Origin of the sequence: Ornithinibacillus sp. 4-3, from assembly GCF_040958695.1 — a bacterium.
Taxonomy (GTDB): Bacteria; Bacillota; Bacilli; order Bacillales; family Amphibacillaceae; genus CALAMD01.
Genome location: NZ_CP162599.1, coordinates 1153427 through 1211097 on the forward strand (window position 1 = coordinate 1153427; position 57671 = coordinate 1211097).

The window sequence follows — 57671 nt, forward strand, 5'->3', positions numbered from 1 at the left end:
AAAAAAGTTCATCTACTTAACCAATGGTGATTCTTTTTTGAACACACGCTTTAAGGAAGCTTCTATGATGATATTGTATCATTATTTGGAAAAGATGAAACATTCTTTTGGATAAATTCCCTTGAAATAAGATAGGAACGTGCATTCGTAGTGCTTGTTTGATAAACTAGAGAAAACATAACTCGATTTTCTAAATAGAAAGTGTGAAATAAATGACAAAAGAAATTTCCTTTATTCATGCAGCGGATCTCCACTTAGATAGTCCTTTTATCGGCTTGGCAAATTTACCTGAATTTATTTATCAAGCGATAAAAGATAGTACTTTTCAGGCTTTGGACAATCTTGTGCAAGTAGCCATTGAAAAGCAGGTTGATTTTGTTCTGCTTGTAGGTGATTTATTTGATAATGAAAAACAAAGTATTAAGGCTCAGATGCGATTGCGAACGGCTTTTGAAAAACTATCTCATCATCAAATTCCAGTATATCTTTCATATGGAAATCATGACTTTATAAAAGGAAATAAGTATAGGATAACATTCCCAGAAAATGTATTTGTTTTTCCTTCAGAGCAAGTTGAATTTTTTATTTATAAGAAAAAAAGGCAGCCGCTAGCTACAATTCATGGGTTTAGCTATGAAACGAGAGCTGTAACGACAAATAAAACGATTGATTATATAGTAAATGAGGAACTTTCCTCTATTCCATACCATATTGCGATGCTGCATGGGAGTGTAGAGCAGACAAAAGAACATGATACTTATGCTCCATTCCAAATATCGGAATTAAAGCAGAAACCTTTTCATTATTGGGCATTAGGGCATATTCATAAACGACAAATTTTAAGTGAACACCCTCCAATCATCTACTCTGGTAATATTCAGGGGAGACATCGGAAGGAAACAGGTGAGAAAGGCTGCTATCATGTAACGTTATCTGAGTCCGGTGCAGATTTTTCTTTTATTTCTTTAGAGGAGATTCAGTTCATTCATATAGATGTGGATTTAACAGAGATAAATAAGATTGATGAAGTGGAAGAGGTAATGACTTTGGAAATGTCTAAACTTCCTGAGCAAATGAATTATTTAATAGATCTTCAGTTGAAGATTGATGATACAGAAAGACCAGACTGGCAAGAAAAAATAACAGAAGTACTGGATTGGTTAAATGAACAGCAAGAGACAGAGGATTGGAAGTATATTTTTCGTACGAGATATCATGTACAAAGGAAGAATGATGATTTAGCTGGTAATCATTTTATTGGTGAATTAATTCATCAATTTGAAGATATCCCAATAGAAAATTACTTAAATGAACTTCTTACTCATCCAAAAGGAAAGAAATATGTATCTGATTTTTTAGCCACTCATTCTAAAGTACTGTTAAAAGAAGAGGCAAAGCAATTGCTAATTCATGAACTCTTGTATAAGAGAGGTGAATAAAGTTGAAATTTGTTAAGGCGACAATTTTTGGCTTTGGAAAATGGTCCAATTATTCTATTGATTTCACAAAGGATTCCTTTATTTGTATCGTTGGAGAAAATGAATCTGGAAAATCAACTTTACAGAAATTTATTCAGTTTATGCTATTCGGATATCCTCCTAAGAAAAGGAAAAAATATCGTTCCAAAACATCAGGAGCTATGGGAGGTAGATTAACTGTAAATGATCCAGAAATTGGAGAATTTACAATCGAAAGAATTGACGAAGTGCATAATGGTGCTGCTATTTGTATGATGGAAAATGGAGAAAGATATGATGAATCATGGTTAAAGGAAAGAATGAAGGGACTTACGGAAAATATATATCGATCCATATTTTCATTCACAGCGCTTGATTTACATACAATTAATGCAATGGATGATCATGATTTAACAGAAATTTTACTTGGGATTGGTCTAACCGGTTCTAGTGAGATCTACGTCACGGAAAAATATTTAGATAAAGAATTAGGTATTCTCTTTAAAAAGTATGGATCTAAACCAGAAATCAATCAACAAATAGAGAAATTAAATGCTCTAGAGAAGAAACAAGAGGTCTTAAGAAAAGAAGAAGAAGTCTACCAAGAGCAAAAGCATCAAATGGAGAAACTCAAAGAAGAAATCATAGATATCCAAGCGCAATTAACAGAGATAACACAGGAAAAGGAAACAGTAGAAAAACAATTACATGTGTTACCGATGCTAAAAGAGTACCAACAGGTGAAAAATGGCTTGCGAGAAGATGTCGATATGCGTTTTCCTGAAAAAGGCTTAGAACGTATAGAGAATCTGAAAAATAAGTTTCTCTCCTTACAAAGTGAATTAGCCATGTTAAATAGTACACTTAGTAGCCATCAAACAGCCTTAGAAGAAAAACAAGAACACTTAATAGAAGAATCTATTTTCCAGGAGATAGAAGCTGTTTGGTATCGCAAAAATGATATCCTTGAAAATGAACAACAAATCATATCATTACAGAAACAAATAGAACGTATAGATTTGCAGCTAGATTCTTTATTGAGAGAGCTGAATCTTGATATAAATAAAAATAATTTAGAGCAGTATAAAATCTCCTTTCAGCAAGAGAAGCAGTGGAATAAATTAAAGCATGACACAGAGCATGTTTTAAAAGAACAACAGCAATATGAAAATGAAATAGAAGCAGTGAAAAGACAAAGAAATTCTTTATTGAATGATATGTTTACATTAGAAGCAGAGCTGCTGGACGAAGAAGAATATCAAAATTTATCTGCCAAATTACAGGAATATCATCAGCAACAATCACATCAGCAGGACATTAATGTTGCGATAAATAAATGGACGAACAAACGAACACACCAATGGAGAAGAACAAAACAAATACTAATTGGCAGTATTTTATTCGGTGGAATATTAACAGTACTCGCATATTGGTTCTCCATCTCCTTTTTATACAGTATTGCAGGTATTGTTGCCATTATAGGAGTTGGACAATGGTGGATGCAGAGGCAATGGATTTCAGAAACCGATAATGTTTTGCAGACAAGAACAGATGGTGAACTTGATATTTCTATTGAAGAATTGCGTAGCTTGGAAGCTAAATTAAAAAAATACGAAGCACGAAATGAAGATTTAAAAGCGAAGCAACAACAGCTTGATCGTGTGGAAAGTGATTTAATTCGCTTAGAGGAAAAATTAACACAAATAAATAAGCAGTTAACTCATTTAAAGCAGGAGAAGGAAGTCATATGTGAAGCGTATCCTTTTCTAGAGGCGGTAGCAGTTGAATACTGGCCAGATGTGTTTCATAAAGTGCAACGAATTCAACATATAGATAGCGATAAAAGGCAATTAGAAAACCAATATAGTGAGTTACTCAAGCATCAAGAGGAAAATGTTTCTGAATTAGCTCAGATTATGAAGCAGCTAGGTGAAGTAGAGCAAATAAATAACTTACAAGAAAACGAAGTTAATATTAGAAATGGAATAAAAAAGTTGGAAAAATGTGTTCAGGAACAAAATGAACTGAAAAAGTTGCAAAGACATTTTGCGCAATTGATTCAAGAAGAGATGGAGAAGAAACAAGCATTACAAAAAAGTATTCATATTTATAAGACAGAAATAAACCAATTATACCAAGAGACAGGTGTAGATTCAGAAGAAGCGTATTATGAAAAAGCAATTCAAGTAAATCGTCAAAAAGACCTGCTGGATAAACATACCTTATTAACACAGCAACTTTCTCTCTATTTTCAGAAAGCTGATTGGCAGGCTTATGCGAAAGAGAGCTTTACAGAGTTTATGTTAGAATCACAGCGTAATCAAATAATCGAAAAAAGAGATATAAAGGAAAAAATACTAGCAGATAAACAGCAAGAATTAGCAAATTTACAGGCCAAAATAAAACAAATAGAAGCTTCAGAAACTTATTCAAATAGTATTCATCAGTTTCAAATGGAGAAGGAAAAGCTTTATGAGCTAACAAGGAAGTGGGCTGTTCTTAAAATAGCTAATGAAGTTTTACAAGAAACAAAAAGAGAGTATCGTGATAAATATTTAACTGATATTATAGAGAGAACAACAGTATTTTTCTCACGATTAACAGGAGAAAAGTATGTGAAAATTATTGCGCCAAAAGAAGCAGAAAAGTTTAAAGTAATCGATCAAAAGGGTACTATTTTTATAGTAGATGAGTTGTCGAAGGGGACAATTGATCAATTACACATTTCATTAAAACTAGCAATTAGTCAGGTAATGAGCGAGTATTTTCAACTTCCGATTATCATTGATGATGCATTTGTTCATTTTGATGGGGAAAGAGCGAAAAAAATGTTTGATATTTTACGAATGATTTCTAAGCAACAGCAAGTATTGTATTTTACTTGTCAGGAACAATCTACGACATTTCTAGAAGAAATACATTGTATGAAGATACATTAAGAAATGGAGGAGGGGGAGCATGAAGATGGGGATTGGAGAGCTAGCAGTAGGAGAAAATTTTGAAGGATTTTTATTAATAAGAGAAGCGAGTAAAAGCGTTGCGAGCAATGGCAAGCCATTTTTAACACTAATTCTACGTGATCGTACAGGTGAAATAGAAGCAAAGCTTTGGGATATCACAGATGAAGATGAAAGCACATTTACACAAGAAAAAATCGTGCAAATTACTGGAGTAATTAATCAATTCCGTGGGAAAAACCAATTGAAGATTAGTACAATTCGACCAGCAAGTGTAGCGGATGGTGTTAAGGTTTCAGATTTTATTGAGAAGGCTCCAATTGAGCAGGAAGTAATCATGGAGAAATTAACAGAGATTATTTTTGAAATGAAAAATCCAGCAATCCAAAGAATTGTACGTGCATTTATTAAGAAATACCAAGAAGAGCTACTTGTGTATCCAGCAGCAACCAAAAACCATCATGAATATGCATCTGGCCTGGCACATCATATCGTGAGTATGTTAGCGCTAGGTAAAGAAATTTGTCGTCTTTACCCACAATTGAATCAAGATCTATTATTAGCCGGAATTATTTTACATGATCTTGGTAAAATTCATGAATTATCAGGTGTTGCTTCAACGACTTATACATTAGAAGGTAAATTATTAGGACATATCACCATGATGGTAGAGGAAATTGGAGAAGTTGCCAAAGAATTAAAAATCGAAGGTGAAGAGGTACTTTTATTAAAGCATATTGTACTATCACATCATGGGAAATTAGAGTGGGGAAGCCCTAAGACCCCTTTAATTCAGGAAGCAGAAGTTCTCCATTTTATTGACCAACTAGATGCGAAATTAAATATGATGCAACGCTCGTTAGTTAAAACAAAGCCAGGAGAATTTACGGAACGAATTTACCCAATGGAAAATCGCTCCTTATATAAACCATCGATAGAAAATGAATAGAAACCGTTCTATCTTTTCCAAAGCTAGCATATATGTTAGCAAGTCACTAGGACAAGGGAGGATAGTAAATAATGGTTACAATTCCATGGTGGATATGGCTTATCGTGCTAGGCGTTTGTTTTTCAGCTTATATGACTTTTCGAACTGCTCGAGAAGAAAAACAAATAGAGATTCAATTTATTGAAGAAGAAGGTAAGAAATATATGGAAAGAATTGCAGAGGAAAGAAAAAAACGAGGGCTAGTAAAAGAATAAAAATCAAATAGAAACCACCCGTCCTTGATCAACAACTAACAGTTGAATCAAAGTGGGTGGTTTTATTTATTATCCTTCAGTATTAAAAAGTTGTTCAAACTCTTCAATTTTTATATCGATTTTAGCATCATCTAGAAGTTTAGCGATTTTTTCTTGAGCTTCTTCTGGATTAACTTTATTGTTAATTAATTCACGTTTAATTGCTTCTTCACGATCTTCAAAAGCTTCAACATCTTCTTTTTCACGTTTATCATTCACTTTAATGATATGGAAACCATATGAAGTTTGTACAGGTTCACTAATATCACCAGCTTCTAACGCGAATGCTGCATCAAAGAATTCAGCAACCATGTCGCCAATTCCAAAGTACCCAAGTTCTCCGCCTTCATTTTTATTAGCTTCATCTGTAGAATGTTCTTTTGCTAATTCAGCGAAATCTGCACCACCATTAAGTTCTTCTTGAATTTCCAGTGCAGTAGCTTCTTCTTCTACTAAGATATGTTGAGCATCAATTTCGGTATTTTCTTTGTCATACTGTTCTTTAATTTCATCTTCAGTAACTTCAATGCCTTCTGTCATAGCAGCTTCTTGAAGAAGACTTGCTTTCATAAACTTCCTTAATTCGTCTTCATTTGAAATACCTTGTTGTTGAAGGACCATTTCAAATTGGTCACCTAATTGTTCTTTAATTTCTTCTACTCTTTCATCTACATCACTATCTGATACTTCATACTTATCTTCTAGAATTTCTAGTGTCACCATTTCACGTAATACAGACTCTCCATAACGGTCTTTTAGTTCGTTGTAGAAATCGTCTTTCGTAATATCTCCGGCATTGGATGAAACAACAACTTCATCATCATTAGAACTACAAGCTCCTAATGTTAATAAACCAGCGGAAAATACTGTAGCAATTATTAGTTTCTTCATTTTTTAACACTCCTATATTCTGTGATACTTGTATAACCTCTTTTTTAAATAGATAAAAATAGATTATGTTTAGATGTTAAAAATATTCCATTTTATCTAGATTGTCTTCTGGATACACAAGTACTACTTTACCAAAAAACAAAGCTTGTGAACAGTAGGAATAGAAAAATTAATATACGAGTAATAAATTCCACAGTTTTTCCACAAAGTATTTAGTTTGAGGAGATTTTTAGTCAAAAAGAAAAGATTGAGCGGATGGCTCAATCTTGTTTGGTGTCCTTTAATTTATCTTCTAATTCCTTAATACTTGTTTCAATCTGTTCTAGGTATTGATGGATGTTTTCTTGATGAGGTTCTACAGAAACTTTCCATTCTTCAATAGAGCTTTTCATATCTTTTGTTAACTCACCAATTAATTCAATTCCTTCTTTGGAAGTTTTGGTAATTTGATCTTTTAAATGGATAACATCTTGGATAAACTTGTTCATTGTATTTTTCCAATCTGCACTTTGTTCACGAACTTGTTGGCGCAAAACTTTCCCAGAAGATGGCGCACTTAATAAGGTTGCAACAGCAGCGACAGATCCTCCAACTAAAAACCCTATTAATAGTGATTTACCTTTAGCCATGATTAATCCTCCTTTAGTTATAAATACCATTACCCGAATTAATATCTAATCAAACGAAATGACCAAATCTAATAAAGGTTACGTATAGTTTTACCAGTTTAGCATATGTATACTTGAAAAGAGGTCGAAATAAAAGTATTTTATAGACCATTCTGGCGTTGCTTCATACTTTTTGAATATTAATAGCATGATTATTATAGCAAAAAGAAATACTAGTGGAAAGAAGGCTTTTCACTACTTTCTAGCTATAGGTCATACTTGATACATTAATTTGCTACATTCTTATTAATTTCTTGAGCGATATGTTGTAGGTCATCCATGGAATAATCATCTGCATGGGTTTTCCAAATTGCCGAGAAGCCTTCTTCTTCACTATATTTAGGTAGAAGGTGTAGATGGAGATGGAACACTTGCTGGTTCGCCGCAGCTTCATTATTATTCAATAAATTCATACCGATAGCACCGTATGTGTCCTTAATCGCATTGGCAATCCTCGGTACTGCAGCAAAAAGATTACTTGCAACCTCTGAAGGTGTATCATATAGGTTTCTTGTATGTTGTTTAGGAATCACAAGTGTATGCCCTTTAGTAACCTGACTAATATCTAAAAATGCATACACATGCTCATCCTCATACACTTTCGCTGAAGGAATCTCTCCTTTAATAATTTTACAAAAAATACAATCCTCATGACTCATTAAGAAACAGCTCCTTATCATAAATAAGTATTCTTTCAATGTAGCAATGTTGGATGAAATTCGTTCATTGCTCTCCTACATTTTCTAATATAAATTTTAGCATATTTAGGAAGAAAGAACACGTTTTACATAGGAAGAGAGATAAGATGGTAATTTTTGTGCTTATTAAGTAAAAATGCTAAGATTTGAATAGATTTACCTTCATTCACAGGTAAAAAATGGAATATAATTATGCTAGGGTGTAATTACTGAATAAGACAAAGTTTTCAACCTAACTTACAAAGTGCAATTTTATTGTATGGCATGGAGCAGTAAAAATAAGGAGGATATTTTATGACATCTGTACCTTTATTACAAATCAATCATCTTCATGGTGGATATACACATAAAAATGTTTTACATGATGTATCTTTTGATGTCTTTCCAAAAGAAATTGTTGGATTAATCGGTTTAAATGGAGCGGGTAAAAGTACAACAATTAAGCATATCATTGGCTTATTACAGGCAAAACAAGGAGATATTTCAATTGACGGGCAGACTTTTGGACAAGACTCAACAGCATATCGTAAGAAATTTGCCTATATTCCAGAAACGCCTATTTTATATGAAGAGTTAACTTTGCATGAGCATTTGCGCATGACTGCGATGGCTTATGGGCTTTCAGAAGAGGAGTTTGAAAAACGTTTACCACCATTATTAAAAGAATTCCGCCTAGAGCGTCAAATAAATTGGTTCCCTGTTCATTTTTCTAAAGGGATGCGACAAAAGGTAATGATAATGTGTGCTTTTTTGATTGAACCACCATTATATATTGTGGACGAGCCCTTTGTTGGTTTAGATCCACTAGGCATTAATTCTTTTTTACAATGGATGGAGAAAATGCGTGATCATGGATCAGGTGTATTAATGTCAACGCATATTTTAGCTACTGCAGAAAGATATTGTGATAAGTTTATCTTAATGCATGAAGGACAAGTAAAAGCGTATGGTAATTTGGAAGAATTACGTGAACAGTTCCAAATGCCTAAAGCAACCTTAGATGATTTATATATTGCATTAACAAAGGAAGATCATTATGTTTAATCCACTTCTTTTGTTTAATGAGCGTTTATCAAAACATTTTAAAGAAACAAGTCGCTATTTACGTTATATTTTTAATGGTCATACTGCGATTGCCATGTTTTTTCTGGTTTCAGCGATTTCGATTTATTACCAGCAGGGGTTACAGCACCTACCAGAGAATTTCCCAACAGCATGGTTGATTGGGATTATTCTTGGGATAATGGTGACTTTTATTCCTGTACGAACATTTTTGCAGGAACCAGATATAGTTTTTCTAATGCCTGCTGAGCATAAAATGGGGCCGTTTTTTAGAAAAGCTTTATTTTATAGCTATATTGTCTATGCTTTTTTTATGGTTTTTCTTATTGCCGCTCTAAGTCCTTTATATTTTCATTCTTTTCCAGAACAAAGAGGAATCGACTTCTTACTGTTGATTATAGTAGTGTTTATTTTTCAAGGCTGGAACTTATTAGTGAATTGGTGGATGTTAAAAGTAAGAGATATGCGTAAGCGCAGAATAAATCAAATCATTCGATTAGTAGTTAATGTTGTAGCATTTTATTTTATGTTTCAAGGACATTTGCTTTATGCAGCAATAGCGACAGTTATTATGATTGGATTGTTTTTATATGCATACCGAATAGGACAGCAAAGCAAAGGAATTGCCTGGGAAGATTTAATTTCTCGAGATCGCTATCGTATGCAATTTTTCTATCAAATAGCGAATATGTTTACGGAAGTACCACATGTGAAAAGTAAAGTGAAGAAACGAAGTTGGTTAGTAAATCTAATTGCTAATGTACCATTTCAAAATAAATATACGTATGCATATTTATATCGTATTACCTTTGTGAGAAGTGGGGATTACTTTGGAATGTATCTTCGACTAATCATTATTGGGGCTTTATTAATTTATTTTGTTCCAAATGAATGGTTGAAAATCATTTTTGCATTATTATTCTTATATTTGAGCAGTTTCCAGATGGTTGCTCTAACCTTTCATTATCGTACAAATATTTGGCCGGATTTATATCCAGTAGATAAACAAAATCAGCAAAAATCATTAAGTGCATTGTTCTTTCAGCTTGCGGTTATACAAACTATTATTTACAGTATAATCTTCTTACTTATCGGCAATTATTTATTTGCGGCACTTACATTAATTGTTGGAAGTATATTTAGTAGTTTATTTACAAATTACTATGTAAAAGCAAAACTAAAGAAAATACTCTAATATAGAAAAACATTTGTTTTCAGTAAAATACTTGATGCGCTATTGCAAGCATTTACTTATAAACAAATGTTTTCTTTTACTATATAAAGCGGAGAGTAAATATCTCCGCTTTATAGTTTTAAATTTATATTTAAGAAGCTAGTCTAGGGTCTTGTAGCAAACGTTCAATTTCTTCTTTATGATGTGTTTCATCAGAAATCATATCTTCTAACTGAACAACTAGCTCTGTCATTTTTAGCTCTTCAGCCAATTGTTTTCTTGTTTCATATCTTTCAATAGTCTCTGTTTCAGCTTTCAAAACAGCTTTTAATAAATCAGTTACATCAGTAGGTTGAGGTGGCGCTACTGCTGTTGTTGTAGGCGTTCCTCCTAGTGATTTGATTTTCTCAGATAAGTATAGGGCATGTCCTTGTTCATCTGCAATCTCACTTTCGAAAAAAGGCTTCAAAGCGGAACGATATAAGCCAGATACAACGGAAGCGCTATAGGTGTATTGAATCATGGCACCATATTCATTAGCTAAATCTTCATTTAATCCTTGGATCAATTCTTGTAATTTTTCCATAATATCAATTCCTTTCGTCATTGTGTACACTAACATTATTCCCGAAACATATAAAATGAAACATTAAAACAGCACATTAGAAACTTTTACTGGGAGGAAAGTACATGCGAAGAAATAGAGCTATATTTATCGTTGTATTTGTATCATTACTTATTGCTGGAGTAGTTACCTTTTTCGTCATGCTAAGTGATGGAGTGACAGCAATCGATCAATATATAATAAATATGGTAGATACGATAGATTCACCAGCTTTTCATTCATTTATTATGTTTATTACAAAATTAGGTTCACATGTTTTTTTGATTCCATTTACTTTAGTAGTGATGTTTTTCTTGTATTGGTTGTACCGTGATTGGTTAACACCTCTAATATTAGCAGTTGGAACACTGACAGGATTGATATTAAATAGAGTAATAAAAGTACTTGTTGCTAGAGAAAGACCACAAATTTTAGCTGAAGCAGACGCAGAAGGTTATAGTTTTCCATCTGGTCATTCGATGATACCAATTATTTGTTATGGATTATTGATGTGTTTTCTCATATTACATCCAAAAACAAAAGATTGGAAAAATATATATATGATTTTCTTTCCAATACTAATTGTAACTGTCGCATTTAGTCGTGTGATGTTAAACGTACATTATTTTACAGATATTGTAGCTGGATTAATGCTTGGATTGAATTTGGTTATTCTCTTTTTTGCTATCTATCGTTATTTACGAAGAGACAAGATTTCTGAATGGTCGATGGATAGAGAAAGAAAAGAAACCCCTTGATACATATCCGCTTTTTTGTTATATTAAATGAGTAACTAATTGAATAGAAATTTTTGTAGTGAGTATGGAGGAGCAATTTTCAAAAGTACAATTATAGGAGGGAAATGAGATCCTGTTGAATATATTGAAAAGGGGAAATTGCCGAAGCTATAAGGAAATCTCATGTTCTTATTGCTGGGTCTACATTGAAGAAATGTAGGACTGTCATATAGGTAAACTATATGGAGGGCTATCTTACGCTTGGAAACGTATCTTTCTTAATTATAATCTGTTTCTAAAGCAACAACGAATCCCTCGTTGTTGTTTTTTGCGTTTAATGATGGTGCCCTTACACTAAATAAGGGTGGGGAAAATATGGATTTCGGAAAAATTATTACAGCAATGGTGACTCCATTTGATTTAAACGGAGAGATTGATTATCCAGCAACTAAAAATTTAATTAATCATTTAATTGCAAATGGTTCAGACGCAATAGTTGTTGCAGGAACAACAGGAGAGAGCCCAACACTCTCTTTTGAAGAGAAGCTAGCATTAATTCGATATACAGTTGAGGCAGTAGATGGTCGGATAAAGGTAATTGCTGGTACTGGTTCTAATAATACTAGAGAGTCGATTATTTTAACTAAGAAAGTAGAAGCGCTTGAAGTAGATGGAATCATGCTTGTAACACCATATTATAATAAGCCTTCTCAAGCAGGAATGTACGAACATTTTAAGGCAATTGCAGAAATAACACATTTACCAATTATGCTTTATAATATTCCAGGTAGAAGTGTTGTAAATATGGAAGTGGATACAGTTGTAGCATTATCAAAAATTAAAAACATTGTTTCCATTAAAGAAGCAAGTGGAAATTTAAATGCTATGGCTGAAATAATAGAAAGAACCCCAGAGAGTTTTACTTTATACAGTGGAGATGATGGTTTGACCTTACCAGTTTTAGCTATTGGTGGCGCAGGAGTTGTGTCAGTTGCTTCACATGTAATAGGAAATCAAATGCAAGAGATGTTCAGCAATTTTGAAACTGGTCAAGTTAAAGAAGCGGCAAAAATCCATCGTCAATTATTACCATTCATGGAGGCGCTATTTTTCACTCCAAGTCCAACATCTCTTAAAGAAGTCTTAAATACAATGGATATTCCTGTAGGGAGTGTTCGTTTACCACTTGTGCCATTGAATAAAGAAGAGAAACAAGTGTTAAAAAAGTATATACAATTTTTAATAAAAAAAGCTAGCTAAATATGACAAAAAAGAGAAGATTACTTCTCTTTTTTGTTTTTTATATGTTAAAAATGTATAATCGAAATATATTTGTAGATGAAGGAGTATATCCGCTGTGAATGAATCAAAACGTAGTGAAACAATCCTTTTACTAATTTGGACACAAGCAGTTTTAGCTACTTTAGGAAGCCTGTTTTATTCAGAAATAATGGGTTATATTCCTTGTGAGCTATGTTGGGTACAACGAATTTTGATGTATCCACTTGTCATTATCTATGGTGTAGCATTATGGAAGAAAAATATCCAAATTGCGATTCCTGGAATTATTTTTAGTGTGATTGGTATGGGTGTATCAATTTACCATTATGCACTTCAGAAGGTACCAGCATTACATGAAGCGGGAGCAGCATGTGGGAACGTGCCATGTAATATGCAGTATGTGAATTACTTTGGGTTTATTACAATACCATTTTTAGCAGGAACAGCTTTTATGGTTATCACTGTATTACATATTTTTTTATGGAAGTATTCAAGGAGGTAAATGAAGTATGAAAAATAAAATGTTATTAATTGTGGGGGCTATTGTTTTACTCTTTGCTGCATTATACTTTGTAGTCAATTATAAGAATGAACAAGCAGTTGAAAAGAGTGGGAATCCATATGAAAAAGATAGATTAAACCAAGCAACAATTGATCAATTAAATGATCCATTATATCAAAATCAAATTCTTCCAGAGGATTTAGAAGAAAAGATTGAAAATAATGAAGATGTAACGGTTTACTTCTATAGTCCAGTATGTGTTCATTGTCAGCGAACAACACCGATTTTAGTACCTGTGGCAGAAGAGCTAGATGTTGATGTAGTGAAGCTAAATCTATTAGAATTTGAAGAGCCTTGGAATACTTATGATATTGAAGGAACTCCAACAATTATTCATTATAGTAATGGTGAAGAAGTAGCTCGACTTTCAGGTGAAAAAAATGAAGAGCAGATAAGAGAATTTCTTGATATCTATGCAGTTCAGTAAATTGATATAAGATCAAATAGAAAATGACTTTCCAGTATATAAATATTGCTGGAAGGTCATTTTTTATGAAGAGAAAAGCATTTATTCTTCTAAAATTGTCATTGTATAGGTGGCATGAAAAGGTCTTTCAAGGAAATAAGCTGGAGGCATTGTTTTTGTTGGGTCATGTAACTGCGTATATGACTCAGAGCTTTTCCATAATTTAAAGCTTTTTTCAGAATTCCATTGTGTAATTACTACATACATATTTCCTTTTCGAGGTTTTAATAAGCGAAAGGTTTGAAATCCTAAAAAATTTTGAAGGCTACTCAGATTGCGCTTGAAATGATCTTCAAAGACAGGTTTTCCTTCATCTGCAACAGGAATATGATTCATGCTAACATATCCTTCTTTTTGCATTTGACCACTCATTGTAAGTACCTCATATGCGCGTCCAGATGCAAAGACATTCTTTTTTTCATTTTCATAATAGAGCAGTGTATTCGTAGCATTACTCATTAAAGAAAAACTAATATGTGGATATTTATCTAATAATTTAATAAGAAAAGAAAATGTACCTGTTGTCATAAATGCTTTCATATTTATCCCTCCAAATATGGATATCCTTTCAATCGATGATGTCCTTTATTCTACATATATTATACCCCAAAACGGTTATCTATTAGCTTTATATTTCCTAATTTTCCCTGAAAACAGTATTTTGATTTCTTTTAGATTCTCTTCTCCTGTCGTATAATGGTGATATTGTATAGAAGGGGAGAAAAATGAAAGAGAAAATAATCGATTTTTGTCAAAAAAACAAAAAGTATATGCTCTTTAGTCTTGCTTTTATTGTACTATTTGCTGTTTTAGGTTATTTATTTATTCTATTTGGCGGTCGACTTGTGGTAGATGAAAAACAGCTTTTATTAGATGCTACAACGACCATTGAAACAGCAGATGGAACAGTTGTTCATGAACTATATAATGAGCGAAGATACCCAGTAACTTTAAATCAAGTACCTGAACATGTACAGCAAGCTTTTGTCGCTGTAGAGGATGTTCGTTTTTACCAGCATGCAGGGGTTGATTTTAAATCAGTCTTACGTGCTGTATACCGTGATGTGATTGCGATGAATAAAGTAGAAGGTGCTAGTACCATCACTCAGCAATTATCAAAGAATTTATTTTTGCAGAACGATAAAACATGGATGAGAAAAACGAAAGAAGTAATGGCAGCTATTTATCTAGAACGAAATTACACAAAGGAAGAAATTTTGGAACTTTATTTAAATAAGGTGTATTTTGGACATGGTGTTCATGGAATAGAAGCTGCTTCTAGAAAATTCTTCTCCAAAAGTGTGGAAGAACTAACTATAGCAGAAGGTGCGCTTTTAGCTGGAATTGTAAAATCGCCATCAGGTTATTCACCAATTGATCAAGCAGAAAATGCATTAACACGAAGAAATGTTGTCTTAGCGTCAATGAATAATGCTGGAATGATTAATCATGAAACATTAAAGATGGAGCAAGGGAAAACGCTCGGTTTAAATCTAGAGGAGAGACCAAATCAAACCTTTGCAGCTAGTTATATTGATTTAGCTATTGATGAAGCTGCCAGCAAATATCAATTATCATTAAATGAATTAAAAAGAGGCGGCTATCGAATTATTATTCATATGGATGAGCTTATCCAAAAAACAGCTTATGAAGAATTCCAAAACGACGTGTATTTCCCTGGAAATACAGAGGGAGTAGAGGGATCCTTTGTTATGATGGATGTAGAACGGGGGAATGTTGTTGCAGCGATTGGTGGTCGAGATTACCAATATGGTGATTTAAATCGTGTCCTTGTAAAAAGACAACCAGGTTCCACCATGAAGCCAATTGCTGTGTATGCCCCAGCGATGATGCAAGAAAATTATACTCCTTATACAATTCTGCGTGATGATCCTCAAAATTATGGGGATTATGTGGCAAGTAATGTAGATGGTCAATATGATGGCATGGTGACTGTTTATGATGCAGTTGTAAAATCCAAGAATGCTCCTGCAGTATGGCTACTTAATGAAATTGGTATCTCGCATGCGAAAAGCTACCTACAAAAGTTGGGTATTAATATTCCAGATGAAGGACTTGCTATTGCTTTAGGTGGACTTTCAGAAGGGGTAACACCGATGGATATGATGAAAAGCTATCGTCCCTTTGCTCATCGAGGACAGATGATTGAGCCAAATGTTATTAAAGAAATTATTAATCAAAGAGGAAATGTTGTTTTTGAAGAAAAGAAATTAACAGTAGAAGTATTTAACGCACAGGTTGCTTGGAATATGACGAGCATCCTTTTACACACTGTTGAAACAGGGACAGCAAAGGCTGGCAACTACCGTAAGGAGCTTGCTGGAAAAACGGGTTCTACACAGCATCCCTTTGTTTCAGGAATGACAAAAGATGCCTGGTTTGTCGGATATACACCAGAATATGTAAGTGCATTATGGATGGGATATGATGTTTCAGACAAAGATCACTATTTAACAGGTGGTAGCTCCTATCCAACAGAACTAACGAAGAAAATTTTGTCGGAAGTTGATGCAAAACGTCCACTTCAGGAGAAATTTGTCAAACCAGATACAGTGATAGATCTGCCTAAACCAATTCAATTACCAGAAATAAAAGATGTAGAAATACATTATTCCTTTGGGATATTTCCATTTATAAAAGGTAATATTACATGGAATGTAGATCACGCCGATGAACGAGTTGTATATCGAATCTATCGGGAAACAGAAGGTATTGATGAACGAATAGGAGAAGTTGTAGGAGAGAATTCTTTTACTATTGATGATATATCTATTTTCGAATCAGAGAAATTTTATGTTGTTCCATATGATTCAAATACAAAAATAGAAGGAAATCCATCGAAAGTGGTTATACTGTCTGTTAAATGAATCAAATTTATGACAAATAGAGTCCTTTACTATACAGATAACTTAATTATCGCTATAGTAAATTGAGGAATGTTCAAATCCAATCGTGGGTTGGAGTTTTGAGAATATATTAAAAGGATTGAGAATATGTCGCAAAAAATTAACGATACGATTATTAGAGCATATCGTGGAGAAAAAACAGAATACACACCAGCTTGGTATATGCGTCAAGCAGGACGCTCACAAAAAGAATATTTAGAAATTCGTCGAAAGCACACATTATTTGATATCACACATAATCCTGAATTATGTGCATATGTGACAAGACTTCCAGTAGAACAATACAATAATGATGCAGCAATTTTGTATAAAGATATTATGACTCCACTTCCGGCAATTGGGATGGATGTTGAAATGAAACCAGGAATTGGTCCTGTTATTGATAAACCAATTCGAACAAAGGCAGATATTGAACGCCTTGGAACAATTAATCCAGTTGAAGATATTCCATATGTATTAGAAACAATTAAGCTCTTAACGGAAGAGCAGCTTAAAGTACCATTGATTGGATTCAGCGGTGCGCCATTTACATTAGCTAGCTATATGATTGAAGGGGGACCTTCAAAAAATTATGGAAAAACAAAAGCATTTATGTACAGCCAACCAGATGCATGGTTCCTACTTATGGACAAACTAGCTGATATGGTAATTCCATATGTTAAGGCGCAAATTGATGCTGGAGTTTCGGCAGTACAAGTCTTTGATTCTTGGGTTGGTGCACTAAATAGCGCAGATTATCGAAATTTCATCAAGCCTGTAATGCATCGTATTTTTTCAGAGTTGAAGAAGGAAAATGTACCGTTAATTACATTTGGTATTCATGCACGTCATTTATTACCAGAGTGGAATGATCTACCTGTTGATGTTATTGGTTTAGATTGGCGTACATCTATCTCTGAGGCGCGTGAATTAGGAGTAACAAAAGTATTACAAGGAAATCTAGATCCGACTATTTTGTTGGCGGATTGGGAAACAATTGAAACACGTACAAAAGCTATCTTAGATGAAGGTATGAAGGATGGTAAGCATGTGTTTAATTTAGGGCATGGAGTTACTCCAGATATTAAACAAGATACTTTGAAACGATTAACAGAACTAGTTCATACGTATTCAAAAAGATAATGATTCATAATGAGTATAAAAAAGAACGGATACGAACATACGAAAGCATACTTCACCAGAAGAAAGCGACAGTAAACGTAATTCCGTTCTTCGGTGTGAAAACGAAAAACACAAAAATTGTATTAGCGTAACTGAGATAAAGAAAAGTAAGCTAGTTATCAAAGTCTGCTGAAAAAGTAATGACTTTAAAATAATCTTTAAAAATTAAAAAAGAGGTGTCAAGAAATTGAGCAGAAAAAAAGTGGGACTATTAGTTATGGCATATGGAACTCCATACAAGGAAGAGGATATTGAGCGTTACTATACCCATATTAGACATGGAAGAAAGCCTTCTGAAGAAGCGTTACAAGATTTAACAGAAAGATATCGTGCAATTGGTGGTATTTCACCATTAGCAGAAATCACAAAAGCTCAGGCAAATGGTTTGATGGACAAATTAAATGAAATACAAGATGAACTGGAATTTTCAGTGTACATCGGTCTAAAGCATATTGAGCCATTTATTGAAGACGCTGTTCAGCAAATGAAAGATGATGGGATAGAAGAAGCAGTTTCTATCGTGTTAGCACCACATTACTCTAAATTTAGTGTTAATACATATAATGAAAGAGCGGTACAAGAAGCAGAGAAATTAGGTGGTTTAAAAATTTCTTCTGTGAAGCATTGGCATAATGTAGAAGGATTTATTAATTTATGGTCAGAACATTTGACGAAGACTTTGGACAGTATGCCTAAAGAAGAACGTGATCATTCTATGTTAATCGTGTCTGCGCATAGTTTACCAGAGCGCTTTGTAACTGGCGGGGACCCTTATGTAGAACAATTAGAAGAAACAGCACGTCTTATTGCTGAAAAAGCTGGTGTAAAAGATTATCGTATTGGTTGGCAAAGTGAAGGAAACACACCAGATCCTTGGTTGGGTCCAGATGTTCAAGATTTAACTCGAGATTTATATAATGAAGGGAAATATAAAGCATTTATTTATGCGCCTGTTGGATTTGTAGCGGATCATTTAGAAGTACTTTATGACAATGACTATGAATGTAAAGTTGTTTGTGATGAAGTCGGTGCAAAATATTATCGTCCAAAAATGCCAAATACAGAACCGCAATTTATTGAAATGCTTGCAGGAGTGTGCTTGAATCAATTGAAGCGTGACACCAATGAGTAAAGAAAAAAATATTGTCATTGTTGGTGGGGGAATCACCGGTTTAGCAACTGCTTTTTATTTACAAAAGGAAATAAAAGAAAAACAATTACCATACACCATTGAATTGATTGAAGCGAGTGATCGTCTAGGTGGAAAAATTAAAACCTTTCGTAAAGATGGCTTTGTTATTGAACGAGGACCAGACTCTTTCTTGGCACGTAAGCAACCAGCTGTAAAACTAGCTGAAGATCTAGGTATTGCTGATCAGCTTGTGCGTAATGGAACAGGGCAATCATATATCTTAGCAAATAATAAATTGCATAAAATGCCACAAGGTTCTTTTATGGGTGTACCAACAGAGTCAAAACCTTTCTTATTCTCTGGCTTATTCTCGACTAAAGGAAAGATGCGAGCAGGTTTTGATTTTGTTTTGCCAAAAGGGAAAGCTGTAGAAGATCAATCATTAGGAATGTTCTTTCGACACCGTTTTGGTGATGAGCTTGTTGATAACCTAATTGAACCATTATTATCTGGTATTTATGCGGGAGATATGAATAAGATGAGCCTAATGGCCACTTTTCCTAACTTTTACCATTTAGAGCAACAGCATCGCAGTCTTATCAAGGGATTAAAGAAATCTATGCCACCGAAGAAAAAAACGAAAGAAAAACCAAAAGGTGGAATGTTCTATTCGTTTAAAAACGGACTTGAGACTTACATAGATGCATTAAAGCAACAACTGCAAGACATAAAAATTACAATGCATGAACAAGTCGATCATATTGAAAAGAAGGAACAAGGCTATCATTTGCTGTTAAGCAGTGGTATGGTTGCAAAGGCAGATGCAATTGTTTTAACTTCTGCACATCACACAGTACCAAAAATGTTTAGTCAGTATGATTTCTTCCAAGTGCTTAATGATATCCCATCAACATCTGTAGCAAATGTAGCATTAGCTTTTGATGAAAAAGCACTAAAGAAAGATATTGATGGTACTGGCTTTGTTGTAACAAGAAAGAGTGATTATCGAATTACAGCTTGCACATGGACACATCGTAAATGGCCGAATTCAACGCCAGCTGGAAAAGTATTATTACGCACATATATTGGCAAGCCAGGAGATCAGGAAATCGTTGATCTGCCGGATGATGAAATTATTGATATTGTACTACGTGATTTAAATAAAACGATGAAAATCAAGAAGAAGCCTGAGTTCTACGTAATTACAAGATGGAAAGAAGCAATGCCTCAATATACAGTTGGTCATATTGAAAGACTAAATCATATCCGAACAGAAATGCTAAACCATTTACCTGGAACATTCCTTGCAGGTAGCTCTTATGAAGGTTTAGGAATTCCAGATTGTATTGAACAAGGGGAAAAAGCAGTACAGCAAGTGCTTGATTTCTTAAATGATTAACAGATAAAGGACTGGACAAAAAATTGTTCAGTCTTTTTTTATAAAGGAAAGCGAAGTATTAAATTCTTTTAACCCTGCCTAATAGCATAATTGATTTTGTAGAATGTTCTTTTTCACCTAAATACAGTATGATGAAAATAAAGAAACATTAATAAATGAGGTGATAAGTGATGAAATTAACAGTAGTAGGTTGTTGGGGCGGCTATCCAGCAAAAGACGGAGCTACTTCCTGTTACTTACTTGAAAAGGATGGCTTTGTATTAGCTATAGACATGGGGAGCGGTGCTTTAGCAAAGTTACAGCATTATTATTCTGTGATGGACCTTGACGCAGTAATTCTTTCACATTACCATCATGATCATATGGCAGATATTGGTGTGTTACAATACGCACGTCTGACTCAATTTTATGTAACAGGGAAAGATACTATTTTACCTATTTATGGCCATTTAGAGGATGAGGAAGGTTTTGCGAAATTAACACATCAATTTACAAAAGGCGAAGTATATGAACCAGATAAAACATTAACTCTCGGCCCATTTTCCATCACTTTTCTAAAGACAGCTCACCCAGTTCCATGCTATGGCATGCGAATTACTGATGGAGAGACAAGTCTTGTATATACAGCAGATACTGCATTTCAAACGGAATGGATTTCATTTGCAGAAAATGCAGATTTACTTATTGCAGATTGTAATTTTTTTGCTGACCAAGACGGTTCAGTAGCTGGTCATATGACAAGTAAAGAGGCAGCAACTATTGCGCAAAAGGCGAATGTTGGACATTTATTATTAAGTCATTTGCCACAGTATGGAGATTTACAGCAATTATGTACAGAAGCTAGCGAATTTTATCAAGGTACGATAGACTTGGCGACAACTGGCTTTGTATGGGAAAATGAAAAATAATATGCTTATACTTTGAATGCATGTTCTTTTTTTATAAACTAAAGAGAAGACCACTTAATCTATTAAAGAAAATGGAGGTAATGTAGAATGAAGTTTATTGATAATAAAGGAATTACAGATCCTTATATTAACTTAGCAATTGAAGAATATATTTTACAAAATTTCGGAAATGAAGATACATATTTATTATTTTATATTAATGGTCCATGTATTATTATTGGGCGTAACCAAAACTCTGTAGAAGAAATCAATACAGATTATGTAGATAGTAATGGTATTAAAGTTGTTCGACGTCTTTCTGGTGGTGGAGCTGTATACCAGGATTTAGGTAATTTGAACTTTAGTTTTATTACTAAAGATGATGGAGAAAGCTTCCATAATTTCGCAAAATTTACCCAGCCTGTTGTTAAAGCATTAAACAGACTAGGGGTGCCAGCAGAGTTGATAGGACGTAATGATTTAGTTGTAGAAGGACGTAAAATTTCGGGGAATGCTCAGTTCTCTACAAAAGGTCGAATGTTTAGCCACGGTACGCTTATTTATGATTCAGAGATTGAGCATATTGTTTCCTCATTAAATGTGAGTAAAGAAAAAATTGAATCAAAAGGTATTAAATCCATCCGTAGTCGTGTAGCCAATATTTCTGAGTATTTGACAGAGAAGAAAACAATGGAAGAGTTTGTTGAAATTCTTTTATGCTACATATTTGATGTGGCAGATGTAAAGGATGTTCCAAAGTATGAACTAACAGAAAAAGACTGGGAAAATATCTATGAAATTTCTAAAAAACGCTATCAAAAATGGGAATGGAACTTTGGGAAATCACCAGCATTTAATATTAAAGCTTCTCATAAATTCCCATCTGGACTATTAGATGTTCGTTTAGATGTGAAAAAAGGAATCATTGAAAACTGTAAAATTTATGGTGATTTCTTCGGTTTAGGGGATGTTAAAGATATTGAAGAAAAACTAATTGGCGTTCGCCACGAGCGAAAAGCATTAGAAGAAGCATTAACTGATGTCGATGTGCCATATTACTTAGGAAAAATTCAAAAAGAAGATTTAATTCATTTAATTTATTAAGGGAAAGATACAGCTTATGAATGACATAGGCTGTATTTTTCAAATTCATTAAGGAGGGACATAATGAATAAGGATTTTTTAATGGATTTACTTCATACTGCTTCACCATCTGGACACGAGGTAGAAGTACAGAAGAAATGGTTAAACTATACGAAACAATTTGCTGATGAAATAAGAATTGATGATATTGGTAATGCCATTGCAATTTTAAATCCTGACGCAAAATTTAAAATTTTATTAGCAGGTCATTGTGATGAAATTGGTTTAGTAGTTAATCGTATCGATGAAGAAGGATTTTTATACTTTGAACGAGTTGGAGGAATTAACCCGAAAGCAGCAGTTGGGATGAAGGTGAATGTGTTAACCGAAGAAAAGACATTACCTGGAGTCATTGGAGTTAATGCACAGCACCATGGAGGTATTAAAAAGGATTTTACATTAGCGGATTTATTTATTGATTGTGGCTTTAAATCGAAAGCAGAAGCCAATCAATATGTTCATATAGGAGATTACATTGTATATGAATCACAACCGGATACGCTAATGAATCGTTATCTTACAGCTCGAGGCTTAGACAATCGAACAGGCGCATTTATTGTGGCTGAGGTACTTCGCAAATTAAAAGAAAAAAATTGTAATGTCGGTGTCTATGCAGCTAGTACTGTGAATGAAGAAACGAATATGAGTGGTGCTTATTTTGCAGCAGCAGGAATTCAACCAAATGTTGCGATTGCCACTGATGTAACCTTTGCGACAGACTACCCAACAGTAGATAAGCAAAAACATGGAGATGTTCGTTTAGAGCAAGGACCTGTTATAGCAAAAGGAAATATATTAAATAAGAAAATAATTCAATTATTAGAACAAGCTGCAAAAGAAGAAAATATACCACTACAATATGAATTAGTGAACGAAAAAACACATACAGATGTAGATTTAATGCTTTATACGAATAAAGGTGTTCCATCTGCAATGGTATCCTTACCATTACGTTATATGCATGCACCATTGGAAGTAGTAAGCTTTAAGGATTTAGAATATGAGATAAATCTATTAGTAAAAATGATCGCTAATTTAACAGGTGAGGAAAAATTAAGTCCATTAGCAGAAATTTAATTACAAATAGTAGGAAAATAAGACAGTAGAAGGTTAATTTATATTAATTTTCTACTGTTTTTATTGTGGAAAAAAGAATAGAATTCATTAATTTCAGAAAAAATTGACTTATCTTATTAGATTGACTATAATGAAAATTAATCACATAGGTCTATTGTTGGGTAAAATGTTCTAAGGAGGGGAATTTTTTAGAAATAATAGCCCAGGAAACAATAAATCTATGTAAATTTTTTTGAGTAAAATGTTCTTTAAAACGACTGAATTTGATCTTAAAAAAACAGAAAAAGAAAAGGGGAATACAATGAAAAGTACGAGGATATTGCTTACATTGTTTTTAGTATTATTAGTTGCTATTGGGTTAATTGGTTGTAGTTCAAATACTACAAAGGATGATGAAAAGGACGATCAAGACACTGCACAAAATGAGACAGATGATAGTACAGATGATTCTGATGAAGATGCAGATGAGCCTGCTGCTTCAGGGGGAACTTTACGAATTGCCTACTCTGCACAGCCGCCAAGCTTAGACCAGCATTTAAGTACAGCTGCAGCAACGACAGAAATTATGGGAAGTGTTTATGAACAGCTAATTTCTGTAGACTCAGAATACCAAATTGTACCTCAATTAGCTGAATCCTTTGAACAGAGTGATGATGGATTAGAAATCACATTTAAGCTACGTGAAGGGGTTCTTTTCCATAATGGCAAAGAAATGAAAGCAGAAGATGTTGTTGCTTCAATGAACCGTTGGAAGGACTTGCCTGGAGGACGAGGGCAATTTGATGATGCTATCTTTGAAGAAATTGATGAATACACAGTTGTATTTAAATTAGACAAACCTTTATCGACAGCACTAACAGCATTATCTCAAGGTGGAACAACATTTTCAGGAATTATGCCTAAGGAAGTTGTAGAAGCAGCAGATGAAACAGGAGTAACAGAGTTTATTGGAACAGGACCATTTAAATTTGTGGAATGGGCGCATGATCAACATGTAAAATTAGAGAAATTTGATGATTATGTGAGCCAAGAAGGTGAATCAAATGGTCTAGTTGGTGAGAAAGCAGCGTTGGTAGATGAAATTATTTTTGAATTTGTTCTTGATCCATCTACTCGTGTAGCAGGAATTCAGTCAGGACAATATGACATTGTTCATAATATTCCGAATGATAATGCGATATTATTAGAAGGTACTCCAGGGTTAGTAAGTCATGTAGCATCTGGTATTTCGACAATGGTCGCTATTCCAAATAAGAGTCGTGGAATCTTCTCTGATGTACGTGCACGTGAAATGCTAGCTGCATTAATAGATTATGATGAAGTGATGACAGCTGCATATGCTGATCCGCAATATTATCGTTTAAGTCATGGAATGATGTTAGAACCTCAAGAGGCTTACTGGTATAGTGAGCAAGGAAAAGAGAAGTTCTATCAAAATGACCCAGAAAAGGCTAAAAAAATTTTAGAAGAAATTGGTTATGATGGAGAAACAGTTACAATTATTACTGACCGTGAGTATGTAACACATTATAATGCGGCAGTAGTTTTACAAAAGCAATTAGAAAGCATTGGAATGAATGTAGAATTACAAGTATATGATTGGGCGACATTATTAGATAAGGTAAAAGATCCTAACGAAGAGTATGATTTATATGCAATGGGGCATAGTTTACGTGCAGATCCAACTGCAATTTACTATTTTGGTAAAGGTGAAGGCGGATTTACAGAAAGTGAAGAGCTAGATCAATTATTAGAAGAATTTAGAAATCAACCAACTCTAGATGATACTAAAGAAGTATTTGATAGAATTCAAAAATGGCATTGGGAGTATATTCCAGCACTCAAACTTGGGGAAGTAAGTCGTACAGAGTTTTCTACTGATAAAGTAGAAGGATTACGTCACCAAGGAAGAATGTTATTATGGAACGTTTCTAAATCAGAATAAAGCTTAAAGAAGCAATGACATGCGTAGTGAATTTGTCATTGCTTCTTTTCAATAAAATAATTGACTTTTTAGGCACTTGACCCTATTGTACTAAATAGGGAGTAAAAGGAGTGCTGCTATGAATATTGTCGATATTATTAGAATTTCTCTTGTTGTAATCGTATTATTTTTTATTCTAAAACGTTTTCTTCCTGTGGACGGAATGAAAGTAATCACTAGTGAAGAATTAAATGAACGCTTAAAACATCCAACAAAATATCAATTTATAGATGTTAGTATTGCACGTGAATACAAAAACTTTCATATTAAAGGATTTAAAAGTATGCCTTTACGAAGAATAAAAAGAGATGCACATCAACTTAGTAAAGAGAAAGAAACTGTAATTATTTGTCAATCTGGGCATATTAGTAAAGAAGCGTGCCGTAGATTAAAGAAGCTTGGATTTACAGATTTAACCATAGTAAAAGGTGGAGTAAGTATGTGGAGAAAATAATTCTCTACATACTTTTTTCCTTTCTAATTACCAAGTTGTTTCCAGAAGAACTTTTAAAAACAAATCATGTAAATCAGCATTGACATACAAGAAATGTGCATGATGTTCTTCATCAAATAATAAAATATATGGTTGCTCAGTACTCTCATTAGGATAAATAATAATGATTTCATTTATAGAGGATTGAAACCATTCATTATCGATAAAATAATCATCTTTTAATGGGATTTTTAACATATATCCCGCTTTAGGGATTGGACTAACTTGTTTAACAATTCCTGAAATAGTTTCCAAGCAAGCTTCTATATTCATAACAGTTGTATCATGAATTGGTAATGTCTCTACAACCATCCCTTGAACAATATCAAATAGTTCTGCTTGATCCTCTTCTGGTGCTTGTGCCATAAAGCTTGTTACAATAGCCATTGATAAAATAAAATTTTTAAGCATATTATCACCTCTATTCTAGTTTGTCCGTTTATTTTATAAATAGTAAAAAATATGTAGAAAAAATATCGGAAAATTATGTTTTTTTATATCTTTTTTTGTTGTTTTTTGATAAATTAGTTATATAGACCTCTTTCTTTTCATATTTAAATGAAAGGATGATAGTTTTGCAATATGTCAATTCCCACGAAATAACACCTCATACATTAGCAATAATTCCACAGCATAATGAAGAAGGTAAAATGATCTCCTATGTGATTGAAGAACAGGAGGAGTTTTATGTTTCACGACCTCCTAGTAAAATAGTTGATGAAGCATGTAAGTTCTTTGGTTCGTCACTACGCGGCAGACAAGAAGGCACCCGTGCTATTTCTGATTTAACGCATAAAGCTCCTATTTCTATTGATCCTGCCAGTGGTATGTATTTCTTTCCAACATCCTCTCCCATTAGTCCAAATTGCTCTTGGATTGCCCATACACATATTCAGAAAATCCTTCCAGCACCACAAGCACAAACGAAAGTTGTTTTTAAAAATGGGAAAAGCATTGTTTTAGATATTTCGATTGGTTCTATGGAGAATCAAGTAAATCGTACTGCGCAATTTCGATATCTTTTGGACAATCGGATTAAAATGATTTCCAGTGCTCTGCAACGAAGCTAATGATTCGTTTCATGAAATTTTTGTGTTATTTTCACCTCTCTATATAAAAAAAGTTCATGATTATGTTAAAATAGAAAAGGTTTTGCGTTTCATAATTGGTTGTATAGTGAAATGGAATTTTTATCGTTAAAATAAAATGTAGTAATATGCTTTTAAGAAAGAGGTCTATGATTAGAAGATATAGATTATAGATGTTTTGTCTATGCTAGGTAATGGGTATATAATGAGATGGATGATTAAAGCAAAATTTGATGCTCTAGACGGGGAGAAATATATATGCAATACATAAGCACTTTAATTGCAGATTTTAAACAATCGATGGCTGATGACCAATTAAATGAATATATTATGCACTTATTAAGCGAGTATGAGAGTCTAGGACCTATACCTGGGATCTCATTACTTTTTATTGAAGCTTTTCTACCGTTTTTGCCAATGTTTGTGTTTGTTTTGGCGAATGGAGCTGCTTACGGTTTGCTTAAAGGTTTTTTCTATTCATGGATTGGTGCGAGCTTAGGAGCAATTTTAGTATTTTTAATTATACGTAGACTAGGTAAACGAAAATTATTTATGAAAATCAGAGCGAATAAACAGGTGAAAAGAGTAACTACGTGGGTAGATCGACACGGCTTTGGACCGTTATTTTTATTGCTTTGTTTTCCATTTTCGCCATCCTCTGTTATCAATGTAGTCGCCGGTCTTTCTAAAATAAGTACTCAGCAGTTTATTCTAGCTGTACTACTTGGAAAATCGGTAATGATTTTCTCCATTGCCTACATCGGGTCAAGTTTTGTAGAATTTGCTAAGAATCCGTTGAAAACAGTTGCTATTGGGATTGGGATATGTCTGTTTTGGATTTTAGGGAAGTTCATTGAGAAAAAATTACAAGCAAAAAGCGAAGTAAATAAAATATAAGTGAAATTTTTTCTAAAGCTACTATCATTTGTTATTGTAGATTATGTGTTAGGGGCTTTAGTTGCTGTAAGTGACGGTCAATTGAACAGTAAAATTGGCTTGATAGGAATTACAATAACTTATTCAATAGACAGAATCATGGAAGATGGCACAGATTTAGTCATCTTCTTTTGTTTGTTGGCGAATGAATTATTAAGTGTTTTAGAAGCAATACCAGAGGTTTTGAAAAAAGTAATATATTTATTGTTTAGTTAAAAATAGAGGGCTTTCTCACCCTCTATGTCCAATTTGATAAGTATTAATCCTTATTAGCTTCAAATGTAATTATTTGGTTTGATTTATTTGGATATTGTCCATAATTATAATCTGCTGATATTACTATGTTTTTAAATCCGATTTGCTCAAGGATCGTTCTAAATTCTTCAACTCCATACCAACGTAATGGGAATTGTTCGAGTTCCGTTTGTAAAAGTACGCCATTACGCCACTTTTCGTAGCGATTATGGGCTATTGTATATTGATTGATATAGTCAACCTCGACTATCTTATCTTCCAATGTAATCATATCACCATTCTCACATTCCCAAGTTCTTGTTGAAGCTTTATCCACTGATAAATCAGTTTGTAAAAAGATATCTAAAATTAGTCTACCTCCATTGGAGAGATGATTATGGAAGTTTTTTAAGGCCTTAATGGAATCAGCCCTTTGGTGTAACAGCAGAAATGTTCCAGTTGGCACAATAATAGCTTCGTAATTTGTGTTTAAAGAAAATGCCTTCATCTCTCCCTTAAATAACTTAGGATTGAATCCTCTTTGTTCGCAATTATGATGGCAAATTTTTAACATCTCTTCAGAAACGTCAAAACCATCTACTTTCAAACCTTTTTGTAAAAGTGGAATCAGAATACGACCAGTTCCAACTCCAGGTTCAAGGATTTTACCTTTACAAGAAGCTAATCTGTTGCTATAAAATTCCACATCACCAAATGAAAGGCCAATATATTTGTCCATATTATATACTTCCGAAGAAAGTTTACTATAATAACCCAACATAGATTTTCCCCCTCCCGCAATTCTCTTTCTGTTTTTATTATAGCTTATAAATACTTATAAAATGAGATTAAAAATCACTACAGATTGCTTTGGGTACTCTAGATAATAAACTGATGATATACAAAACACTTTGAAAAGCTAAGTATACCAACTGTTATGTTACAATAGGGATAGATAGTTTTTTTGTTATTTTCATAAAAAAAATCAATGAAATAAATGATTATAAATGTAATGAGGCAGGAGCAGAAGAAAAACTAAGCTTGAAATTCGAATAATATTCAAATGTAGCATAGGAAATATACGAAGACTCCTCATGGGCTAAAGTCGATCATATCCTGTCATTCGAGGCTCTCCAGCCGCCCAAGGAAAGCGAAGTATATTTCCGAAGTGGGTATTTGTACAAGTTATGTTTGGGATTAGCTAAGCAATAAATTCTTTTGTCTCAGTCTCTTAAAACTTATTTTTGTCAAAGGAAAATGAGGGGATATATATGGGACTCCGATTTGTATTAGGAAGAGCAGGTGCTGGGCAGAGTAATTATCTACTTCGAGAAGTAAGAGAGAAATTACAGCATGAAGCGCGTGGTCCTGCTATTTTTTATATCGTTCCAGACCAAATGACATTTCAACAAGAATATAAGCTTTACCAAGAAAACCATGTGCAGGGGAGTATGCGGGCGCAAGTCGTTAGTTTTTCACGACTAGCATGGCATATTCTTCAGGAAACAGGTGGAGCAACAAGACCTTTCATTAGCTCTGTGGGAATTCAGATGATGTTACGGAAAATTATTGAAGAAAAACAAGGTGATTTTCAAGTTTTCCAAAAAGCATTAGAAAAGCAAGGTTTTTTAGATGATCTTGAAAATATGATCACTGAATTTAAAAGATATCGTATAAGTCCGGATACTTTATTGAATCAGATGGATCGCATGAATGAATTTGTTCATAAGGAATCTAGTGAACAATCGCTTCTCTATAAACTAGATGACTTATACTATATTTATCAACAATTGGTCTCTCAATTACAAGGAAAATATTTGGACGGAGAGGATCGATTACAATTACTTGCAGAAAAAATCGAGCTTTCGAAGCAATTAGAAACAGCTGAAATTTACTTAGATGGTTTCCACCGCTTCACACCACAGGAATTATTAGTTGTGGAAACTTTATTAAAGAAATGTAAGCGTGTAACGATTGGATTAACGGTTGATCAAGTAGATGAAAATATGTCAGAGCTTGATTTATTTTATCAAACAAACGAAACCTATTGCGCTTTACGTAGTCTCACAGAACAATATCAAATTCCGATAGAGGAAGTCATTCGTTTACGTCCAGAGGATGCACGATTTAAAGAAAGACCAGCAATGCAGCATTTAGAAAATCATTTTGATACAAGACCTTCTCCAGCTTTTTTGGGTAAAGCGCCAATTCAAATGGCAGAGGCTATCCATCCTCGAGCAGAGGTTGAAGGAGTGGCTCAAGAAATTATTCGTTTAGTTCGTGAAGAAAATTATCGCTTTAAGGATATGGCAATTTTTATTCGTCAAACAGATATGTATCATGAACTTTTGTCCACGATATTTGAGGATTATGGTATTCCCTTATTTATTGATGAAAAGAAAACGATGTTACATCACCCTTTAATTGAATTATTGCGTTCGGCATTAGAGATTGTAGAAGGTAATTGGCGTTATGATACGGTATTCCGAGTGATTAAAACAGGCTTTATTCGTGCAGATGATGAAGAGTATCCATTGACGAATGATGCAATAGATGAGTTGGAGAATTATGTTATAGAGCATGGCATTAGATCAAGAGAAACTTGGTTTTCTGATCAGCCATGGATATATCGTAGGTTTAGCGGATTTAGCCAAAGGGCTCAAACAGATGAAGAACTAGAGATGCAGCGTAAAATAAATGCCTATCGAAGACAAGTAGTACAAGGACTACAAACTTTTGATGAACAAATACGTCAGGCTAAAACGATTCGGGAATTATGTGAAACTACTTTTAGATGGTTAGAGCATATAGATGTCCCAAGTCGCTTAGAGGAAATTCGTGAAGCTTATGACGCTAGTGCTGAAAATGAGTTAGCTCGTGAGCAAGAGCAAGTATGGGATGCTATTATTCAACTTTTTGATGAAATGGTGGAGATGGCCGGGGAAGAAGTATTATCATTGTCTTCCTTCCGCTCTATTTTAGATGCTGGTTTAAAGTCGCTTAAGTTTTCGCATGTTCCACCAAGTATAGATCATGTAATTGTTGGAACCATTGATCGCTCGCGTATTAGTGGAATTCGCGCTGCGTTTTTACTCGGTGTGAATGAAGGAGTTTGGCCAAACAAACCACCTTCTGATGTGATTATAAGTGAACAAGAAAGAACGCTTTTAGCTTATCATGGTCTACAATTAGCAGAAAATAGTCAGCGTAAATTATTAGATGAATGGTTTTATATTTATTTAGCTTTTACAGCAGCACGTGATTTTCTATGGATTAGCTATCCAATTAGTGATGGGGAAGGAAAGGCTAAAATACCTTCACAATTAATCAAACGAATAGCAGAATTATTTCCTATGCTTAATTCACCTATCCTACTTGGAGATCCAGAAGAAATAGAGGATGCAGAACGCTTTATTACTACATCAACGACAACTCGTTCTGTCTTAACAGCAAAATTAGCTAAATATAAACGTGGGTATCCAATGAAAGAAATTTGGGACCATGTCTTAAATTGGTACATTTCTAATGAACCGAAGTATGGTACGACGTATCAAGTATTACAAAGTATTTTTTATGAAAATAGACCAAAAAATTTATCTAAACAAACCGTTGGAAATCTTTATGATAAACAAATAAAGACGAGTGTTTCTAGACTGGAAATGTATTATCGCTGCTCTTATCAGCATTTTGCTCAATATAATTTGCAATTACAAGAGCGTAGAAAATATACATTAGAAGCACCAGATATCGGCAGCTTATTCCATGAGGCATTAAAAATGATTACGGAATGGGTACAACGTGAAGGCAATGATTTTGCAAACTTATCGCGTCAAGATGCTAAAGCATATGCGCAGCGTGCATTAAACGATTTAGCGCCTATTTTACAAAATCAAATATTATCAAGCTCTAATCGATATCAATATATAAAAAATAAGCTGTTTCATGTCATTGCTAGGGCGACTTATATTTTAAGTGAACAAGCACGAAAAAGTGGTTTTTCGCCTGTTAGTGTAGAGCTTAGCTTCGGAGAAAATGGGAAATTAAACCCACTGGTGATTACACTTCCAAATGGCTATGAATTATTGTTTAGAGGAAGAATTGATCGAGTGGATAAAGCGATGGTAGGGTCTGATCTTTATTTACGAATTATTGATTATAAATCAAGCGAAACTGGCTTGAATTTAGTTCATGTTTACTATGGAATAGCCTTACAAATGCTAGCTTACTTAGATATTATTCTCGCTCAATCAGAATCTTGGTTAGGTATGAAGGCTTCGCCAGCAGGTGTACTCTACTTCCATGTTCATAATGCGATGCTGAGAGATTTCGAGCAGATGGATGAGCAGAAAATTGAAGAAGAATTATTTAAGCAATATAAAATGAAAGGATTGCTTATCTCAGAGGCTGATGTAGTTAAAGAGATGGATACAACCTTAGATAAAGGCTATAGCCAAATTGTTCCAGCTGCAATTAATGCTAAAGGTGGATTTTATAGCAATGCGAGTGTAGCAAACGAGCAAACCTTTGATGGTTTACGTGCACATATCCATGATTTAATTATTCAAGCGGGAATTGATATTACCTCAGGAAGAATTGATTTAGCACCTTATGAATATAAAGAGAGAAATGCTTGTACATTCTGCCAATTTAAATCAGTTTGTCAGTTTGATCCAAGCTTAACAGAGAACAAATTCCGAACATTAAAAGATAAAAAAGATGAAGAAATTATTCATGAAATATTGCAGAATAAAACACTAGATTTAGAGTAGAGGAGGGAGTAGATGGTAAAGTGGACGAAAGAACAGGAAGCGGCGATCTATGCTACAGGGAAAGATACGCTTATTGCAGCCGCAGCTGGTTCAGGGAAAACAGCCGTACTTGTAGAAAGAATTATTCAAAAGGTCATTTCCAAGGACAATCCAACAGATATTGATTCATTATTAGTTGTTACATTTACAAATGCAGCAGCAGAAGAAATGCGAAATCGTGTAGCAGAAGCCCTGGAGCAAGAGATTGCTAAAGATCCAGCATCAACTCATTTAAAGAAACAATTATCGCTTCTGCAGCGTGCTTCCATATCTACACTGCATTCCTTCTGTATGAATGTTGTTAGAGAATATGCTTACTTATTAGACATAGATCCTGCATTTCGAATTGCTAATGATGTGGAAACAGATCTAATTAAGCAAGATACATTAGATGATTTATTTGAAGAATGGTATGGGAAAGAAGGAGAGGACCGAGAATTATTTCTAGATTTTATTGAACGCTTTTCTAATGATAGAAATGATCGGGAAGTAGAAGCACTTGTACTTTCTCTTTACACATTTGCTATGCAAAACCCATGGCCAGAACTTTGGTTAGATGAATTATTAGCAAATTACCAGATTGCTGATGATTGGCAAGAGGAAGACTTTGCATGGTTGAATTTGATGAAGGATGAAATGCGTTTTGAGCTAGAGGCTGTAGAGCAGGAACTAGAGTTAGCCATAAATCTAGCAAATGATCCAGGGGGGCCAGCGCATTATGTAGAAGCGATAGAAAACGACCAACAGCAAATAAATAAAATAAAAGAGAATATTTCTAGTTGGCAAGATTTACAACCGATGATGACATCTTTAAATTTCAAAAGATTATCGACTAAGAAATATGAGTGTGATGAAGAAAAGAAAGAAAAAGCAAAGAAACATCGGGATGCTTATAAAAAACGATTAGAAGACATAAAGAAGAAATGGTTTATCAGGGATTTAGCAAGCCATGTGGAGGATATGCGTAAACTATATCCTGTATTTGAACAATTAATAAGCTTTGTAAAAGAATTCCAAAAGAAATATACAAAAGAAAAGCAAGAAAGAGCGATTGTTGATTTCTCTGATTTAGAGCATTATTGTTTGGATGTGCTTGTGGAAGAAGATACAACATATGGAGAGTTAAAGCCTTCCTTTGTTGCCCAAAAATTAAAAGAAAAATACACAGAACTATTAGTTGATGAATATCAAGATACTAATTTAGTTCAAGAGACGATTTTACAATTGATTTGTCGTCCAGATCCTGGAAATATGTTTATGGTAGGAGACGTAAAACAGAGCATCTATCGTTTTCGTCATGCCGAGCCTACTTTATTTATTGAAAAGTATAAACGCTATGCCGATGAACCAGAAGTCGGAAAGCGAATTGATTTAGCACGAAACTTTCGTAGTCGCGAAAATGTATTAATAGGCGTAAATTATATCTTTAGACAATTGATGGATGAGAAATTGGGGGAAATTGCTTATGATCAAGATGCAGAACTAATTTATGCCAATCATCTCTATGATCAGCTGCCAATGTTAAATAGTGAGCCAGAGCTTGTTATGATTAATTCAGATAATACTTCAAGTTCAAATGAAGATGAGGCAGAACAGCTAGAAAAAGCCCAATTAGAAGCCAGACAATATGCGAAGTTAATCAAAACTTGGATTGGTGATAATGGTGAAGCACCCGTACAAGTAATTGATAAAGCAACACAACAGAAACGGAATATTCGTTTTAGTGATATTGTTATTTTACATCGTTCCTTAACTTGGGCTGGTGTAATTATGGAAGAATTTAAAAAGCAAAATCTTCCAATCTATGCAGAGCTATCTACTGGTTATTTTGAAGCGATTGAAATTAAAATTATGATTAGCTTCCTGAAGGTTATTGATAATCCAAGACAGGATATTCCTTTAGCGTCTGTACTTCGTTCACCTATTGTTGGTTTAGATGAGGAAGAACTAACACAGATTCGTTTGGCAAAACCAGGTGTGGACTTTTATGAAGCTTTACTAGTATATAAGAAGCAAGTTGATGAGAACCATCAGCTTCATCGATTTTTAAATATGTTAGAAGTGTTTCGTGTTCAATCTCGACAAGGGGCTTTATCAGAGCTTATCTGGCAAATTTATCGGGAGACAGGTTATTATGATTTTGCTGGAGGAATGCCAGGAGGAAGACAGCGTCAGGCCAATTTGCGCGCACTTTATGATCGAGCAAGAACATATGAGCAAACATCATTCCGTGGACTATTTCGCTTCCTTCGATTAATTGAAAGAATGGAGGAACGTGGCGAGGATTTAGGAGCAGCATCTGCACTTAGTGAAAAGGAAGATGTTGTACGTATCATGACGATTCATAGTAGTAAGGGGTTAGAGTTCCCAGTGGTGATTCTTGGAGGATTAGGCAGACAATTTAATATGATGGATTTGCGGAGTAAGTATCTAATTGATAAAGACTATGGATTTGCTACACAATTTATTGATCCAGTGAAACGAATCTCTTATCCAACTTTGTATTATCATGCAGTAAAAAATATTAAACTACGTCAGCTTCTTGCAGAGGAAATGCGCGTATTGTATGTAGCATTAACCCGTGCAAAGGAAAAGCTTGTGATGGTAGGTACAGTTACAGGATTAGAAAGTAAAATAGAAAAATGGCAGGAAACAATCAATCATGATAAATGGGTATTACCAAGCCATATAAGAGTTGCTGGGAAATCCTATATAGATTGGATAGGACCTGCACTAATGCGACACCAGCATAGTGAAGCATTAAGGACAGAAAGCTTTGATCTGGCTCCAACAGAAATTATCAATGATCCATCAAGCTGGAATTTTTCTGTAGTCGAAGCAAGCGAGCTTACAAAAGTTTCAGAACTAGAAGAAATTCCAGAAGAGGAATTAAAGCAGAGAATTGTGAATTGGAAGATACAGCCACTTGAAAATAATGAATTAACAGCTCTGGTTGACCATCGTTTAACCTATCAATATCCTTTTGAGGAAGCAGTTCGTGCACGAGCAAAACAAACTGTAACAGAAATCAAAAGACAAAGGGAGCAACGAGATGACTTTAGCGCAGATCAATTAATTGCTTACCGCACACCAATTGTGAAACGACCTTCCTTTATGCAAAAGGAAAAGAAAGTAACCGCAGCAGAACGTGGTACAGCAATGCATACGGTAATGCAACATTTGCCATTAGACAAAGAATGGACGAGGGAAGGACTTAGACAGTTCCTAGATGTATTAGTCAGAAAAGAAATCATCCATGAAGATATGGTTGAACATATTCATATTCCTTCGATTTTAAAATTTTTAGAAACAGAAATTGCGCATGAAATCAGGCAAGCAGAAACAGTGTATCGTGAAGTGCCTTTTAGTATTGCATTATCAGCAAAGGATGTTTATAAAAATTGGAATACAGATAAAGAGGAAAAAGTCTTAATTCAAGGAGTAATTGATTGTTTGATACCTAAAGAAGATGGTTGGATGATGATTGATTATAAAACAGATGCAATCTTTGATGAAATTACAGAGGAATTAAAGCATGATTTATTTAAACGATATGAAACACAAATAAGTTTATATAGACAGGCTGTAGAAACCATTTGGCAGCAGCCGGTAAAAGAAGCATATCTTTACTTTTTCTCGAAATCACTGCTTATTTCTTGTAATTGAAAATCAATTAGAAATGAGGGAATGAATGAAAGTTATTTTTCGTTCTTATACAGATACAGACTATCAAGCCTTCATGCAAATGGTAATAAAGCTTTATAATGAGGACCCAGAAGGGGATAAGATAACAGAAGAAAAAATCAATGCAACGATTAAAGAAGCTAAAGATCATCCATGCAAAGTAAGCATAAAAATATTCATGATGGGACATTCTTATGCTGGTTATGCAATACTTGTTTATTTTTGGAGCAATGAATATGGTGGCGATGTCCTACACATTGATGAATTATATGTCGAAAAGGAATTTAGAAAGCGAGGAATTGCTACTGATTTTTTGGAAAGTCTTGTGACTGGAGAGGCTGTAGCTTTACAATTACAGACTACTAAGGCTAATCAACGAGCAGAGAAGTTTTACCGACAGCAGGGATTTAGAGCATTAGAAAACAACCATTTATTTAAGAGGATTTAATGATATTCAGTTATGAGAGATGGGGAAGCATTAAAAAAGCGGAGCTGATTTAGCTCTGCTTTTTATATTGTTCTTCCAACAATTCATTTATAATTCGTCCAATGACTTTTCCAGCTGTTTTAGGAGCTGTTTTTCCGGGCAGGCCTAAGCCATGAACTGTTTTTATCCCGACTTTTTCAGCATAAGCAAAATCTGTTCCACCAGGGGCAGAGGTGATATCAATAATCAATGTCTCTTTACTTACCTGATCTAAAAGTTCCTTGTTGAGAATAAGATGTGGGATCGTATTGATACAAATATCCATATCTTGGATTTGCTGATCAACTTCATTTAGCCGAATTGGTTGTAATCCTAATTCTGTAATCCGAGCAATATCGGTTGATTTTCTTGCTGCTACATGAACATGAGCACCAACATTTTTGAATAATCGAGCTACTGTAAAACCGACTCGCCCAAAGCCAAGTACAAGTATTTTGGCTCCATGAATCGTTGTGTCTGTTTCATCTATAGCGATTTTTAATGTTCCTTCTGCTGTTGGAATAGAGTTATAAATTGCTAAATCATCTCGAGCAAATAAAGTAACTAACTTGCGTTGGTTTTCTTCCGCAAGCTGAGTTAGAAAGTCATTTGTTGTACCAGAATAAATGATACAATGCTTTGGAGTTTGATTTAATATTTCTGCGTTTATATAAATTTCTTCTTCCGAATACATTGCTTCCATTTTCCCTTGAGCATTTGTTCCAGATACTGGTAAAACAATGGCATCTATTTTACTGAAATCCATAGTATCTAGGGAATGTGAATGGATGTTTGGCTGTTGAACAGTGAATTGATCATAACCAATAACATGCACATTTGCTCCATTTCCAATAAGATCATCCATAACAATTAGAAATCTGGCATCTCCGCCCATGATTAATATATTCATACCTTGTAACACGTAAACACTCCTCCCGAAAAAATCCGCATATGTCTATCGTATGTATAACTGCCTAAAGAAGTGAAAAATTTTTTGCATAAATTGTTTTTGAAAAAGAAAGTAAGCATGCATTGTGCTTACTTTCCTCTTATTTTTGACTAATTGGCAATTGTTTCAGGTTCTTGATATGTATAGCCTTTTGTATTCACAGTCATTGTTTTAATCTTTTGTTCTTCGACTGGTTTGTCATTTGCGTCACGATCAACGTCAACAATTTCATCAACGATTTCCATTCCTTGAATGACTTTACCAAAACCGGCATAATTACCATCTAAATGAGGTGCATCAGCAACCATAATGAAAAATTGTGATCCAGCTGAATCTGGATGTGATGAACGGGCCATTGAAATAACTCCACGTTCATGGATTAAATCATTTTCAAAGTTATTAGAGTTAAATTCACCTTTTATAGAATAATCTGGTCCTCCCATACCTGTACCGGATGGATCTCCGCCTTGAACCATGAATCCGGGTATTACTCGGTGAAAGATGACGCCATCATAATAATTATCCTCAATTAAAGCAATAAAGTTTCTAACCGTATTTCGAGCGATATTTGGATAGAGTTCAATCTCTATTTCACTTTCATCTTCCATAATTATCGTTACAATTGGGTTTTCTTTGATGTCTGTATCATCTGTTTCTTTTTCTTGTTTACTACAGCCTATTAAAAGGGAAATAGCAGTAAAAGTAATAATTAAAAATAGTAATGATTGTTTTTTCATATTATCCTCCAGTGATTTTTCAAATGTTATCAAAATGCCAATTACATCTAGAGTTATTATAGCATGTCTGTTTCTTTTCAAGGCTATATATAATCATTTTATCTTATGTTATAATTATTACAAATTTTCAAATAAAATAAGTCATTTTCTTATGGGAGAAGGTGCTTTTGGTGGATAAAGGAAAGTTAAAGCGGGAAGGTCAAAAGTGGGTAGATGATGAAATTATTACAAAAGCTCAGCTAGAGCAAATTTTGGATCGTTATCAGAAGCGAGACCCGAATTTTCTTCTTGTTTTATTTGCTGTATTATTAACGGGCTTAGGTTTTCTAACATTCATTTTCTCAGATTGGGCACAGGTACCTCATTTCTCTAGAGTACTTATTGTACTTGTTGTGACTATAGGTTTATATGTATTAGGTGATTTTCTACATCGTAAAAGATCTATTTTACTTGGAATTAGTTTTATTAGTTTAGGTTATATTGTGTTCGGAGCAGGTATGTTCTTGATCTTAAATATATATCAAGTACAGGTATGGTCTGTATGGCCATTTATTATCTGGAGTATCATTGGATTAATCCTATACTTTATTTATGAACATAAACTGCTTTATGCTTTAGGATTAACCGTAATTACAGTGGGACAAATTTACAGTGAAATGAATTTTTCTGATTTCAACTGGATCCTGTTTCTTGTGTTCCTAATTGGTTTTGCACATTTCACATATCATCATGCAAATAGGTTATTTGGTTATTTATTTGCACTCAGCTTTGTATTACAAATGCTTATGCTGATTCTATCGTATTCAAAGGATTATTATTGGTTGATTATTTACATTCTAATCCTTTATATAGTTAGTCAATATATACCGAAGCAACCTTTGAAGGAAGCTTTTTATTACACTAGTTTGCTGAGTATATTTATCTTAGGAATGGCTCAAGCATTTATGCTACAAGATGACTTTTATCTTGGAAGATTGCAGTTTGAAACGATTTTCTTCATCGTATGGGGAATCTTATTCGTCCTTAGTCTATTAAGTAAAATCATGCAAAAACGTCAGCTGGAAATCATTGATCTTATCCTGTTTTTACCTATTTACTATCTGCCATTTCCGTCGATGTTTGCTTTAATTATTCTATTTGTGTTTTCTATTTGTTGGCTTATTATTGGTTATCAACAGGATAATAATAGTCAAATTCAGACAGGGACAATTGCTTTCTTATTAAGTACGTTTACCGTGTATATTCAGTATGCTTGGGATACGATGAATAAATCACTCTTTTTCTTTGTAGGCGGGATCTTGCTCTTTCTTATTAGCTTTATTTTTCAAAGACAGAGAAAGAAATTACTGGAAAGCGGAGGTACAAAGAAATGAAAAGGATAGCATTTTATACGGTTTTGTTTATCCAAATCATTGTACTTAGCTTATTAGCAATACAATATAATTTAATTGATCGAACTGACAAAGAAGTACAATTATTGCTCCAGGATCGTACCTTTTATTCTGAAAGCACACCAATTTATATTAATTATGAAATCGAGGAGATACCAAAGGAAAAATGGGATATTGAAGTAGACCAAGAAGATGTAGATTCCGTATATGTTCTCCTTGAACAAGGGGAAAATGGTATTTCTAATGTTAGCAAAGTGGTTTTAGAGAAACCTAATAAAGATGCTGCTCAAGCTTTTCTAAAAGCGAGTTTTTCATATGAGAATAGAGGAATGTATTATGTTCATTATGAAAGCTTACAGCGTGTAATGGATGAGAGATTGATTGAAGGCATAGAATCAGACAAAGCATTAGTAGCAACAATAAAAATAGCACCATGGGGTCAATCTAAAATCACCTCCATTGAAAATATAGCGAAAGAATGACAAAGTAGGTTAATTATTTTCTTTCCGCATTGTCCATGATATGATATCGAAAGGAAGATTATTTGTAAGGGGGAAATTATTTTGAACACACATCTACATATTACAGCTTGGGCACTGGCTATTATCCTATTGCTTGTAGTCATTGTATTACAGAAAACAGGTAAAGCAAAAGGCGCTAAAATTACACATATGATTTTACGCTTAGATTATCTCTTAATTTTATATTCTGGTGGATCCCTATTAACTAATTATCTTAACGGTGGTGGTCCAATGATGACAGAAGCTATTATTAAGAGTGTCGCTGGACTTTGGGTAATTGTTGCAATGGAAATGATTGCTGTTCGTACTGGTAAAAGAAAAGCAACTAAAGGTGCATGGATTCAACTTATTATCGCATTGATTATTACAATCGCACTAGGATTCGGTAGACTTGAAGGTGGATTATTACCTTAATAGGTAAAATAAAAATAGGTGTCTTAAAAGGCACCTGTTTTTTTGTGATTTTAAAGGATCAACTAGCGAATAATAGAAAATAAACTTTGAACGTTTTCCAACATTTCTCTCTTTTTTATTGACTATCAATTTGTAGCATGAATAATAGAACAGAGATGAAAAATGTGAAATTTCATTTTCAAGGTTTTTTTACAACCAAACTTCAATTTTCTATGAAATATTAATTGATAAAATCAGGTTGTTACGTACTAGTTACATCACTCATTTTATAGTGGGATAAGCATCTAAATATATACAAGAGGAGTAAATTGATGAAAAAAATATTATCTATGTTCATGATATTTTCTATTTTCTTATTCGGACAGCCAGTAGTGGCTCAAGAACAAGAGAATAATTTAGCAGAAGAAATTATTTATAATATTATGGTAGACCGGTTCAATATTGGACATCCAGAACAGAGTGAACAAGTCGATATTCAAGACTTTTTAGCCTATCATGGTGGAGACATCATTGGAATTACAAATAAGCTTGATCATATTCAACAACATGGGTTCACTACGATTACTATTTCATCTGTTTTTGAAAATGCAGAGAAAGGCTATCATGGATATTGGATAGAAGATTTCTATGCGGTGGAAGAGGAATTTGGTTCATTAGAGGAATTAAAAACTTTAGTGGAAGAGGCACATAAACGTGATCTCAAGGTTGTTTTAGAACTAGTAACTAATTACGCGTCTGAGACTCATGAATTCGTAACAGATTCAACAAAAACGGATTGGTTTAGAGAAAACACATTAGCAACAACAGAGGCGACAACTTGGCTAGATGATGTGGTGATGTTTAACCAAGACAATCCAGAGGTACAAGAATATTTAATTGATGTAGCAGAATTTTGGTTAACAGAGACTAATGCAGATGGTTTTAAATTACATGCAGCAGATCAATCATCACCTGCATTCTTAGAACAGTTAGTAGATGCAATTTATAATATAAAGCCAGATGCATATGTATTAGCTGGAGTTTTAGATGAACATGCTGATTTAGAAGATTTACATGCAATAGAAGGAATTAATGCAGTTGAACAAGCAGATTTATTGGAAACATTGGTTGATACATTTTCACAAGTAGATCAGCCAGTATCTAATATTTATGAAGCTTGGGAAACAAATGGTTCTTATACAGATTTATCATATATAGATAATCAGTATACAAAGCGATTCACACATGCATTTTCAGAAAATGAGAGAAATAAAGTAACAGCTTGGAAATTAGCGCTTACTTATTTATATACAACTCCAGGAATACCTTCTATCTATCAAGGATCTGAAGTAGCAATGATTGGTGAAGGGTTTCCTGAAAACCAATATTTAGTTTTATTTAATCATAATGATAAGAACTTAACAGAGTTCTTTGAGAAAATTGCTTCATTACGTACAGAATTTCCAGCTTTACAGCATGGGGATTTTGAACAAGTTGGAGAAAATGGGGCAATGAGTTTGTTTAAACGAACGTATAATGACGAGACAATGTATATTGCTATTAATAATGACAGTGTTTCTAGAGCTGTCCATTTGACGGATATAGATACTGACCTACAATTACGAGGTGTGATTGGGGATAATACTGTTCGCGCAAATGATGATGGAGAATTTATTGTAGGGATTGAACGTGAAGCAGTAGAAGTTTATATGGTCCAGCCAAACCAAGGATTTAACTGGTGGTTTATTGGATTTGTTGTAGGAGTGTTTATTTTATTTGTTATTTTTGTAAATGTCTTAAGCCGGAAGAGTCGCAAACAAGCGCAAGCAAATAAGAAACAATAAAATCCACTTATAGAGGATGTTCAAAAAGTCCAGTAAAAATGCCGCGGTAAGCAGTGGAACTTCGACTAAGTTCCTCTCGCGTCCTGTGTCGAACGTCGAAGTCATCACATCCTATGAAAGTCGTTAGCTTGCTTTTTTGTTCCTTGAAAAAGAAAAGCACTTTTTCTGCGTGCAAGAGCGTCTGCTCATGTATTAAAACCATAGAGGAACTTCTGTTAAAACCACCCACGTCCTGAGGGCAACACAGAAGTCACCACAACACGCGCAAGTCCGCTACTCTAAGCTGCGCTGCCTTGAACTTTCGACGGACACGATGTGCTAGTATCGGTGTTGCTCGCGTGACGTTGCGTACTTAACCGATGACTGCCCTTTTTACTGCCCTTTTTGAACACGCACTTATACTTTTGTAATTAAAAACACATGAATTTTTGACATAGTCAAGAATTCATGTGTTTTTGCATATTTAAGATATGGATTTTCTTTTATAGATAGAAATAGTCAGGATGGTGATACCGATAAACAATAATATACTAGCAACGAGTAGGCCTTCTAAATACATCGGGATTAAATAAATATTCATCCAAGTAGCGAGCCCCATTGCAAATAAGAACATCTCATTGATACAGAAACCAATGAAGAAAATAATAAATCCTATCCGCATCCATTTTTGCTTCGTATCTAAAATGTCTAGCATTTGATATTGAGCCATCGTAAAGATAGATACAAAGCCAAGCAATGTTAAATGTAAATAACCAACAATGATACTTCGAGTGTCATAGACGGAATTAGAAATGGCTGGGAAGATTAATCCAAGTTCCATCGTACTTTTTACAAGTAATAAAATAAGTGTCACATTTAACCAAAAGACAATGAAATTAGAAAAAGCATCAACCACATGCTTCCATACATTCCATAATGCGATTAGAAGGTATAGAATACCAACCCATTGACCAACTCCACCAAGCATTGCAATAAAGGAAACATCAAAGCCTAGATCAGCCCAGAGCACAGATAATAAATATCCAGGAATAAGTGCAATCGCATAAATCCAAAATCCAATACTAATTAATTTTGTTTGAATAGGAATATTTTTCTTCCCTAGAATGATAAGAAACATTCCGATTAAAAAGAAGAATAGCCAACCGTTATACTGGAAATGTAAATAAAAATAAATAGCCATATCAAATAAATGTGAGTCACGTAATCCGCTAGCTACAATTGCTCCAAGTGAAAAAGGTGCCAAAGTTGAAATAAATAATGCAATTAGAGAACCTTTGATAAAAAGGGAACTCACTTTAGAAATATGTAGATTTCTTTTTAAATGCTTATAAATAAACCAGATTACCCAATATTCTACGAAAATATGAACAGTAGATAAAATAATGGAGGATAGACCATAGCCATTGATTAGGAAAGCAATGAACATAATAATGGTTACCACAAATAAAGTAAAAATAATAAAATAGATTTCCTTCTTATTAGGAAAAGAAGTCCAGAAAACAGCAATAAAAACTAAGAAAACACCAAGAAAACACCAAGAAAACACCAACCAAGTAAAGCGATATGTGAATGTCCATGTAATATATTTTCATAGGGAATGCTCGCTAAATGATGCTCAAAAGGCATTCCTCTCATAATTATACCCGTAAAAGCCGTAATGATAAAAAATAGAAAGGTTAAATACACAAATAACTTTGGCATTTTGCCCACTCCACTCCTTTGATACATAAAATTGCATTAATCTATCATCTTAAAAATAGCTCGATAGTGCAATAATAAAAATGAAATTGTCAATAATATATTTTAAAATATGTCAGAATGGAAAACATTTCATTGTTTTTTACTAATGGCGTATAAGTAACCTCAGAAAACAACAAAACAGACCTAAAAGGAAGGTCTGTTCGAATTTCTTAACGATAGGCTTTATTTAAAAAGAATAAAGCAATTGTCCCTGGCCCAGCATGTGCGCCGATAACTGCACCGACCATTTCAATCATTACTTCTTTAACTGGGAAATTTTCTTTAATCATTGCAGCGAGACTTTCAGCCTTTTCTATATCGTCTCCATGGCTGATACCAATAACTTGATTTTCAAAATCTTCTCCACGTTCTTTCATGATTGCAATCATACGGCTTAATACTTTTTTCGAGCCTCTAATTTTTTCAATTGGAACAAGCTTTCCATCATCTACATGGAGAATAGGTTTAATTTTGAGTAATGTTCCTACGAATGCAGCAGATTTACTAACACGTCCTCCGCGATATAAATACTCTAGATCATCTACAGAAAAAATATGCTCCATATGCTCAGCATGGTAAGTAGATACATCAATAATATTTTCCATCGTTGCACCTTCTAAAGCAAGTTTTGCCGCCCGAATAGCAACAAGACCATAACCGATGGAAGCACATTTTGTATTAATAATATGAAGAGGAGCTTCAGGAAAATCTTCCTTCACTTCCTGTTCCATCATTTTTGCAGCTTGATAAGTACCTGATAGTTCAGACGAGAAAGCTAAATAAATTAATGGTTGATTTGCTTCAGCATATTTTTTGAACAGTTCTTTAAATGTTTGTAGGGTTACTTGAGAGGTCTTTGGACTACTTCCCTTGCGCATTTTATCATAAATTTCTTTTGGAGTAATATCAATTCCGTCACGATAATCTTCTCCATCTACATGCACAGTGAGTGGAAGCATTTCCATTTCATATTGCTTTAATTGTGCTTGGGTGAGATCTGCAGCAGAATCTACAAGAATTTTAACATTCATATTTTACCCTCACTATCTATTTTATTTTTTTCGTACAAAGATTAGCTTTGTTCTAGTTTATAGGCTTCTATAGTACTAGTCAAAGTATTTTAAGGGAAGTATTATAAAAATACATAATTCTATCATAAATTCCTTTTAAAAATTGTTTTCTTATTTCAAATAGTTGATTTTAGGGAGGGAAGTAAGCTATAAAAGAATAGAGTGCTTTAGAGAAAGGATTTTGTTTATATGAAAAAAATAGCTTTTGTATTGCTGATCATCATGCTATTCATAGCAGGGTGTAGTGGCGATGGAACAAATGACTCTGCAGATCAGAATGTTGAAAGGGCAGATATAAAATTAGAATTGAGAGAAATTGATGTTAAAGAAGAAGATCAAGTAGTTCATGTTACTGCAGAAGTGTACTCGACTGAGGAAGAATTTTACTATATGGTTGAACAAGGTGAAGAAATTATTATTAATGAAACGGCATTGCAGGCAGAGGGACATCAGGAAGATTGGGCAGAAATTGAATTTGAATTTCAACTAGAGGATGAGGTTTATCTATCGGATGAAGTAACACATATGACGTTTTATGTAAAACATAATGGGGAAAAGATAAACTCACATTATGTACCGATTGAAATAAAACACACTTCCTAATCATGTAAATGTTAATAGCTATTGTTTCCATGTAAAATCCCCATTTCAAAAGAAATGGGGATTTTGTTACTAAACATATAAAATTTAAAAACCGTACTTTTCAAATACTTCAAGTACTTTTGGCGTTAAATCATCCCATTCTGCATCAAATTGTTTGTTCACAGTAATGAAGTTTTGATAGCCAAATACATTATCAACATCTTCAAGTGCTAATAAATCATTCATAATCGCATGTTCACTTGTGTCTCCAGGCATTACTGAAATACTTTTTTCACCTTCAAAAATGATTTTGTCTGTAGTAAATTTTAAAGCATTTGGATTTGGTGTTGCTTCTGCACGAACTCCCATAAAAACCCTCCTAAAAAACTCTTAATTTTAATTACATGTTATCAAAAATTACTATAGTAAAAAAGATGTTATTCTTAGTTTATATTTTTAAATAGTCTTTTAAGAATACACCTATACCATCTTGGTCATTTGTATTTGTTACATGATTTGCAACGGATTTAAGCTGTTTGATACCATTTTCCATTGCTACCCCAACACCAGCATACTCAATCATCTCTAAATCATTATCTTCATCACCAAATGCAATAATATTCTCGCGTGGGATATTATAATAATTAGAAACTTTTTCTAGGCCTACTGCTTTACTTAATCCTTTTTTCACTATTTCTATAATATTCCAAGGTGCAGCCCATGTTCGATGGGAAATAACCTCAGCATGGTAATCATTTAAATGATCGTTTAATTTCTTTACTTGCTCTTGCTTGGGATGGATCAATAAAGCTGTGGGATCAGTTTCTAGAATGTTTTTAAGTTTTCCAATTTTTAGGCTCGGATCTCCAGCTGAGTTAAATACATTAAGAATACTATCATTATGTCTATCTATTAAAACAGAATCAAACATTTGTGCAATAATATTCTCAACATCTAATTCATAGCAGGCATCTACTACAGCTAAAGCAGTTTGATGCGGTAGTGGTTGATGGTAGGAACCGAAGCTTTTATCTTTTGGATGATGGATAAATGCTCCATTATTATTAATGATTGGAGTTGATAAACGCAGGGTATCATAATAAAGGCTACTTGTTCGATGAGATCTCCCTGTAGCAATAACGACAATATGTCCTTCATCTATTGCTTGTATCAGAACTTGCTTTGTTGTATCACTAATTTCCTTTTTACTCGTTAATAAAGTACCATCTAGATCTAATGCGATTAAATGTCGATTATTATTCTTCAATAAAATCACCTCATTCCTTCTATTTTAAAGTGCATCAACAAATAAGTAAAGTTCGTGCTTTGCTTTTCACTGTATATACATATTATGATAGGGATGTAATCTTTAAATAAGGGGATTGAAATATGATTGGAATCTATAAGGAATATATCCATCAAGTGCCTGGATTAGTTGTTGTACAACAAGATAAGAAAGATGAGGCACTACCATTAATTATATATTTTCATGGAATTACAAGTGCAAAAGAACATAATTTACCAATTGCATACTTATTAGCAGAGCAAGGATATCGTGTAATCTTGCCTGATAGTATGCTTCATGGGGAAAGAGAAACTGCTACAGATAAGGAACGTCAACTGGCATTTTGGGAGATAGTCAAGCAGAATGTAAAGGAGCTAGCAGAAATAAAAAATTATTTCGAAGAGCGGTCACTTATCCAGGACGGGAAGATTGCTGTATCTGGAACAAGTATGGGTGGAATTACAACAGCAGCTGCAATGACACAATATGAGTGGATTCAGACTGCAGCAGTGTTAATGGGAACGCCTAAGCTTACAACATTTATGAAACAATTGATTGAAGGAATGAAAGCGCAAGATAAATTACAGATTGATGAAGAAGAAATGAAAACAATCTATGAGGAAACAGAGACTTATGATTTATCCATGCATGTAAACTGTTTGCAAGATAGACCTGTATTATTCTGGCATGGGGAACAAGATAATGTGGTGCCATTTAATTTAACGTATACTTTTTATGAAGAAGTAAAAAATCAATATAAGACTGCTGATCGTATCCGATTTTTAACAGAAAAAAACCGAGGACATAAAGTTAGCCGATATGCGATTCTTGAAACTGTTAAATGGTTCCAAAAATATTTATAATAGTATTTGGAAGTAAAAATAAAATACCAGCATAAATATAATAAAAATTATTCTTCATTTTAATAATCGTAAAGAGAGAAAATGGAGGAAGTTTCACTTTATAAAATGCTGGAAATATGTTTAAATAAAGACATAAGCGAGGAGGCATGAAGAATGGATGAAGCATTAAAGGAAAATATTTTAGGTGCTCTTGAAAATGTTATTGATCCTGAGCTAGGGATTGATATTGTGAACCTCGGTTTAGTATATGAGGTTGAACTAAAGGACGATGGACATTGTACAGTAATCATGACATTGACTACAATGGGATGCCCACTTGCAGGTCATATTGAACAAGATGTACGTCGTGCATTATCAGATATTCCTCAAATTAAGGAATTAGATGTAAGCATCATTTGGGATCCACCATGGCATAAAGATAGAATGTCTCGTTATGCTAAGATTGCTTTAGGTATTCCTGATTAATAGTAAAAGGTTGATTCACATGTTGGATCAACCTTTTCGTTCTATAAGAGGTTGTTCAAAAAGTCCAACAAAAATAACTCATCGAACAGAGGAACTTCGCCTAAGTTTTGACACCCACGATGCTACGACGTACAGGATGTACTAGTGCAGATACTCGCGTGACGTTGCGAACTTAACCGATTAGAATTGTTTATCGAACTTTTTGAACATGCACTATAAAGCGCAGAAGGGATTTATTATGGATAATAAGTTTTGGCTGACAGATCAACCGATTGATCTAAATGATGTGATTTCAAAAGTAATGCGCCCTGAAGCAGGTGCGATTAGTACATTTACAGGTATTGTTCGTGAATTTACAAAAGGGAAACGTACCCTTTTTTTAGAATATCAAGCATATATACCGATGGCAGAAAAGAAGTTAGCGGAAATTGGAAAAGAAATAGAAGAGCGGTGGGGTGATGTGGAAACCGCAATTGTTCATCGTGTGGGACAATTAGATATTTCGGATGTTGCAGTAGCAATAGCAGTTTCAACACCACATCGTGTAGATGCTTTTGCGGCCAGTCGATATGCAATTGAACGAATTAAGGAAATTGTGCCGATTTGGAAAAAAGAGCATTGGGAAGATGGAACAAAATGGATTGGTGATCAAAGGGAACAAAAATCTTATGCAGAAAAAATGCCTACAATGGAGGAAATGAATTGTGATTGAGGTTTTACTTTTTGCGGAACTGCGGGATAAGGTAGGAAAAGATAAAATAGCTTTAGAAATAACACAAGTGACAATTAAGGAATTAAAACGAATATTGGAAACAGACTATGCTTTAAATAAACTTGATGGAATGATGTTTGCAGTAAATGAGGAGTATGCGACAGACGAACAGATAGTGCAATCCGGAGATACTGTGGCAATTATTCCACCTGTAAGTGGAGGGTAAAAGAAAACCCTCCTTTCTAAAATTAGAAAGAAGGGTTTATAATTTCAATTTTTAATTAATCTTCTTGTTTACGTAAAGCAAATTCACCAAGAACTACAACAGCGATGAATAAGATACCTGCAAGAATTAGAGAGTGGGTTAAGTTAAATGGCTCTCCACCCATGTTTGTTAGTACATAAGAAACAACTCCACTAATTAAAACCGCCCAAAACAATGACATAATAAAACGCAAAAGGACCACCTCTTCATTTCTAAAATAGTTAAGACATATGTATTATTTTATTTCCTTTGTGCTGAAAGAACATATCTATTATATAGTTTACCAAAAAGCTAAAAAAATGAAAAGGATTATTTCTATTTTACAAAATCTCTTCCTGTAAAATAAAATATAGTACTTTGATTTAGCTTATTTGAATAAATAAAAGTAGAACTTTCTCAAAAAAGAGTTAATTATTTGAAATTTTTCACATTATACTGGAAAATAGTACTATTACTGTTTAGGAATTCTATCCTATCTACCGTTATTCAGTAGGATGATCCATAGGATGAAGACTACAGTGAATGTTTCAGATTTTTTAGAGAAGCATAATAGTTAGATGTTGATAGATGCCATGTTGGCTTTATACCTACAAGAAGTGATTTACTTCTTATGAGTAGGAAACTTGAAAATCTGATAAATGGATTAGTGAACTAAATACAACTTGAGAAGAATAGAGTTGATATGGAATGCATAATTTGAGGAAATTTTGTCTTGTTTTTATAGGATGTTGTTTTTTATTAGTTGGTTGTTCAAATAATGATCCAGATTTACATATACAAAGGGTTGGTATGCTTGTTGAAAACGAGATAGATACCCATCTTTGGAATCAAAAAGGAGAAGCTGGTTTAGAAGCTATTAAAGATGAATTTGGTGTTCGTGGCTTTATTGTTGAAGAAGTCTCCACAATTTACGATGCTTGGGAAGCTGTTGACAGTTTAGTAGATCGAGGAGTAAATCTTATCTTTGGTCATAGTAGCATTTATGGCGAATATTTTATGGAGATTGCAAATCAGTATCCTGGAGTCCATTTTGTTTATTTCAATGGAAATTATGCAGCTAATAATATCACAAGTTTAAATTTTAATTCACATGCTGCTGGTTTTTTTGCCGGAATGATAGCAAGTGCGATGTCAGAAACAAAACAAATCGGAATTATCGCTGCATATGAATGGCAACCTGAAGTGGAAGGTTTTTATGAAGGTGCAAAATATTTTGATTCACAAATACGAGTCCATGTTAATTATGTAAACAATTGGAATTCATTTGATGCGGCTATAGAAACGTATGAAAAGATGAGAAAAGAGAATGTTGATGTGTTCTATCCAGCCGGAGATATGTATAGTGCAGAGGTTATCCAGCTTGCGGAAGAAGATGGAGTATATACAATTGGTTTTGTCGATGATCAAATGGATATCTCTAGAGAAAGTATTTTAACTAGCACTATCCAAGATGTAGATAAATTGTACTTGCATATTGCCCATAAATTTAATGATGAGGAATTATCTGGCGGTATACGTACATATGGTATGCAAGAGGGTTTTATTTATCTCGGAGAGTATAATTCTAAAGTGCCACAAGATATAGTCGAAATGGTAGAAGCACATATTGAAACATATTTGGAAACCAATTATTTGCCCAATGAAAACTAAAACTGCATAAAGATAGAAAGAGTAGTTCATATATGCAACTTGTTTTCGAGAACTCCTCTTGCAAGTAGATATAAAATCCATTAGAATTAGTACCAAGTCTTAAAAGTAGTTTTTACTTATAAAAGGCTATAATTTCAATTCATGTGGACAATCAAATTCAGAGATAAAGTATGATTACTATTTGAATGTTATAAGGAGATGGCTAAATGAGTGTTGGTGTTTTAGGAACAGGACATTATGTTCCAACTAAAGTATTAACAAATAAAGAATTAGAAGAAATCGTTGAAACAAATGATGAGTGGATTCGCACAAGAACAGGAATTGAAGAAAGAAGAATCGCATCAGATGATATGGATACTGCTGATATGGCGTATTTTGCAGCAGTTGATGCGTTAAAAGAAGCAAATATTGAACCAGAAGAAATTGGGCTGATTTTAGTAGCTACGGTAACTCCGAATAAGCCATTTCCATCTGTTGCATGTATGCTTCAAGACCGCCTTGGTGCAAAAAATGCGGCAGCTATGGATGTTAGTGCAGCATGCTCAGGTTTTATGTATGGAATGATTACAGCGAAGCAATTTATTGAAACAGATGCGTACAAATATGTGTTAGTAATTGGCGCAGAGAAATTATCGAAAATTACGGATTGGACAGATCGTAATACATGTGTATTATTTGGTGACGGTGCCGGTGCTGCTGTTTTAGGTAAAGTAGCAGAAGGAAAAGGAATTTTATCTTTTGAATTAGGAGCAAATGGTGCCGGGGGAGAGCATTTATATCAAAATGCAGGAAGCTATCTAGTACAAAATGGTCGTGAGGTATTTAAATTTGCTGTACGCCAAATGCCTGATTCTGTTGTAAATGTGGTAGAGAAGGCAGGGCTTGCAAAAGAAGATGTTGATTTCCTAGTTCCGCATCAAGCAAATATGCGCATTATGAATATTGCTCGTGAGCGTTTAGGTATTGCAGAAGATAAAATGGCACAATCCATAAAAAAATACGGTAATACATCTGCAGCATCTATTCCCATTGCTTTATCTGAAGAAGTAAAAAATGGTAAAATTAATGATAACGATATTGTAGTTTTAGTAGGCTTTGGAGGAGGCTTAACGTGGGGAGCAGTTGCCTTACGTTGGGGCAGGTAAGAAATGTCTACTTTAGACTTTGTTTGCAGCGTTTTTAAAAAGCATTTATTATTATCATAAGTTTAATAAAAAATGTAGAATAATAGGATTTAATCTTGATGTAGTAGGAGGAATTTTGTAATGACGGAAAGAAGAGTAGTAGTTACCGGACTGGGTGTCATTTCTCCATTAGGAAATGAAGTTAATGAGTTCTGGGATAATATTGCTGCTGGAAACTCGGGAATTGATTATATTACACGAGTAGATAGGGAACAGTTTCCAGTTAAAGTAGCGGCAGAAGTAAAAGAATTTAAAGCCGAAGAATACATGGATAAAAAAGAAGCTAAGCGTATGGATTTATTTACTCAATATGCGGTAGCAGCAGCAAAAATTGCTGTTGAAGATGCGAAGTTGACAATAGATGAATCAAATGCTGAGCGTGTCGGTGTTTGGGTTGGCTCTGGAATTGGTGGTATGGGTACATATGAAGAACAACATAAAAAGTTTTTAGAAAAAGGTTATCGCCGTGTTAGCCCATTCTTTGTACCAATGTTAATTCCGGATATGGCTGCTGGTCAGATTTCTATCCAATTGGGTGCAAAAGGGATTAATACTTGTACAGTTACAGCATGTGCAACAGGTGCAAACTCTATTGGTGACGCGTTTAAAGCTGTAGCACGTGGTGACGTAGATTATATTATCGCAGGTGGTGCAGAAGCGCCATTAACAGAGCTAGCATTCGCTGGTTTCTCAGCAATGAAGGCATTGTCATTTAATGATGATCCTAAAACAGCTAGTCGTCCATTTGATAAAAATCGTGATGGTTTTGTAATGGGAGAAGGTGCGGGAATTTTAGTATTAGAAACATTAGATTCCGCGCTAGAACGTGGTGCTCATATTTATGCAGAAATTGTTGGTTATGGTTCAACAGGGGATGCACATCATATTACAGCTCCCGCTGAAGGTGGAGAAGGTGCTGCCCGTGCAATGAAGCAAGCTGTGAAGGATGCTGGAATTGCAGTAGAAGATGTAGATTATATAAATGCTCATGGGACAAGCACAGGCTTAAATGATAAATACGAAACACAGGCAATTAAAACAGTATTTGGTGATCATGCATATAATGTAGCTATCTCTTCCACAAAGTCTATGACAGGCCATTTATTAGGAGCTGCAGGTGGAGTGGAGTCGGTAATAGCTATCAAGTCAATTGAAAAGGGCATAATTCCACCAACTATCAATTATGAAACACCAGATGAGGAATGTGATCTTGACTACGTGCCAAATGAAGCAAGAAATCAAGACGTTAATGTAGTATTGAGCAATTCCCTAGGATTTGGTGGACATAATGTTTCTTTAATTTATAAAAAGTATAAGTGATAATTGAATAGTAATATAAAAAGAATAAACTGATCAAAAGTCGAGAACAATTCGTTCTCGGCTTTTTGGTGTAGAGAATACTCATAAACTATAAATAGTTTGGTCATAATACCGAGAGAAATTCGTTCTCTATATTTTTTGTTTCATACAAAGATAATTTTCAAATATCTTAAGCTTGTATAGTATGAAAATCCATTAACTCTCATAGTCTATAAAAAGATGTTCAACATGTTGATTTTTTTTAAGGGCTGATGAGGTATTGGTAAATATATTCTTTTATTAATTGGTTTTGGACTAGCTGTTGCTGGTGGTGTGTCCATCATTTTTTATTTAAATTTAATACCTGCTGGATTAAGCTGGAGTGAGTATTTTTTATTTATTTCCAGAAGATTGGAATGTTATTTATTGCCGTTAGGATTCATCATGATGACCTCTGCCATTTATCAGCTTCCTCCTTATAAATAAATCATCTATGTATATTTCCATTGTAAATAGGAAAAAAATAATAAAAATGGTTTTGTTTGGGAGTGATGGAAATGATGTTTGTACACGATATCTGGGTAAATTGGTTTGAGGGAGAAGAGCATGGTTACAATGTATGTCATTATCATGAATGGAGAAAAACAGATAAAATACAATTGTTAGAACGTGTACCATTACTATACATAAGTAAAGATTTATACGAGGAAATTGAAAACCAAATGCTGGAGCTCCCTAAATCTTTGTTGGATATGATCTATCAAGAGACATTTGTTCGTAATGGTCAGAAAAGAACTGTTATCAATTATGCATGTATAGTTACTTCAGGTGAAGATATGATGGCTATAGATACAGCTGATTTTCGAATTCCTATACGAAAAAGCAGACTGATGCCAAAGCATGAACAAGTAATTTTACGTATGATTGAGACAAAAAAGCCTGAGAAATTTTCATTGACAAAAAGAAAGACAAATAGGAAATACCAATTGTTTTCTTTACATCCTAAATGGGTGTATGGATTAACGAGGAGAGAAAGGCAATTAAAGCGTATATTGATGATGGCTTTAGATCAATTGCGTACAGTAAATCAAATTGAAGAATTAAGGTATTGGTTAACAGAGTGGCGTCCAAATGATTATCCACTTATCCGATTTATGAGTAAGAAGGAGACTTGGTTTGCACTATATGAGGGAATTGTTAAAGGATGGAGCCCTCAGCATGAAGAATTCGGTAGTAAGCTTGTAAAGGGATATCCTTTCTTAGCAAGAATGTGGGAAGTAGAACAGCATCAAGGACAAGATATTTCTACTACGAAATAGGTAAGAGCAGTGGAAAGTTTCCCACTGCTCTTAAATTTATTATTTTCTTCCAAGCCCCATTGCATTTTTAGCATGAAGATATGTTTGATTAGCAACTTCAGTTGCTTTGACCGCACCTTGATCTAATATCTCATCTAGTTTAGAAGAGTTAATTAATTCATGGTAACGTTCCTGTATAGGTGTTAAGAGATCGATAACTGCTGTTGCAACATCTGATTTAAATACTCCGTAGCCTTGACCTTCATATTTTTGTTCCAATGCTTCAAGGGTTTCTCCAGTACAAACAGAAAGAATAGACAACAAATTAGAAACACCTGGTTTATTTTTAACATCGTATTTTACAATTCCTTCAGAATCTGTCACTGCACTTTTAATTTTCTTTTCAATTTTCTTCGGTTCATCCAACAAAGAAATAAATCCACGTTCATTGGTATCTGATTTACTCATTTTCTTAGTAGGATCTTGTAAGGACATGATACGCGCGCCTACTTTAGGAATACGAATTTCTGGAACAGTGAATACATCACCAAACCGATTATTAAATCGTTGTGCAACATCACGTGTTAATTCAAGATGCTGCTTTTGGTCTTCTCCAACAGGAACTAAATCAGTTTGATAAAGTAAGATATCAGCAACCATTAAAGCTGGATATGTAAATAATGCAGAAGATACACTTTCCTTACCTGCAGATTTATCTTTATACTGAGTCATTCTTTCTAATTCACCGACATATGTAGATGTTTGAATTAACCATGCTAAGCTAGCATGAGCAGCGACCTCAGATTGAATGAATAAAGTAGATTTTTCTGGGTCGATTCCAGAAGCTAAGTATAATGCCGCTAGTGAGCGAATGTTATGGCGAAGCTCTTTAGGATCTTGAGGAACTGTAATCGCATGTTGATCAACAACACAGAAATAACAATTATTTTCATCTTGTAGTTGAACAAATTGTTGCATTGCTCCTAAGTAATTACCTAATGTTAATGTGCCACTTGGTTGAATTCCTGAAAAGATTGTTTGCATTTTGTTTCACTCCATTTATATTAAATTATTGCAGTTTAACTGACAGTTAAATTCCTAATTCATTGGGAAATTAGCTGTTAATATAAGCTTAGATTGTGAGGCGAAATTTTTTGTTGGTCCGATAAGCATATTCATTTCTTTTTTTCGTATACTTTAAATTATTACAATCTTTACATTTGATTATACTCAATTGATTCTACCACATCTTTTAAAAAATTTCTTATTTGCTTTATCTAAGCAGTATCTTATTACAATTTTAAATTATCTTATTAAATAAACAACCATCTTTTATAAGCTATAACCCATTAAATATGAAATATATATCCTGTTTAACTTGGTTTATAGATTGGATATCTAATTGAAAGTTAGTAAGGGGTTGATAAATCAATTATAATACTTTATCGCTGTTTTTAAACAATAGAGGCAGGAGAGGGGGAGGCTGAACTTTTCTCCAACTCAAAAAGCTTTACTGACAATTAGATTCTAATAATCAATAGGTTGGAAGAAGATTATCAAAGAAGTAATTAGTAGGCAGGTACTATGCAGAAAAATGATGATTAAATTTTGAAATGAACTTCAATAGATAAATAAAAAGAAAGAACATTTTTTATAATGCTCTTTCCGTATGAATTGTAATATTACTTTCTATTCCAAAAACGTTGCTGAGCTATGGCAGAGACAAAATCTTCTCCAAAATTTGGGTTATTTGCGGCAAATACAACACCAGCTAAATTACTTTTTTCTGATGGTTGAATAAAAGACTGGCCCGTTGAGGCAACGCCAATAGGTTTATAATGTTGATATGCTACATGTACATATTCCATGATATCTTGATTGAATTTTGCTTGATTCTTTGAACGTCCACCAACGATGTAGAGTGAGTCAAGCAGATATGGGCTAGTTGTAATAAAGGTATCATCAACATTTAGTTTTGTGCCATCAGAACCTGTAACAGTTCCAAGAGTGGCACTTATAATATCAACAAACACGTCGTATTGTTTCAATATGTTAAGTGCATTTCTTACCTCATTTGCATTAAAATCATTCCCAATCAATACTCCTACTTTTTGTGTATATGCATAACTAGGTGTATTGTACTGACTGAGAGATGGATAGCTTGTGGAAACAGGAACATGAGATCCACTTGGTCTATCAACCCCT

Annotated in this window: 55 protein-coding genes and 1 riboswitch (1 of these 56 cut by a window edge); of the genes, 38 read left to right on the plus strand and 17 right to left on the minus strand. The window is 34.0% G+C overall.

Going from position 1 to position 57671, the window contains the following annotated elements; all coding sequences use genetic code 11:
* Window positions 1-212: 212 nt before the first annotated feature.
* The 4 genes from AB4Y30_RS05615 (at window position 213) to AB4Y30_RS05630 (ending at window position 5617) form a co-directional block, all read left to right on the plus strand.
* Window positions 213-1439, plus strand: a complete 1227-nt coding sequence (locus AB4Y30_RS05615) for an exonuclease SbcCD subunit D (RefSeq protein WP_368654508.1) — start codon at window positions 213-215, stop codon at window positions 1437-1439.
* 2 nt (window positions 1440-1441) lie between these two features.
* Entirely contained in the window at window positions 1442-4396 is a 2955-nt protein-coding gene (locus tag AB4Y30_RS05620; RefSeq protein ID WP_368654509.1) for an AAA family ATPase, read from the plus strand.
* Between the two features lie 19 nt (window positions 4397-4415).
* Complete coding sequence (gene yhaM / locus AB4Y30_RS05625) at window positions 4416-5363, plus strand: 3'-5' exoribonuclease YhaM (RefSeq protein WP_368654510.1); 948 nt, start codon at window positions 4416-4418, stop codon at window positions 5361-5363.
* Between the two features lie 71 nt (window positions 5364-5434).
* Complete coding sequence (locus AB4Y30_RS05630) at window positions 5435-5617, plus strand: sporulation YhaL family protein (RefSeq protein ID WP_368654511.1); 183 nt, start codon at window positions 5435-5437, stop codon at window positions 5615-5617.
* Between the two features lie 69 nt (window positions 5618-5686).
* Here the strand turns inward: AB4Y30_RS05630 and AB4Y30_RS05635 are convergent, their stop codons facing one another.
* The 3 genes from AB4Y30_RS05635 to AB4Y30_RS05645 form a co-directional block, all read right to left on the minus strand.
* Window positions 5687-6547, minus strand: a complete 861-nt coding sequence (locus AB4Y30_RS05635) for a peptidylprolyl isomerase (protein WP_368654512.1) — start codon at window positions 6545-6547, stop codon at window positions 5687-5689.
* Between the two features lie 260 nt (window positions 6548-6807).
* Window positions 6808-7176: a YtxH domain-containing protein gene (locus tag AB4Y30_RS05640; RefSeq protein WP_368654513.1), complete on the minus strand. Its 369-nt coding sequence runs from the start codon at window positions 7174-7176 to the stop codon at window positions 6808-6810.
* A 266-nt stretch (window positions 7177-7442) separates the two neighbouring features.
* Window positions 7443-7874: an HIT family protein gene (locus AB4Y30_RS05645; RefSeq protein WP_368654514.1), complete on the minus strand. Its 432-nt coding sequence runs from the start codon at window positions 7872-7874 to the stop codon at window positions 7443-7445.
* Between the two features lie 333 nt (window positions 7875-8207).
* Here AB4Y30_RS05645 and AB4Y30_RS05650 point away from each other — a divergent pair, with 333 nt between their 5' ends.
* Together AB4Y30_RS05650 and AB4Y30_RS05655 are read left to right on the plus strand one after the other, a co-directional pair.
* The gene (locus tag AB4Y30_RS05650; protein ID WP_368654515.1) at window positions 8208-8957 is read left to right on the plus strand and encodes an ABC transporter ATP-binding protein; all 750 of its coding nucleotides are present in this window, start codon (window positions 8208-8210) and stop codon (window positions 8955-8957) included.
* Complete coding sequence (locus AB4Y30_RS05655) at window positions 8950-10170, plus strand: ABC transporter permease (protein ID WP_368654516.1); 1221 nt, start codon at window positions 8950-8952, stop codon at window positions 10168-10170. Before AB4Y30_RS05650 ends, AB4Y30_RS05655 begins: the two co-directional genes overlap by 8 nt.
* 130 nt (window positions 10171-10300) lie before the next feature.
* On the opposite strand, the gene AB4Y30_RS05660 is transcribed toward AB4Y30_RS05655, so the two are convergent.
* Complete coding sequence (locus AB4Y30_RS05660) at window positions 10301-10735, minus strand: ferritin-like domain-containing protein (RefSeq protein ID WP_368654517.1); 435 nt, start codon at window positions 10733-10735, stop codon at window positions 10301-10303.
* A gap of 104 nt (window positions 10736-10839) precedes the next feature.
* Here AB4Y30_RS05660 and AB4Y30_RS05665 point away from each other — a divergent pair, with 104 nt between their 5' ends.
* The 4 genes from AB4Y30_RS05665 to AB4Y30_RS05680 all read left to right on the plus strand — a co-directional run bounded on the left by AB4Y30_RS05665 (window position 10840) and on the right by AB4Y30_RS05680 (window position 13760).
* Entirely contained in the window at window positions 10840-11511 is a 672-nt protein-coding gene (locus AB4Y30_RS05665; RefSeq protein ID WP_368654518.1) for a phosphatase PAP2 family protein, read from the plus strand.
* Between the two features lie 57 nt (window positions 11512-11568).
* Window positions 11569-11751: riboswitch (Lysine riboswitch) on the plus strand.
* A gap of 114 nt (window positions 11752-11865) precedes the next feature.
* The gene (gene dapA, locus AB4Y30_RS05670; RefSeq protein WP_368654519.1) at window positions 11866-12750 is read left to right on the plus strand and encodes a 4-hydroxy-tetrahydrodipicolinate synthase; all 885 of its coding nucleotides are present in this window, start codon (window positions 11866-11868) and stop codon (window positions 12748-12750) included.
* A gap of 97 nt (window positions 12751-12847) precedes the next feature.
* Entirely contained in the window at window positions 12848-13273 is a 426-nt protein-coding gene (locus tag AB4Y30_RS05675) for a disulfide oxidoreductase (RefSeq protein WP_368654520.1), read from the plus strand.
* A 7-nt stretch (window positions 13274-13280) separates the two neighbouring features.
* Window positions 13281-13760, plus strand: a complete 480-nt coding sequence (locus AB4Y30_RS05680) for a thioredoxin family protein (protein WP_368654521.1) — start codon at window positions 13281-13283, stop codon at window positions 13758-13760.
* An 81-nt stretch (window positions 13761-13841) separates the two neighbouring features.
* Here AB4Y30_RS05680 and AB4Y30_RS05685 read toward each other — a convergent pair whose 3' ends face one another.
* Window positions 13842-14339, minus strand: a complete 498-nt coding sequence (locus AB4Y30_RS05685; protein WP_368654522.1) for an antibiotic biosynthesis monooxygenase — start codon at window positions 14337-14339, stop codon at window positions 13842-13844.
* 185 nt (window positions 14340-14524) lie between these two features.
* Here AB4Y30_RS05685 and AB4Y30_RS05690 point away from each other — a divergent pair, with 185 nt between their 5' ends.
* The 9 genes from AB4Y30_RS05690 to AB4Y30_RS05730 all read left to right on the plus strand — a co-directional run bounded on the left by AB4Y30_RS05690 (window position 14525) and on the right by AB4Y30_RS05730 (window position 25963).
* Window positions 14525-16687, plus strand: a complete 2163-nt coding sequence (locus AB4Y30_RS05690; RefSeq protein ID WP_368654523.1) for a transglycosylase domain-containing protein — start codon at window positions 14525-14527, stop codon at window positions 16685-16687.
* Between the two features lie 126 nt (window positions 16688-16813).
* The gene (gene hemE, locus AB4Y30_RS05695; protein WP_368654524.1) at window positions 16814-17848 is read left to right on the plus strand and encodes a uroporphyrinogen decarboxylase; all 1035 of its coding nucleotides are present in this window, start codon (window positions 16814-16816) and stop codon (window positions 17846-17848) included.
* Window positions 17849-18074: 226 nt separating this feature from the next.
* Window positions 18075-19019, plus strand: a complete 945-nt coding sequence (gene hemH / locus AB4Y30_RS05700) for a ferrochelatase (RefSeq protein WP_368654525.1) — start codon at window positions 18075-18077, stop codon at window positions 19017-19019.
* Entirely contained in the window at window positions 19012-20418 is a 1407-nt protein-coding gene (gene hemY, locus AB4Y30_RS05705; protein WP_368654526.1) for a protoporphyrinogen oxidase, read from the plus strand. The genes hemH and hemY overlap by 8 nt, the downstream gene beginning before the upstream one ends.
* A 170-nt stretch (window positions 20419-20588) precedes the next feature.
* On the plus strand, window positions 20589-21326 hold the full coding sequence (locus AB4Y30_RS05710; RefSeq protein WP_368654527.1) for an MBL fold metallo-hydrolase: 738 nt from the start codon (window positions 20589-20591) through the stop codon (window positions 21324-21326).
* Between the two features lie 87 nt (window positions 21327-21413).
* The gene (locus tag AB4Y30_RS05715) at window positions 21414-22409 is read left to right on the plus strand and encodes a lipoate--protein ligase (protein WP_368654528.1); all 996 of its coding nucleotides are present in this window, start codon (window positions 21414-21416) and stop codon (window positions 22407-22409) included.
* A gap of 63 nt (window positions 22410-22472) precedes the next feature.
* Window positions 22473-23525, plus strand: coding sequence for a M20/M25/M40 family metallo-hydrolase (locus AB4Y30_RS05720; RefSeq protein WP_368654529.1), 1053 nt, complete (start codon window positions 22473-22475; stop codon window positions 23523-23525).
* A gap of 301 nt (window positions 23526-23826) precedes the next feature.
* Window positions 23827-25470 (plus strand): ABC transporter substrate-binding protein, encoded by a 1644-nt coding sequence (locus AB4Y30_RS05725; protein WP_368654530.1) that lies wholly within the window; start codon window positions 23827-23829, stop codon window positions 25468-25470.
* Between the two features lie 118 nt (window positions 25471-25588).
* Window positions 25589-25963, plus strand: coding sequence for a rhodanese-like domain-containing protein (locus AB4Y30_RS05730; protein WP_368654531.1), 375 nt, complete (start codon window positions 25589-25591; stop codon window positions 25961-25963).
* A gap of 27 nt (window positions 25964-25990) precedes the next feature.
* Here AB4Y30_RS05730 and AB4Y30_RS05735 read toward each other — a convergent pair whose 3' ends face one another.
* Entirely contained in the window at window positions 25991-26413 is a 423-nt protein-coding gene (locus tag AB4Y30_RS05735; protein WP_368654532.1) for a hypothetical protein, read from the minus strand.
* 155 nt (window positions 26414-26568) lie between these two features.
* On the opposite strand from AB4Y30_RS05735, the gene AB4Y30_RS05740 reads away from it, so the two are divergent.
* From AB4Y30_RS05740 to AB4Y30_RS05750, 3 genes are all read left to right on the plus strand, one after another.
* The gene (locus tag AB4Y30_RS05740; RefSeq protein ID WP_368654533.1) at window positions 26569-27072 is read left to right on the plus strand and encodes a competence protein ComK; all 504 of its coding nucleotides are present in this window, start codon (window positions 26569-26571) and stop codon (window positions 27070-27072) included.
* A 276-nt stretch (window positions 27073-27348) separates the two neighbouring features.
* Window positions 27349-27987, plus strand: coding sequence for a TVP38/TMEM64 family protein (locus AB4Y30_RS05745; RefSeq protein WP_368654534.1), 639 nt, complete (start codon window positions 27349-27351; stop codon window positions 27985-27987).
* Window positions 27988-28242 (plus strand): phage holin family protein, encoded by a 255-nt coding sequence (locus AB4Y30_RS05750; RefSeq protein ID WP_368654535.1) that lies wholly within the window; start codon window positions 27988-27990, stop codon window positions 28240-28242.
* 43 nt (window positions 28243-28285) lie between these two features.
* Here the strand turns inward: AB4Y30_RS05750 and AB4Y30_RS05755 are convergent, their stop codons facing one another.
* Entirely contained in the window at window positions 28286-29041 is a 756-nt protein-coding gene (locus AB4Y30_RS05755) for a class I SAM-dependent methyltransferase (RefSeq protein ID WP_368654536.1), read from the minus strand.
* Window positions 29042-29531: 490 nt separating this feature from the next.
* Here AB4Y30_RS05755 and addB point away from each other — a divergent pair, with 490 nt between their 5' ends.
* From addB to AB4Y30_RS05770, 3 genes are read left to right on the plus strand one after another with little or no spacing between them, the layout of a single operon-like run.
* Window positions 29532-33029, plus strand: coding sequence for a helicase-exonuclease AddAB subunit AddB (addB, locus tag AB4Y30_RS05760; protein ID WP_368654537.1), 3498 nt, complete (start codon window positions 29532-29534; stop codon window positions 33027-33029).
* 12 nt (window positions 33030-33041) lie between these two features.
* Window positions 33042-36734, plus strand: coding sequence for a helicase-exonuclease AddAB subunit AddA (gene addA, locus AB4Y30_RS05765; protein WP_368654538.1), 3693 nt, complete (start codon window positions 33042-33044; stop codon window positions 36732-36734).
* Window positions 36735-36759: 25 nt separating this feature from the next.
* Complete coding sequence (locus AB4Y30_RS05770) at window positions 36760-37200, plus strand: GNAT family N-acetyltransferase (protein WP_368654539.1); 441 nt, start codon at window positions 36760-36762, stop codon at window positions 37198-37200.
* Window positions 37201-37249: 49 nt separating this feature from the next.
* Here AB4Y30_RS05770 and dpsA read toward each other — a convergent pair whose 3' ends face one another.
* Window positions 37250-38140 (minus strand): dipicolinate synthase subunit DpsA, encoded by an 891-nt coding sequence (gene dpsA, locus AB4Y30_RS05775; RefSeq protein WP_368654540.1) that lies wholly within the window; start codon window positions 38138-38140, stop codon window positions 37250-37252.
* Between the two features lie 137 nt (window positions 38141-38277).
* Window positions 38278-38904, minus strand: coding sequence for a peptidylprolyl isomerase (locus AB4Y30_RS05780; protein ID WP_368654541.1), 627 nt, complete (start codon window positions 38902-38904; stop codon window positions 38278-38280).
* A 170-nt stretch (window positions 38905-39074) separates the two neighbouring features.
* Between AB4Y30_RS05780 and AB4Y30_RS05785 the strand changes: the two genes are divergently transcribed.
* The 4 genes from AB4Y30_RS05785 (at window position 39075) to AB4Y30_RS05800 (ending at window position 43053) form a co-directional block, all read left to right on the plus strand.
* Entirely contained in the window at window positions 39075-40277 is a 1203-nt protein-coding gene (locus AB4Y30_RS05785; RefSeq protein WP_368654542.1) for a DUF2157 domain-containing protein, read from the plus strand.
* Window positions 40274-40777, plus strand: a complete 504-nt coding sequence (locus tag AB4Y30_RS05790; RefSeq protein WP_368654543.1) for a hypothetical protein — start codon at window positions 40274-40276, stop codon at window positions 40775-40777. The genes AB4Y30_RS05785 and AB4Y30_RS05790 overlap by 4 nt, the downstream gene beginning before the upstream one ends.
* An 81-nt stretch (window positions 40778-40858) precedes the next feature.
* Window positions 40859-41230 carry a DUF1516 family protein gene (locus tag AB4Y30_RS05795; RefSeq protein ID WP_368654544.1) on the plus strand — a complete coding sequence of 124 codons (372 nt, stop codon included), beginning with the start codon at window positions 40859-40861 and terminating at the stop codon, window positions 41228-41230.
* Window positions 41231-41541: 311 nt separating this feature from the next.
* On the plus strand, window positions 41542-43053 hold the full coding sequence (locus AB4Y30_RS05800; protein WP_368654545.1) for an alpha-amylase family glycosyl hydrolase: 1512 nt from the start codon (window positions 41542-41544) through the stop codon (window positions 43051-43053).
* Window positions 43054-43516: 463 nt separating this feature from the next.
* Here AB4Y30_RS05800 and AB4Y30_RS05805 read toward each other — a convergent pair whose 3' ends face one another.
* The 3 genes from AB4Y30_RS05805 to AB4Y30_RS05815 form a co-directional block, all read right to left on the minus strand.
* Window positions 43517-44479, minus strand: a complete 963-nt coding sequence (locus tag AB4Y30_RS05805; protein ID WP_368654546.1) for a hypothetical protein — start codon at window positions 44477-44479, stop codon at window positions 43517-43519.
* An 86-nt stretch (window positions 44480-44565) separates the two neighbouring features.
* On the minus strand, window positions 44566-44754 hold the full coding sequence (locus tag AB4Y30_RS05810) for a hypothetical protein (RefSeq protein ID WP_368654547.1): 189 nt from the start codon (window positions 44752-44754) through the stop codon (window positions 44566-44568).
* Window positions 44755-44963: 209 nt separating this feature from the next.
* Window positions 44964-45824 (minus strand): DegV family protein, encoded by an 861-nt coding sequence (locus AB4Y30_RS05815; protein WP_368654548.1) that lies wholly within the window; start codon window positions 45822-45824, stop codon window positions 44964-44966.
* A 228-nt stretch (window positions 45825-46052) separates the two neighbouring features.
* Here AB4Y30_RS05815 and AB4Y30_RS05820 point away from each other — a divergent pair, with 228 nt between their 5' ends.
* A complete protein-coding gene (locus tag AB4Y30_RS05820) occupies window positions 46053-46466 on the plus strand; it encodes a hypothetical protein (protein ID WP_368654549.1) in 414 nt (137 codons plus the stop codon).
* An 84-nt stretch (window positions 46467-46550) separates the two neighbouring features.
* Here AB4Y30_RS05820 and AB4Y30_RS05825 read toward each other — a convergent pair whose 3' ends face one another.
* The gene (locus AB4Y30_RS05825) at window positions 46551-46814 is read right to left on the minus strand and encodes a NifU N-terminal domain-containing protein (protein ID WP_368654550.1); all 264 of its coding nucleotides are present in this window, start codon (window positions 46812-46814) and stop codon (window positions 46551-46553) included.
* Between the two features lie 79 nt (window positions 46815-46893).
* Window positions 46894-47712: a Cof-type HAD-IIB family hydrolase gene (locus AB4Y30_RS05830; protein ID WP_368654551.1), complete on the minus strand. Its 819-nt coding sequence runs from the start codon at window positions 47710-47712 to the stop codon at window positions 46894-46896.
* A gap of 122 nt (window positions 47713-47834) precedes the next feature.
* Here AB4Y30_RS05830 and AB4Y30_RS05835 point away from each other — a divergent pair, with 122 nt between their 5' ends.
* The 4 genes from AB4Y30_RS05835 to moaD all read left to right on the plus strand — a co-directional run bounded on the left by AB4Y30_RS05835 (window position 47835) and on the right by moaD (window position 49996).
* The gene (locus AB4Y30_RS05835) at window positions 47835-48593 is read left to right on the plus strand and encodes an alpha/beta fold hydrolase (protein WP_368654552.1); all 759 of its coding nucleotides are present in this window, start codon (window positions 47835-47837) and stop codon (window positions 48591-48593) included.
* A 153-nt stretch (window positions 48594-48746) separates the two neighbouring features.
* Window positions 48747-49058: a metal-sulfur cluster assembly factor gene (locus tag AB4Y30_RS05840; protein WP_368654553.1), complete on the plus strand. Its 312-nt coding sequence runs from the start codon at window positions 48747-48749 to the stop codon at window positions 49056-49058.
* 238 nt (window positions 49059-49296) lie between these two features.
* Window positions 49297-49770, plus strand: coding sequence for a molybdenum cofactor biosynthesis protein MoaE (locus AB4Y30_RS05845; RefSeq protein ID WP_368654554.1), 474 nt, complete (start codon window positions 49297-49299; stop codon window positions 49768-49770).
* The gene (moaD, locus tag AB4Y30_RS05850) at window positions 49763-49996 is read left to right on the plus strand and encodes a molybdopterin converting factor subunit 1 (RefSeq protein WP_368654555.1); all 234 of its coding nucleotides are present in this window, start codon (window positions 49763-49765) and stop codon (window positions 49994-49996) included. Before AB4Y30_RS05845 ends, moaD begins: the two co-directional genes overlap by 8 nt.
* 55 nt (window positions 49997-50051) lie before the next feature.
* Here the strand turns inward: moaD and AB4Y30_RS05855 are convergent, their stop codons facing one another.
* Window positions 50052-50228, minus strand: coding sequence for a DUF2929 family protein (locus tag AB4Y30_RS05855; RefSeq protein WP_368654556.1), 177 nt, complete (start codon window positions 50226-50228; stop codon window positions 50052-50054).
* 503 nt (window positions 50229-50731) lie between these two features.
* Between AB4Y30_RS05855 and AB4Y30_RS05860 the strand changes: the two genes are divergently transcribed.
* From AB4Y30_RS05860 to AB4Y30_RS05875, 4 genes are all read left to right on the plus strand, one after another.
* The gene (locus AB4Y30_RS05860) at window positions 50732-51685 is read left to right on the plus strand and encodes a BMP family ABC transporter substrate-binding protein (protein ID WP_368654557.1); all 954 of its coding nucleotides are present in this window, start codon (window positions 50732-50734) and stop codon (window positions 51683-51685) included.
* A 206-nt stretch (window positions 51686-51891) separates the two neighbouring features.
* On the plus strand, window positions 51892-52830 hold the full coding sequence (locus AB4Y30_RS05865) for a beta-ketoacyl-ACP synthase III (protein ID WP_368654558.1): 939 nt from the start codon (window positions 51892-51894) through the stop codon (window positions 52828-52830).
* 120 nt (window positions 52831-52950) lie between these two features.
* Entirely contained in the window at window positions 52951-54189 is a 1239-nt protein-coding gene (gene fabF, locus AB4Y30_RS05870; RefSeq protein WP_368654559.1) for a beta-ketoacyl-ACP synthase II, read from the plus strand.
* Between the two features lie 536 nt (window positions 54190-54725).
* Window positions 54726-55487, plus strand: a complete 762-nt coding sequence (locus tag AB4Y30_RS05875) for a DUF3603 family protein (RefSeq protein WP_368654560.1) — start codon at window positions 54726-54728, stop codon at window positions 55485-55487.
* A 39-nt stretch (window positions 55488-55526) separates the two neighbouring features.
* Here AB4Y30_RS05875 and trpS read toward each other — a convergent pair whose 3' ends face one another.
* Together trpS and AB4Y30_RS05885 are read right to left on the minus strand one after the other, a co-directional pair.
* On the minus strand, window positions 55527-56510 hold the full coding sequence (gene trpS, locus AB4Y30_RS05880) for a tryptophan--tRNA ligase (RefSeq protein ID WP_368654561.1): 984 nt from the start codon (window positions 56508-56510) through the stop codon (window positions 55527-55529).
* Between the two features lie 638 nt (window positions 56511-57148).
* Window positions 57149-57671, minus strand: partial view of a catalase gene (locus AB4Y30_RS05885; protein ID WP_368654562.1) — the 3' portion only. It continues 1538 nt past the right edge of the window; 523 of the gene's 2061 nt are visible here — the last part of the coding sequence; its start codon lies off the right edge, out of view; the stop codon is at window positions 57149-57151.

Coding starts and splice junctions, on each gene's coding strand:
- AB4Y30_RS05730 (WP_368654531.1), top strand. CDS start 25,589: ATGAATATTGTCGATATTATTAGAATTTCTCTTGTTGTAATCGTATTA.
- AB4Y30_RS05825 (WP_368654550.1), bottom strand. CDS start 46,814: ATGGGAGTTCGTGCAGAAGCAACACCAAATCCAAATGCTTTAAAATTT.
- AB4Y30_RS05665 (WP_368654518.1), top strand. CDS start 10,840: ATGCGAAGAAATAGAGCTATATTTATCGTTGTATTTGTATCATTACTT.
- hemY (WP_368654526.1), top strand. CDS start 19,012: ATGAGTAAAGAAAAAAATATTGTCATTGTTGGTGGGGGAATCACCGGT.
- AB4Y30_RS05815 (WP_368654548.1), bottom strand. CDS start 45,824: ATGAATGTTAAAATTCTTGTAGATTCTGCTGCAGATCTCACCCAAGCA.
- AB4Y30_RS05650 (WP_368654515.1), top strand. CDS start 8,208: ATGACATCTGTACCTTTATTACAAATCAATCATCTTCATGGTGGATAT.
- AB4Y30_RS05800 (WP_368654545.1), top strand. CDS start 41,542: ATGAAAAAAATATTATCTATGTTCATGATATTTTCTATTTTCTTATTC.
- fabF (WP_368654559.1), top strand. CDS start 52,951: ATGACGGAAAGAAGAGTAGTAGTTACCGGACTGGGTGTCATTTCTCCA.
- AB4Y30_RS05685 (WP_368654522.1), bottom strand. CDS start 14,339: ATGAAAGCATTTATGACAACAGGTACATTTTCTTTTCTTATTAAATTA.
- AB4Y30_RS05735 (WP_368654532.1), bottom strand. CDS start 26,413: ATGCTTAAAAATTTTATTTTATCAATGGCTATTGTAACAAGCTTTATG.
- AB4Y30_RS05710 (WP_368654527.1), top strand. CDS start 20,589: ATGAAATTAACAGTAGTAGGTTGTTGGGGCGGCTATCCAGCAAAAGAC.
- AB4Y30_RS05770 (WP_368654539.1), top strand. CDS start 36,760: ATGAAAGTTATTTTTCGTTCTTATACAGATACAGACTATCAAGCCTTC.
- AB4Y30_RS05690 (WP_368654523.1), top strand. CDS start 14,525: ATGAAAGAGAAAATAATCGATTTTTGTCAAAAAAACAAAAAGTATATG.
- AB4Y30_RS05755 (WP_368654536.1), bottom strand. CDS start 29,041: ATGTTGGGTTATTATAGTAAACTTTCTTCGGAAGTATATAATATGGAC.
- yhaM (WP_368654510.1), top strand. CDS start 4,416: ATGAAGATGGGGATTGGAGAGCTAGCAGTAGGAGAAAATTTTGAAGGA.
- AB4Y30_RS05840 (WP_368654553.1), top strand. CDS start 48,747: ATGGATGAAGCATTAAAGGAAAATATTTTAGGTGCTCTTGAAAATGTT.
- AB4Y30_RS05615 (WP_368654508.1), top strand. CDS start 213: ATGACAAAAGAAATTTCCTTTATTCATGCAGCGGATCTCCACTTAGAT.
- AB4Y30_RS05630 (WP_368654511.1), top strand. CDS start 5,435: ATGGTTACAATTCCATGGTGGATATGGCTTATCGTGCTAGGCGTTTGT.
- AB4Y30_RS05640 (WP_368654513.1), bottom strand. CDS start 7,176: ATGGCTAAAGGTAAATCACTATTAATAGGGTTTTTAGTTGGAGGATCT.
- AB4Y30_RS05780 (WP_368654541.1), bottom strand. CDS start 38,904: ATGAAAAAACAATCATTACTATTTTTAATTATTACTTTTACTGCTATT.
- dapA (WP_368654519.1), top strand. CDS start 11,866: ATGGATTTCGGAAAAATTATTACAGCAATGGTGACTCCATTTGATTTA.
- AB4Y30_RS05845 (WP_368654554.1), top strand. CDS start 49,297: ATGGATAATAAGTTTTGGCTGACAGATCAACCGATTGATCTAAATGAT.
- AB4Y30_RS05635 (WP_368654512.1), bottom strand. CDS start 6,547: ATGAAGAAACTAATAATTGCTACAGTATTTTCCGCTGGTTTATTAACA.
- AB4Y30_RS05715 (WP_368654528.1), top strand. CDS start 21,414: ATGAAGTTTATTGATAATAAAGGAATTACAGATCCTTATATTAACTTA.
- addB (WP_368654537.1), top strand. CDS start 29,532: ATGGGACTCCGATTTGTATTAGGAAGAGCAGGTGCTGGGCAGAGTAAT.
- AB4Y30_RS05745 (WP_368654534.1), top strand. CDS start 27,349: ATGCAATACATAAGCACTTTAATTGCAGATTTTAAACAATCGATGGCT.
- hemE (WP_368654524.1), top strand. CDS start 16,814: ATGTCGCAAAAAATTAACGATACGATTATTAGAGCATATCGTGGAGAA.
- AB4Y30_RS05820 (WP_368654549.1), top strand. CDS start 46,053: ATGAAAAAAATAGCTTTTGTATTGCTGATCATCATGCTATTCATAGCA.
- AB4Y30_RS05720 (WP_368654529.1), top strand. CDS start 22,473: ATGAATAAGGATTTTTTAATGGATTTACTTCATACTGCTTCACCATCT.
- AB4Y30_RS05875 (WP_368654560.1), top strand. CDS start 54,726: ATGATGTTTGTACACGATATCTGGGTAAATTGGTTTGAGGGAGAAGAG.
- AB4Y30_RS05660 (WP_368654517.1), bottom strand. CDS start 10,735: ATGGAAAAATTACAAGAATTGATCCAAGGATTAAATGAAGATTTAGCT.
- AB4Y30_RS05810 (WP_368654547.1), bottom strand. CDS start 44,754: ATGCCAAAGTTATTTGTGTATTTAACCTTTCTATTTTTTATCATTACG.
- AB4Y30_RS05835 (WP_368654552.1), top strand. CDS start 47,835: ATGATTGGAATCTATAAGGAATATATCCATCAAGTGCCTGGATTAGTT.
- AB4Y30_RS05740 (WP_368654533.1), top strand. CDS start 26,569: ATGATAGTTTTGCAATATGTCAATTCCCACGAAATAACACCTCATACA.
- trpS (WP_368654561.1), bottom strand. CDS start 56,510: ATGCAAACAATCTTTTCAGGAATTCAACCAAGTGGCACATTAACATTA.
- AB4Y30_RS05725 (WP_368654530.1), top strand. CDS start 23,827: ATGAAAAGTACGAGGATATTGCTTACATTGTTTTTAGTATTATTAGTT.
- AB4Y30_RS05805 (WP_368654546.1), bottom strand. CDS start 44,479: ATGTTCATTGCTTTCCTAATCAATGGCTATGGTCTATCCTCCATTATT.
- AB4Y30_RS05865 (WP_368654558.1), top strand. CDS start 51,892: ATGAGTGTTGGTGTTTTAGGAACAGGACATTATGTTCCAACTAAAGTA.
- AB4Y30_RS05680 (WP_368654521.1), top strand. CDS start 13,281: ATGAAAAATAAAATGTTATTAATTGTGGGGGCTATTGTTTTACTCTTT.
- AB4Y30_RS05645 (WP_368654514.1), bottom strand. CDS start 7,874: ATGAGTCATGAGGATTGTATTTTTTGTAAAATTATTAAAGGAGAGATT.
- AB4Y30_RS05655 (WP_368654516.1), top strand. CDS start 8,950: ATGTTTAATCCACTTCTTTTGTTTAATGAGCGTTTATCAAAACATTTT.
- AB4Y30_RS05790 (WP_368654543.1), top strand. CDS start 40,274: ATGAAAAGGATAGCATTTTATACGGTTTTGTTTATCCAAATCATTGTA.
- addA (WP_368654538.1), top strand. CDS start 33,042: ATGGTAAAGTGGACGAAAGAACAGGAAGCGGCGATCTATGCTACAGGG.